This is a genomic window from Candidatus Omnitrophota bacterium (assembly GCA_028699255.1).
GTDB lineage: Bacteria > Omnitrophota > Gorgyraeia > 2-01-FULL-45-10 > 2-01-FULL-45-10 > FEN-1322.
Genome location: JAQVUX010000007.1, coordinates 1 through 57,671 on the forward strand (window position 1 = coordinate 1; position 57,671 = coordinate 57,671).

Annotated in this window: 58 protein-coding genes and 1 riboswitch (1 of these 59 running past the window's edge); all 58 genes read right to left on the bottom strand. The window is 48.0% G+C overall.

Translation table 11 applies throughout. The features are described from left to right. Nucleotides 1–571 (bottom strand): penicillin-binding transpeptidase domain-containing protein (locus tag PHS46_06270; protein ID MDD3906113.1); only part of this gene is annotated, 571 nt, incomplete at its 3' end. A gap of 102 nt (nucleotides 572–673) precedes the next feature. Then, nucleotides 674–982, bottom strand: a complete 309-nt coding sequence (locus PHS46_06275) for a DUF1805 domain-containing protein (GenBank protein ID MDD3906114.1) — start codon at nucleotides 980–982, stop codon at nucleotides 674–676. 172 nt (nucleotides 983–1,154) lie between these two features. Continuing rightward, nucleotides 1,155–1,445: a DUF1330 domain-containing protein gene (locus PHS46_06280; protein ID MDD3906115.1), complete on the bottom strand. Its 291-nt coding sequence runs from the start codon at nucleotides 1,443–1,445 to the stop codon at nucleotides 1,155–1,157. Continuing rightward, a complete protein-coding gene (locus PHS46_06285) occupies nucleotides 1,417–1,761 on the bottom strand; it encodes a GIY-YIG nuclease family protein (protein ID MDD3906116.1) in 345 nt (114 codons plus the stop codon). Before PHS46_06285 ends, PHS46_06280 begins: the two co-directional genes overlap by 29 nt. Nucleotides 1,762–1,782: 21 nt before the next feature. Further along, nucleotides 1,783–2,820: an LOG family protein gene (locus tag PHS46_06290; protein ID MDD3906117.1), complete on the bottom strand. Its 1,038-nt coding sequence runs from the start codon at nucleotides 2,818–2,820 to the stop codon at nucleotides 1,783–1,785. Between the two features lie 12 nt (nucleotides 2,821–2,832). Next, a complete protein-coding gene (locus tag PHS46_06295) occupies nucleotides 2,833–5,556 on the bottom strand; it encodes a calcium-translocating P-type ATPase, SERCA-type (protein ID MDD3906118.1) in 2,724 nt (907 codons plus the stop codon). A gap of 79 nt (nucleotides 5,557–5,635) precedes the next feature. Then, nucleotides 5,636–6,409 carry a sulfide-dependent adenosine diphosphate thiazole synthase gene (locus PHS46_06300; GenBank protein ID MDD3906119.1) on the bottom strand — a complete coding sequence of 258 codons (774 nt, stop codon included), beginning with the start codon at nucleotides 6,407–6,409 and terminating at the stop codon, nucleotides 5,636–5,638. Between the two features lie 73 nt (nucleotides 6,410–6,482). After that, a riboswitch (TPP riboswitch) is annotated at nucleotides 6,483–6,594 on the bottom strand. A gap of 52 nt (nucleotides 6,595–6,646) precedes the next feature. Next, complete coding sequence (locus tag PHS46_06305; protein MDD3906120.1) at nucleotides 6,647–8,251, bottom strand: CTP synthase; 1,605 nt, start codon at nucleotides 8,249–8,251, stop codon at nucleotides 6,647–6,649. A gap of 1 nt (nucleotide 8,252) precedes the next feature. After that, nucleotides 8,253–10,835: a PEP/pyruvate-binding domain-containing protein gene (locus PHS46_06310; GenBank protein MDD3906121.1), complete on the bottom strand. Its 2,583-nt coding sequence runs from the start codon at nucleotides 10,833–10,835 to the stop codon at nucleotides 8,253–8,255. Next, on the bottom strand, nucleotides 10,832–12,211 hold the full coding sequence (locus PHS46_06315) for a glutamate synthase subunit beta (GenBank protein ID MDD3906122.1): 1,380 nt from the start codon (nucleotides 12,209–12,211) through the stop codon (nucleotides 10,832–10,834). Before PHS46_06315 ends, PHS46_06310 begins: the two co-directional genes overlap by 4 nt. Then, the gene (gltB, locus tag PHS46_06320; protein ID MDD3906123.1) at nucleotides 12,204–16,736 is read right to left on the bottom strand and encodes a glutamate synthase large subunit; all 4,533 of its coding nucleotides are present in this window, start codon (nucleotides 16,734–16,736) and stop codon (nucleotides 12,204–12,206) included. The genes PHS46_06315 and gltB overlap by 8 nt, the downstream gene beginning before the upstream one ends. Continuing rightward, nucleotides 16,733–16,957, bottom strand: coding sequence for a helix-turn-helix domain-containing protein (locus tag PHS46_06325; GenBank protein ID MDD3906124.1), 225 nt, complete (start codon nucleotides 16,955–16,957; stop codon nucleotides 16,733–16,735). Before PHS46_06325 ends, gltB begins: the two co-directional genes overlap by 4 nt. 52 nt (nucleotides 16,958–17,009) lie before the next feature. Continuing rightward, complete coding sequence (locus tag PHS46_06330; protein ID MDD3906125.1) at nucleotides 17,010–18,347, bottom strand: glutamine synthetase family protein; 1,338 nt, start codon at nucleotides 18,345–18,347, stop codon at nucleotides 17,010–17,012. 132 nt (nucleotides 18,348–18,479) lie between these two features. Next, nucleotides 18,480–18,821, bottom strand: a complete 342-nt coding sequence (locus PHS46_06335; protein MDD3906126.1) for a P-II family nitrogen regulator — start codon at nucleotides 18,819–18,821, stop codon at nucleotides 18,480–18,482. 11 nt (nucleotides 18,822–18,832) lie between these two features. Then, on the bottom strand, nucleotides 18,833–20,068 hold the full coding sequence (locus tag PHS46_06340) for an ammonium transporter (GenBank protein MDD3906127.1): 1,236 nt from the start codon (nucleotides 20,066–20,068) through the stop codon (nucleotides 18,833–18,835). A 121-nt stretch (nucleotides 20,069–20,189) separates the two neighbouring features. Further along, nucleotides 20,190–20,711, bottom strand: a complete 522-nt coding sequence (locus PHS46_06345) for a sigma-70 family RNA polymerase sigma factor (protein ID MDD3906128.1) — start codon at nucleotides 20,709–20,711, stop codon at nucleotides 20,190–20,192. 179 nt (nucleotides 20,712–20,890) lie between these two features. Next, a complete protein-coding gene (uppP, locus tag PHS46_06350) occupies nucleotides 20,891–21,661 on the bottom strand; it encodes an undecaprenyl-diphosphatase UppP (GenBank protein MDD3906129.1) in 771 nt (256 codons plus the stop codon). An 8-nt stretch (nucleotides 21,662–21,669) separates the two neighbouring features. After that, nucleotides 21,670–22,428 carry a zinc transporter ZupT gene (zupT, locus tag PHS46_06355; GenBank protein ID MDD3906130.1) on the bottom strand — a complete coding sequence of 253 codons (759 nt, stop codon included), beginning with the start codon at nucleotides 22,426–22,428 and terminating at the stop codon, nucleotides 21,670–21,672. Next, the gene (locus PHS46_06360) at nucleotides 22,425–24,707 is read right to left on the bottom strand and encodes a rhamnan synthesis F family protein (protein MDD3906131.1); all 2,283 of its coding nucleotides are present in this window, start codon (nucleotides 24,705–24,707) and stop codon (nucleotides 22,425–22,427) included. Before PHS46_06360 ends, zupT begins: the two co-directional genes overlap by 4 nt. Next, nucleotides 24,704–26,023, bottom strand: coding sequence for a hexokinase (locus PHS46_06365; protein ID MDD3906132.1), 1,320 nt, complete (start codon nucleotides 26,021–26,023; stop codon nucleotides 24,704–24,706). The genes PHS46_06360 and PHS46_06365 overlap by 4 nt, the downstream gene beginning before the upstream one ends. Nucleotides 26,024–26,041: 18 nt before the next feature. Continuing rightward, nucleotides 26,042–26,518, bottom strand: a complete 477-nt coding sequence (greA, locus tag PHS46_06370) for a transcription elongation factor GreA (protein ID MDD3906133.1) — start codon at nucleotides 26,516–26,518, stop codon at nucleotides 26,042–26,044. Nucleotides 26,519–26,581: 63 nt separating this feature from the next. Then, nucleotides 26,582–27,229: an RluA family pseudouridine synthase gene (locus tag PHS46_06375; GenBank protein MDD3906134.1), complete on the bottom strand. Its 648-nt coding sequence runs from the start codon at nucleotides 27,227–27,229 to the stop codon at nucleotides 26,582–26,584. An 8-nt stretch (nucleotides 27,230–27,237) separates the two neighbouring features. Next, complete coding sequence (locus PHS46_06380; GenBank protein MDD3906135.1) at nucleotides 27,238–28,092, bottom strand: aminotransferase class IV; 855 nt, start codon at nucleotides 28,090–28,092, stop codon at nucleotides 27,238–27,240. Further along, a complete protein-coding gene (pabB, locus tag PHS46_06385; GenBank protein ID MDD3906136.1) occupies nucleotides 28,080–29,480 on the bottom strand; it encodes an aminodeoxychorismate synthase component I in 1,401 nt (466 codons plus the stop codon). Before pabB ends, PHS46_06380 begins: the two co-directional genes overlap by 13 nt. After that, a complete protein-coding gene (locus PHS46_06390; GenBank protein ID MDD3906137.1) occupies nucleotides 29,473–29,973 on the bottom strand; it encodes a hydrogenase maturation protease in 501 nt (166 codons plus the stop codon). Before PHS46_06390 ends, pabB begins: the two co-directional genes overlap by 8 nt. After that, the gene (locus PHS46_06395; protein ID MDD3906138.1) at nucleotides 29,960–30,580 is read right to left on the bottom strand and encodes a 4Fe-4S dicluster domain-containing protein; all 621 of its coding nucleotides are present in this window, start codon (nucleotides 30,578–30,580) and stop codon (nucleotides 29,960–29,962) included. The genes PHS46_06390 and PHS46_06395 overlap by 14 nt, the downstream gene beginning before the upstream one ends. Nucleotides 30,581–30,675: 95 nt before the next feature. Continuing rightward, nucleotides 30,676–30,987, bottom strand: a complete 312-nt coding sequence (mnhG, locus tag PHS46_06400) for a monovalent cation/H(+) antiporter subunit G (GenBank protein MDD3906139.1) — start codon at nucleotides 30,985–30,987, stop codon at nucleotides 30,676–30,678. A gap of 10 nt (nucleotides 30,988–30,997) precedes the next feature. Continuing rightward, on the bottom strand, nucleotides 30,998–31,357 hold the full coding sequence (locus PHS46_06405) for a cation:proton antiporter (GenBank protein ID MDD3906140.1): 360 nt from the start codon (nucleotides 31,355–31,357) through the stop codon (nucleotides 30,998–31,000). 2 nt (nucleotides 31,358–31,359) lie between these two features. Then, nucleotides 31,360–31,890, bottom strand: a complete 531-nt coding sequence (locus PHS46_06410) for a Na+/H+ antiporter subunit E (protein ID MDD3906141.1) — start codon at nucleotides 31,888–31,890, stop codon at nucleotides 31,360–31,362. Continuing rightward, nucleotides 31,887–33,380: a proton-conducting transporter membrane subunit gene (locus PHS46_06415; protein ID MDD3906142.1), complete on the bottom strand. Its 1,494-nt coding sequence runs from the start codon at nucleotides 33,378–33,380 to the stop codon at nucleotides 31,887–31,889. The genes PHS46_06410 and PHS46_06415 overlap by 4 nt, the downstream gene beginning before the upstream one ends. A 5-nt stretch (nucleotides 33,381–33,385) precedes the next feature. Further along, the gene (locus tag PHS46_06420; GenBank protein ID MDD3906143.1) at nucleotides 33,386–33,724 is read right to left on the bottom strand and encodes a sodium:proton antiporter; all 339 of its coding nucleotides are present in this window, start codon (nucleotides 33,722–33,724) and stop codon (nucleotides 33,386–33,388) included. 12 nt (nucleotides 33,725–33,736) lie between these two features. After that, a complete protein-coding gene (locus tag PHS46_06425) occupies nucleotides 33,737–34,162 on the bottom strand; it encodes an MnhB domain-containing protein (GenBank protein ID MDD3906144.1) in 426 nt (141 codons plus the stop codon). A gap of 3 nt (nucleotides 34,163–34,165) precedes the next feature. Further along, a complete protein-coding gene (locus PHS46_06430) occupies nucleotides 34,166–34,684 on the bottom strand; it encodes a DUF4040 domain-containing protein (GenBank protein MDD3906145.1) in 519 nt (172 codons plus the stop codon). Further along, nucleotides 34,685–36,493, bottom strand: a complete 1,809-nt coding sequence (locus PHS46_06435) for a proton-conducting transporter membrane subunit (protein ID MDD3906146.1) — start codon at nucleotides 36,491–36,493, stop codon at nucleotides 34,685–34,687. A 3-nt stretch (nucleotides 36,494–36,496) separates the two neighbouring features. Continuing rightward, nucleotides 36,497–37,687, bottom strand: coding sequence for a nickel-dependent hydrogenase large subunit (locus tag PHS46_06440; GenBank protein ID MDD3906147.1), 1,191 nt, complete (start codon nucleotides 37,685–37,687; stop codon nucleotides 36,497–36,499). Next, nucleotides 37,687–38,154, bottom strand: coding sequence for an NADH-quinone oxidoreductase subunit C (locus PHS46_06445; GenBank protein ID MDD3906148.1), 468 nt, complete (start codon nucleotides 38,152–38,154; stop codon nucleotides 37,687–37,689). Before PHS46_06445 ends, PHS46_06440 begins: the two co-directional genes overlap by 1 nt. Before the next feature lies 1 nt (nucleotide 38,155). Further along, nucleotides 38,156–38,587, bottom strand: coding sequence for an NADH-quinone oxidoreductase subunit NuoB (gene nuoB, locus PHS46_06450; protein MDD3906149.1), 432 nt, complete (start codon nucleotides 38,585–38,587; stop codon nucleotides 38,156–38,158). A gap of 1 nt (nucleotide 38,588) precedes the next feature. Continuing rightward, nucleotides 38,589–39,527 carry an NADH-quinone oxidoreductase subunit H gene (locus PHS46_06455; protein ID MDD3906150.1) on the bottom strand — a complete coding sequence of 313 codons (939 nt, stop codon included), beginning with the start codon at nucleotides 39,525–39,527 and terminating at the stop codon, nucleotides 38,589–38,591. Continuing rightward, nucleotides 39,524–40,045 carry a 4Fe-4S binding protein gene (locus tag PHS46_06460; GenBank protein ID MDD3906151.1) on the bottom strand — a complete coding sequence of 174 codons (522 nt, stop codon included), beginning with the start codon at nucleotides 40,043–40,045 and terminating at the stop codon, nucleotides 39,524–39,526. Before PHS46_06460 ends, PHS46_06455 begins: the two co-directional genes overlap by 4 nt. 1 nt (nucleotide 40,046) lies before the next feature. Then, nucleotides 40,047–40,865, bottom strand: a complete 819-nt coding sequence (locus PHS46_06465; protein MDD3906152.1) for an FAD/NAD(P)-binding protein — start codon at nucleotides 40,863–40,865, stop codon at nucleotides 40,047–40,049. Beyond that, entirely contained in the window at nucleotides 40,858–41,907 is a 1,050-nt protein-coding gene (locus PHS46_06470) for a 4Fe-4S dicluster domain-containing protein (GenBank protein ID MDD3906153.1), read from the bottom strand. Before PHS46_06470 ends, PHS46_06465 begins: the two co-directional genes overlap by 8 nt. A gap of 49 nt (nucleotides 41,908–41,956) precedes the next feature. Continuing rightward, nucleotides 41,957–42,721, bottom strand: coding sequence for a glycosyltransferase family 2 protein (locus PHS46_06475; protein ID MDD3906154.1), 765 nt, complete (start codon nucleotides 42,719–42,721; stop codon nucleotides 41,957–41,959). Further along, nucleotides 42,708–43,649 carry a glycosyltransferase family 2 protein gene (locus PHS46_06480; GenBank protein MDD3906155.1) on the bottom strand — a complete coding sequence of 314 codons (942 nt, stop codon included), beginning with the start codon at nucleotides 43,647–43,649 and terminating at the stop codon, nucleotides 42,708–42,710. The genes PHS46_06475 and PHS46_06480 overlap by 14 nt, the downstream gene beginning before the upstream one ends. Nucleotides 43,650–43,660: 11 nt before the next feature. Continuing rightward, a complete protein-coding gene (locus PHS46_06485; GenBank protein MDD3906156.1) occupies nucleotides 43,661–44,164 on the bottom strand; it encodes a hypothetical protein in 504 nt (167 codons plus the stop codon). Further along, complete coding sequence (locus PHS46_06490) at nucleotides 44,161–44,874, bottom strand: 1-deoxy-D-xylulose-5-phosphate synthase N-terminal domain-containing protein (protein MDD3906157.1); 714 nt, start codon at nucleotides 44,872–44,874, stop codon at nucleotides 44,161–44,163. Before PHS46_06490 ends, PHS46_06485 begins: the two co-directional genes overlap by 4 nt. Nucleotides 44,875–44,883: 9 nt before the next feature. Next, complete coding sequence (locus PHS46_06495; GenBank protein MDD3906158.1) at nucleotides 44,884–45,804, bottom strand: class I SAM-dependent methyltransferase; 921 nt, start codon at nucleotides 45,802–45,804, stop codon at nucleotides 44,884–44,886. A gap of 56 nt (nucleotides 45,805–45,860) precedes the next feature. Further along, nucleotides 45,861–46,808: a GDP-mannose 4,6-dehydratase gene (locus PHS46_06500; GenBank protein MDD3906159.1), complete on the bottom strand. Its 948-nt coding sequence runs from the start codon at nucleotides 46,806–46,808 to the stop codon at nucleotides 45,861–45,863. Nucleotides 46,809–46,814: 6 nt separating this feature from the next. Next, nucleotides 46,815–48,506 carry a hypothetical protein gene (locus PHS46_06505; GenBank protein ID MDD3906160.1) on the bottom strand — a complete coding sequence of 564 codons (1,692 nt, stop codon included), beginning with the start codon at nucleotides 48,504–48,506 and terminating at the stop codon, nucleotides 46,815–46,817. 4 nt (nucleotides 48,507–48,510) lie between these two features. Beyond that, nucleotides 48,511–49,848, bottom strand: coding sequence for a hypothetical protein (locus tag PHS46_06510; GenBank protein MDD3906161.1), 1,338 nt, complete (start codon nucleotides 49,846–49,848; stop codon nucleotides 48,511–48,513). Between the two features lie 189 nt (nucleotides 49,849–50,037). Further along, on the bottom strand, nucleotides 50,038–50,403 hold the full coding sequence (locus tag PHS46_06515) for a prepilin-type N-terminal cleavage/methylation domain-containing protein (GenBank protein MDD3906162.1): 366 nt from the start codon (nucleotides 50,401–50,403) through the stop codon (nucleotides 50,038–50,040). Nucleotides 50,404–50,488: 85 nt separating this feature from the next. Next, nucleotides 50,489–51,706 carry a type II secretion system F family protein gene (locus PHS46_06520; GenBank protein ID MDD3906163.1) on the bottom strand — a complete coding sequence of 406 codons (1,218 nt, stop codon included), beginning with the start codon at nucleotides 51,704–51,706 and terminating at the stop codon, nucleotides 50,489–50,491. A 2-nt stretch (nucleotides 51,707–51,708) separates the two neighbouring features. Continuing rightward, entirely contained in the window at nucleotides 51,709–53,469 is a 1,761-nt protein-coding gene (locus PHS46_06525) for a GspE/PulE family protein (GenBank protein ID MDD3906164.1), read from the bottom strand. A 50-nt stretch (nucleotides 53,470–53,519) separates the two neighbouring features. Beyond that, nucleotides 53,520–53,927 carry a 4Fe-4S binding protein gene (locus tag PHS46_06530; GenBank protein ID MDD3906165.1) on the bottom strand — a complete coding sequence of 136 codons (408 nt, stop codon included), beginning with the start codon at nucleotides 53,925–53,927 and terminating at the stop codon, nucleotides 53,520–53,522. A 19-nt stretch (nucleotides 53,928–53,946) separates the two neighbouring features. Beyond that, nucleotides 53,947–54,666, bottom strand: a complete 720-nt coding sequence (locus tag PHS46_06535; GenBank protein MDD3906166.1) for a UPF0280 family protein — start codon at nucleotides 54,664–54,666, stop codon at nucleotides 53,947–53,949. Between the two features lie 8 nt (nucleotides 54,667–54,674). Next, nucleotides 54,675–55,676, bottom strand: a complete 1,002-nt coding sequence (gene hypE / locus PHS46_06540) for a hydrogenase expression/formation protein HypE (protein ID MDD3906167.1) — start codon at nucleotides 55,674–55,676, stop codon at nucleotides 54,675–54,677. A gap of 7 nt (nucleotides 55,677–55,683) precedes the next feature. Then, complete coding sequence (gene hypD, locus PHS46_06545) at nucleotides 55,684–56,763, bottom strand: hydrogenase formation protein HypD (GenBank protein MDD3906168.1); 1,080 nt, start codon at nucleotides 56,761–56,763, stop codon at nucleotides 55,684–55,686. Continuing rightward, nucleotides 56,760–56,972, bottom strand: a complete 213-nt coding sequence (locus PHS46_06550; protein MDD3906169.1) for a HypC/HybG/HupF family hydrogenase formation chaperone — start codon at nucleotides 56,970–56,972, stop codon at nucleotides 56,760–56,762. Before PHS46_06550 ends, hypD begins: the two co-directional genes overlap by 4 nt. Beyond that, on the bottom strand, nucleotides 56,963–57,671 hold the 3' portion of the coding sequence (locus PHS46_06555) for a hypothetical protein (GenBank protein MDD3906170.1). 416 nt of this gene lie beyond the right edge of the window; only the last 709 of its 1,125 coding nucleotides appear in the window; the start codon falls outside the window, past its right edge; its stop codon occupies nucleotides 56,963–56,965. Before PHS46_06555 ends, PHS46_06550 begins: the two co-directional genes overlap by 10 nt.

Sequence of the window (57,671 nt, forward strand, 5' to 3'; positions counted from 1 at the left end):
GCATAATATCGCGTAGTATCGCGATATTCTTTTCAGAGAACGGAAGTTTACCGTCCAAAAGCTTATTCAAAAGAGCAACCTGCTCATCCGCGCTGATCTTGATGGATGTAGTATCCGGACGCGGAAGCCAGAAAATATCGATCCCTGATGAAATATCCTGTGAGCCGTAGCCGATCTTTTCAATATATTCCTTCATCCGGGCTTCGCCTATTTCCCACGCCAATATCTGATATGCAGGAACGGCCGACACCCGAAACGCCTCACGTAGCGTTAAGTCCTGATTCCACCCTTCTATATCACGCTTCACCTCATCCCACTTATACCACGGCTCATCAGCGTCCTTGATAAGCCCGAGCTCCAGCCCGATAAGAGTGTTGTAAATCTTGAATGTCGAACAGGGCGCAAGACGCTGGTTAGCGCGCGCGGGATTAATATTGACCATCTCACCGGTTGCGCGATTATAGATCACCAGAGCCGCGTCATACCCTTGCAAAAGAGACCTGTCGATCTCTTGAGCAAATGCAATCGCGCTCATAAGCAAAAATCCAACGATCAAAGTGAATTTTTTCATGCTCATTCCTTTTTATTCCCCAACCACTGCTTCGGCCAAGCTTCGCATCGCATTACTATAATCCTGCCACCGGCCATCCGAAAGTTTTTAGAAATACTTTCTTCATGCTATTATTTCAAAGGCATCTTTAACATCCATCCCTATGGTAATACCTAAGGTTTTTGCTTTCGAATTAACTTTGGTAATTTTTCTGTTTGGGAATCGCTCTAAATTGCCGATGGGATTATCAGGCGTACTTTCTACTATGGCAGCCGCTCCACCAAAAGCATCTATAATATCCAGATCAAAAACGCCGCACGTCAAAAATGCCTTTTTGCCGGCTACCAGTAGAATGCTAAAATTAGACCACTTAACCTGAACCCCTTCAACTAAACCATTCTTAGTCTGATATGATTTTTTGTAAATATCCATTTTCTGCCTCTTTCGCATTCACATATTCACGTAAGCACGTAAGGGACGGTTCTCGTCGCCATCCCAGACCTGTCCCCATTATACTTCTGTCATGTAGAAAGGGACAGGTCTAATCTCAGCTTCAGAACCGTCCCTAAATCATTTTGCTTCAACGATCATATAAACTGACACGCTATACCCCTTCCACAACTACCACATTCGTCCTGCTCGCTTTTTCGCGTAGCATGGCGATCGCCTTATACTCGGGCGAATGCCACCACGCGTTAAACTTATCAATCGATTCAAATTTTATCATGGTAATCCACGATGGGTTCCAATCGCCCGACGCTACGGTTATTTTCCCGCCGCGAGCCAGGTATTGTCCGCCGAATTTCTTAAGTGTCGGTGGAATCTTTTGGCTATACTCGTCGTACTTCTCCTTATTTACAATGTCTTTAACTTCCGCTATTAAGTAAACCGCCATTTTCGCCCTCCCTCGATCGTCGTCTCCTGATACCGGCGTCAGCCAATACCCTGTCGAGCCTTCTTCCGTTTACCAGCGCTACTTTTTGCGGCCTGGTCAATTGCTTGATCAGCTTCTCAAGCCTGAACGCCGGTTTAAACCGTTTATACTTTTTATGCCATACCAAATTTACCGGACGCCGGTCCCGTGTATATTTCGCGCCCTTACCGCTGTTATGTACCTTTAAACGGTTCTTCAGATCCGGCGTGTACCCGGTATAATATGTCCCGTCCTTGCACTCGACGATATATACATAAAACTTTCCGGTTCTCTTCATAAAAATAAACTCGTTAATACGCTAATCTTTGTTAATGATATTTATCATCTCATAAAGCCGGCCATAGTCGTGCATATTGAAGTTCATGACGAGCCTCGGCAAGTATAAATACTCATCCTGCTGTATTTCCTTAGCCATCGGGGGCGAGATCCTGATATCGCCGCGCCTTAGAATATCTTTGAATTCTTTATTTAAAAGCTCTAAAGTCCCGGGCGAAATATCTCTGTTCAACCGCAGAACGGTCAAGCCGGACACGTATCTTATTGAATGGTATACCCTGTAAAAATCTTCTATGTATTTAATCGCCTCGTCGGTGGAATGCGCAATATGAAAAAGACTCAGGTCTATCTTTTCTATAAAGCCGTTACGCTCCATCTGCCCGGAAACAAAACGTTTCCACGCGGCCCAGTATGCCGAACCCTCCGGCTCCATCATAACTATCGGCCTGGGCTTCGACTTGCCCGTCTGAACCAGGGTAAGCATTTCGAATCCTTCATCATGTGTGCCGAACCCTCCGGGAAAAAGCGCTGTCGCGTCGGTCTCTTTGATAAATATCAGCTTCCTCGTGAAAAAATATTTGAAGTTGATTATCTTGTCTTTCTCGTCGATGTACGGGTTTGGCTTTTGCTCAAAAGGAAGCCGGATATTGAGCGCGAACTCTTTGCCGGAGGCCGCGCCTTTATTGCCGCCCTCCATGACTCCGGAGCCGCCGCCGGTTACTATCATGTAACCTTTCGCCGTCAGCTTTCGCGCGAAATCTTCAGCCATTTTATATTCGGCCGATGTTTTCTTCGAGCGCGCCGAGCCGAATATGATTACCTTTTTAATATTTCTATACGGTGAAAATATCTTGAAAGAGAACCGCAGTTCCTTGAGAGCATTGTTTACGAGCTTGAGATCCCCCTTGTCGCTACATTCCCTGCCAAGTTTGACGGAAGTCGTTAGTATTTCGCGCAATAAGTCTTCTGTGTCGGGAGAACAAGACGAACCGGCAAGCTTAGTTATGAGGCCGTCTATACTTTTGTCGCCAATCGTATAGCTTTTTGGTGTCTTTTTCATTTATCTGTACTCCTATGCGGTTCTTAATGGAACTTCACGCGCGTTTCTTTTTAAAAGCTTCCAGGCTTCCACCGCCCATAAAGGAAGCGAAGATATTGCCAATACAAGTATCCAGTCGAAGAGCCCCAACGGTTCCGTCTTAAAGATCGTCTGCAAAAAAGGAACGTACACGACTACCATCAGCAGAACAAACGAGATCGAGGTCGCGAGGATCAATTTTTTATTCGTGAATATCCCTAATTTGAACAGCGATACATCCATGCTCCGGCAGTTGAAGGAATGGAATAATTGCGAACAGGCAAGCACTATGAATGCCGCGGTTCGCGCGCGGCCGAGCCCTTCCTTTTCTACGAAAAGCACGAGGACGAACGCAAGCAAACTGCAAAAAGCGATGAACGAGCCCTGCGCCAGCATCAGCACTACACGGTCTTTTGTGATAACTGCCTCTGCGCTTTTACGCGGTGGGCGCGTCATAACACCGGGATCCACGGGATCTACCCCGAGAGCCAAGGCCGGCAGGCCGTCCGTTACGAGATTCACCCACAATATGTGTATCGGTAAAAGCGGCGCGGGCAAACCTATGAGAGACGACGTGAACATCACCAGTATTTCCCCGGCGTTGCACGATAAAAGGTAGTGAATGAATTTCTTTATGTTGTCGTAAATGCCGCGGCCTTCCTCGACGGCCGCTACTATCGACGCGAAATTATCGTCTGTTACCACCATGTCCGACACCTCTTTGGTAACATCGGTGCCCGTGATGCCCATGGCAACACCTATATCCGCTTCCTTTACCGCGGGGGCATCGTTAACACCGTCGCCGGTCATAGCCACCACCTCGCCGTGAGCGCGCCAGGCGCGCACAACTCTCAGCTTATGTTCCGGCGATACCCTGGCATACACCGAAATATTTCTAACTTTTTCATAAAGCTCCTCGTCGGTCAGCTTATCCAGTTCGCCGCCGCTTAGCGCCGAAGAAGTAGCCGTAAAAAAACCGAGCGCCTTCGCTATGGCTACCGCCGTATTTTTATGATCCCCGGTTATCATAACCGTTTTTATTCCGGCGCGGGCGCACTCCTCTATAGCCTTCTTCACTTCCTCGCGCGGCGGGTCTATCATCGCGATAAGGCCCGAGAATGTAAGGCCCGCCTCGACATTTTGAGCATCATACTTTTCATGGCCTTTATCGAGCATCCTGTAAGCGACCGCCAGTACTCTCATCGCTCCGGCGGCCAGTTCATCATTCATCTTTTGGATATTATTTTTATCCTGATCCGTCAATCGCCTGACTGTGCCGCCTTCCTCGATATTGACACAATCACCAAGCAACATATCGGGAGCGCCTTTAACGAACGCTATCGTCCGGCCGTTACCAGAACGGATGATCGTCATCTTTTTTCTGTCAGGGTCAAACGGTATCTCATCGATAAACGGATATTCTTTTTCCAATACGCCTTTGGTAAATCCGGCCTTGCCGGCGATAGTTAAAATAGCGCCTTCGGTGGGGTCGCCCACTATCCTGTATACCCCGGCATCCTCGACCAGTTCAGCGCCATTACACAACACGCCGCAACGCAGGACATTCTGCAAGTCGGGGTGGTCAGCAGGAGTGATTCGATTTTTATCTACGAAAATATCTCCCTTGGGAGCGTATCCGATACCGGTCGCCTCGTAGAGCCGGCCTCCGGCGAATATCCTCTGCACCGTCATCTCGTTTTTAGTCAGAGTGCCAGTCTTGTCCGAGCAGATGACCGTAGCGCAACCCAATGTCTCGACGGAAGGGAGTTTACGTATAAGCGCGTGGCGCCTGACCATCCGGTGAACGCCCAACGCTAAAGCGATGGTAACTACGGCGGGTAGCCCTTCCGGAATGGCGGCGACCGCCAGGCTCACCGATGTCAGAAAAACGTCTATTATTTTGCCGCCACGCAGCCATCCGAGCAAGAAGACCATGCCTACCAGCGCAAAACACAAATATACTATCCACTTGCCAAAGGCCTCCAACTTTTTCTGTAGAGGCGTAGTTTCATGCCCGATCGACTGTACGAGCCCCGCGATCTTTCCCAATTCCGTCTGCATGCCGGTATGCACTACGACCGCCCTGGCCTTGCCTGAGGCAACCGAGGTTCCCATATAAACCATATTCGCCCGGTCAGCGAGCGGGATATCTTTTTCTTCTAATGCACGAACCGTCTTTACGACAGGCGTCGATTCCCCCGTCAAGCTGGCTTCCTGTACGCCGAAATTAACACTTACCCGGATCAAACGGCTATCGGCAGGAATGCTGTCGCCCGATTCTATCTCGACTATATCGCCCGGAACCAATTCCGACGAGGGGATGACTTTATGTTTACCATCGCGGATAACTTTTGAGGTGGGATTTGATAATTTTTTCAACGCGGCAAGCGATTTTTCCGCCCGGTACTCCTGGATAAAACCTAAGAGGGCATTAAGTATGACTATCGCGACGATCGCCAGCGCGTCTATCCATTCCTGCAGGAATCCGGACACAAAGGCGGCGCCTATCAGCACCCATATGATAAAATCCTTGAACTGCCCCAGGAAGATAGACAGAGGCCCGGGCCCCTTCTTACCCTGGAGTTGGTTCGGGCCGGCCTCGACCAGAGCTTTGGCGGCCTCCGCTTCGCTAAGACCTATGGCAGGATCGCTGTTCAATATCCCTACGACTTCATCCGCGGTAATATTGTAAAACTTCACCGTCGTATATATGCTCATGCAGTTCCCTGATCCGTTTAATGGATTTAATGGCCGACTATTTAAATATCTCCATTATTTTAGCATACGTACTCGATGCCTACAACCTCTTAAGTAAGTCGCCTGCGACCTTCTTTCCCGCCAGAAGCATACCACCGAATATCGGCCCCATTCGCGGGCCTCCGAATACGGCGTTCGCGCACATCCCGCAGGCGTATAGCCCGGGGCATATCTCCTTCGAATTCTTCACGATAGTATTCTCCCCCGCCTCGGCCCACATCGACTGTTCACCCATCATCTTGCCGGTCTTCGTATTGAACGCGATGCCCGATTTCCGCTCCACAACCCGCGTAACCTCGGCGGGATGGCCGGTGGCGTCAACTACGAATTTCGCTCTCATGGTGATAGGATCGACATGCAGTTTCGCCATCTCGACGGATGTCCAGTTCAAAACAAGCCCGCATACGCGCTTGGACCTGACCATAACGTCTTCGACGCTCAGGAGATTGAATATCCGGAGGCCTGCATGCACGCTCTTCGAGCATATGGTAGAAACGGCGTCTATCGAATCGGCGAGGTAATAATTATCCTCGTAGAGCCGGCTCCTGACACCAAACTCGTCGAGGATGCTCTTCGCCTCTTTCTGGACGACGATCTCATTGAACATTATGCCGCCGCCCCACATTCCTCCGCCCACGGAAAGTTTCCGTTCGAATAAAACCACCCTCTTTCCGGCTTTTGCCAGATAGTATCCGCACACCATCCCGGCGGGTCCCGCGCCGGCGATAGCCACATCCACATCTAAAGCATTGATCAGTTTATTGCTGTATGATTCTATTATCGCCTTCGATATCTTTATCTCATCCAATACCATTTTCTTCTCCTCCTTTTTCAAACATCCTGAAAATAAAAAATCCTTACACCTGGTTTCGCCATAGCATAAGGACTACTTCATAATATCTCATCCCTCCGCTGGCATTATCCAGATCAGGTTCTTTGGGTAACCCCGTTACTACGGAGACTCTCAGGCCGGTTCACCGACCTCCCCACTTTTTCTATCTTGATCGATTAAAGCATGAAACTTTTATTCCGTCAAGACTATAAACGCTTCTTATTGTTTCTTTTTAAGAGAAGCCTTTATAAAATCACTGAAGAGCGGATGCGCTTTATCAGGCTTGGATTTAAATTCAGGGTGAAATTGGCACGCCATAAACCATGGATGGCCTTTTAACTCTATTATCTCAACCAAATCTCGCCCATGGCATATACCGCTGAATACAGCGCCGCCTTTTTCCAGCGCGGCCCTGTATTTATTATTAAACTCATATCGATGGCGGTGGCGCTCGAGGATCTTTTCTTTTTTATATATTCCGCGCGCTCTGGAACCTTTTTTCAACGCGCATCCATAATCGCCAAGCCGCATCGTAGCGCCTTTTATTTTTACGTTTTTCTGTTCCTCGAGAAGGCTTATCACGGGAAACTTTGTGCGTTTATCGAATTCGGTAGAATTGGCGTTCTTCATGCCGCAGACGTTCCTGGCAATTTCGATAATCGCCGTCTGCATCCCAAGACATAATCCAAGGTACGGGATATTATTCTCTCTGGCGTATTGTATAGCCTTTATCTTGCCTTCTATGCCGCGCGAACCGAAACCACCGGGTACAAGTACGCCGCAAACACCTCTCAGGTGAGCATCCGCGCCGTCATTTTCTATATCTTCCGAATCCACTTTTCTTATTTTTAGTTTGACATCATTCGCTATGGCGCCATGAATAAGCGCCTCGTATATGGATTTGTACGCGTCCTGAAGCGTTATATATTTACCGATAACGGCTATCTCTACTTCTCCCGACGGCTGTTTGAGCCTGTTTATCACCGACTTTTTCCACGCGGACAGGTCACCACCGTCGCATTTAAGTTTCAATAGGCGCGCTATAAGCCTATCTATACCTTCTTCTTTAATACAAACCGGAACTTCATAAATACTCTCCACGTCTATGGCCTGTATAACGGCTTCGGCGTCGACGTTGCAGAATAGCGCTATCTTCGCTCTGGTCTCCGCAGGAAGGTCTTTTTCCGTCCTGCATATGATTATATCCGGGATTATGCCTATTTCGCGAAGAGTGCCTACGCTGTGCTGTGTCGGCTTGGTCTTTATCTCGCCGGCCGCTCTTATATAAGGGACAAGCGTTACATGGACATTTATCGCATAGCCCGCGCCCACTTCCAACCGCAACTGCCTTATCGCCTCAAGGAACGGCAGGCTCTCTATGTCTCCGACGGTGCCGCCTATTTCTACTATGACAACATCGACCTTGCTGTTTTTGGCGACTTTTTTTATCGCGCCCTTTATTTCATCGGTGATATGCGGTATTATCTGCACGGTCTTGCCCAGATAATCGCCGCGGCGTTCCTTGGTTATAACGGAATAATATATCTTGCCCGTAGTTATATTATTATCCCTGGTAAGACGCGCGTTCGTAAAACGCTCATAATGGCCGAGGTCCAAGTCCGTCTCGGCGCCGTCATCAAGAACATAAACCTCTCCGTGCTGATAGGGGCTCATCGTGCCAGGGTCGACATTCAGGTACGGATCGCATTTTATCAGCGTAACCGAAAGCCCCTTGGATTCGAGTATCTTACCGATAGAAGCCGCCGTTATGCCTTTACCCAGGCTCGAAACCACTCCACCCGTTACAAATATGTATTTTGCCATGTCACGCCTTCCCTTGTTTTGAAAAACATATTATCTTTTGCGATACGACATCCGACATTATTTTCAAACTCCTCCCGTCCACTTCATATACTCCGACGATATCTTTAAATCTGCCCGCTTGCGGCAGTAGTTTCATGAAAACGTCTTCCGACCCGGAAAGCCACTTCTTATTTAACACCGTGTTCTCTTTTTCAGGAAATAACGCAACGTATAATATGTTCGTCTCAACCAGGTCCTGAAAAAAATGCGTACCGAAAGAAAGCTCGGGCATGATATTTTCCGCCGAGGAGGCGACCTCCGCGAGAACCGTTATGTTATTTATCTCGGCGAATTTTACCGGGACGCCCATGGAAGGGGTCGTAGCGCCCCATCGCCCCGGCCCCATAAGAAGCGTGGGCAGTTTCTCCTTGTCTTCTATTCCTCTGTTCAGCGCGCCTACCATACGGGCAACCTCATACTTATCCGCCTGCGAAAGTCCGCCGTATTTTTTCAGGTCAATATATATGACTCTTTTTATGTCCTGCGATACATTCCCGCCGAGAAAATTACCATGCGCGTGAAAAAGAATATCTTCTTTATTTATGCGGGACGGCATATCTACTTTGACGCCCAGGCCCCGCGTCTGCAAAGGCCGGCATTGCAGAAGGTTTATTTTGAATTTATTATCGCCGGTAAAGTTTACGGTAAATTCTATCTCTACGGGATAACGGTAGGCCCCTTCGAGCGCGCCCAAAATCTTCCTGAAACGGTTCGTCAGTATATTATCTTTGAATACACCGTCGAGGGTCGGTATCCAGCACTCCCTTTCCTCCTCTCCCATTTCTTTAATCATGCGCATAGCGTCATAATCTTTTATCGCTATACGATCTATATCAATCGGCAATTCCTCCTTTATAATATCGTCGAAAGAAACCGTCTTAAAAATATTATCTTTTGTGTTTATCACATCTACATCGTGCTGTGAAAATCTCTTCAGCGCGTCTCTTTCCGAATAAGTGCGTTGTAACGGATTATCGAGAGCCACCATCCGCGGGTAGTCGCCCTCGACACGGTTGACCGCCCTTGTGCCGAGACCGAATACGATCCTGAGCATTCCCGCCCTCGGATCCATATCCTCATTCCATACATAAGTATTGTAAGACACGCCTACTCCCGCAAGATCCGGAAAGAAATAATCTTTTCGCTGAGAGCCGGAAACGCGTTGCACAAGGAGAGCCATCTGCTCATCCATCTTATCCAAGCCGCGCTGTTTTCTGTACACGAGAGCGTCTTCGTTCATAGTGCTCGCATATATCTTTTTCACGGCTTCCGCGAACTGGATGTATCTCTGTTCGGGACTGCCCTGATTGGCTAAAAATATGCTCTCGTATTTCCCGGCGAAGGCATTACCGAATCCGTCTTCAAGCAATGAGCTTGAGCGTATTATGATGGGAGACGACCCGAAATATTCTATGATTCGCTGAAAATGTTCCATGGTATCCTCGAAGAAAACCCCATAAAGCATTTTTTCTCTCAATATCTTCGCGCTTGTAAAGTACCCCTCTTCCGTCTTCTGTTGCATGCGCAATTTCCACCAGCGGTTCTGCACTATATATGAATAGAATATGTCTGAACCTATATAAAACGAATCATGCGGCTCGGAAAGCGACCGCCAGTCCGGTATTTTTTTGGAAAGGACCTTCCTGGATAGAAGCATGCCGACGCTTTTACCTCCGACAAAACCCGTTCCTATCAATCTGGATTTTATATCTACGAGCTCTTCGAGCGAAAAATTACTCGTTACAAGCGCCAGAAGCTTCTTGTTCGCGGTCATCATTATTCCGGAGAGCTTCCTGACCATTCTCTTCACGCTCTCTTTCGCCGGATTATTTTTCAGGATATCTTCCGCCTCGAGGAATAAGCGATCCCAGTAATCGAGATTGCGCCGGGCGCTCTCGGAACCTTTTTCATAAATATGCGACAGTATCTTTACGGCATTGGCGCTGTCTATGATGGGAAAATATCTGTCTTTCTCTTTACGGTGCGGCAGGAACATGGTCGGAGAATAACGGTTCCATACCTTCAAAGGGTGTATATAAGTACTGCCCTCGCAATTATAGACATCTATCAAAAGCTGTGTCGTCTCACGTATACGGGCTATTGATTTGAAGGAATGATTATTACGCAATATCGAAAAATATGTGACCGTCTTAAGCTCATAGAGATACGGGCACGTAACCATGAAAAAATTACCTATCATGAGATCACTGGCCCACGCCGAAAGAAGCTCCGAGAGACAATCGAAAACATAATACGCGCCTTCCCCCTCCTGAGTAATAATACCATTGACGTTCGTCGTAAAAGATTCAAAGCCATCGTTGGCATTGAGCTCATATCGCTTTATCAGTTTCGACGGCCTGATAAGTTCTTTATGGGACGCAAACCTTATATAGATGATCTTTTTCTTATCTTCCAGCGACTGTTCCACAAAGGATTTTACAAGACGGGCATAATCTTTTATATCGTCTATCTGCCAGACGACATTGTCCCCGGCCCTTAAACCCGTCAAGACGCTATCTAAACTTCTCACCCCTGTGCTGATCATTTTTCTACCTCGAGGTATCTATCCATGCAATAAGCCGCACGGCGGCCCTCCGATATGGCCCATACCACCAGCGATTGTCCGCGCCTCATGTCGCCGGCGGAGAACACCCCTTCGACGGACGTCATATAATCTGAATCCGTTTTTACATTGCCTCGATCATCGAAAGCGACATTGAGATCTGCTAAAAGGGCGGAATGCTCGGGATGCAGGAAACCTACGGCCAGGATCACCATGTCCGCGGCAATATCAAATTCTTTCCCGCCTTTTACACAACATAGTTTTTTTACAACACCGTCTTGGCCGCCAAACCGTTTCGTGGTTACTTCCCAGTGGCGGGCGCACCCTTCTTCATGGCTCGAGGTCGTCTTCAACAGCGTCGGATACTTCGGCCATGGACAGGCTCCCGTCCTGCTCTCAGGCGGGCGCGGTAAAACCTCTATCTGCACCACACAGGCGGCCCCCTGACGATTGGCCGTGCCCACACAGTCGGAGCCGGTATCTCCACCGCCTATAACGACAACCGTTTTGCCCCCGGCATCTATCAAATCTTTTTTCGAAATCTTTTTCCCGGCATGGCGGGCATTTGACTGGGAGAGGTAATCCATAGCAAAATATATGCCGGCCAATTCTCTCCCTTCTATCTTAATGTCCCGCGGAACGCCGGAGCCGCCCGCCAAACAAACCGCGTCGAACTCTTTTAAAAGCTTCCCGGCTTTATAATCTACGCCCACATTTATACCTGTTTTAAAAACAATTCCTTCCTTTCTCCATATCTCAAGCCGCCTGTCTATAATATGTTTCTCGAGCTTGAAATCGGGGATACCATAACGCAATATGCCTCCCGGTTTATCCGAGCGCTCAAAAACAGTGACGTTATGGCCTAAGCCATTGAGCTGTACTGCGCAGGATAACCCGGCCGGGCCCGATCCGATAACCGCTATCTTTTTAGGGTTCGGGCGTTTTATGGGCCTGGGCTTGATCAGACCATTCTTAAAACCAAACTCCACAATGGCGAGTTCATTTTCGCGTATAGTCACAGGATCGTCGTTTAGACCCAGCACACACGCGTATTCGCATACAGCAGGGCATACCCTCCCGGTTATTTCGGGCAGGTTATTAGATTCCTCCAGTAATTTCACGGCGCCTGCCCAGTTGCCGCGGAACATATAGTCGTTCCATTCGGGAATATAATTTCCGACGGGACAGGCCGAATGGCAAAAGGGTGTGGCGCAATCCATGCATCGCGACGCCTGTTCACGCGACTGTTTTTCATGACGCGCTTTCGCGGCGTGCTGGAAATCCAGAACGCGTTCGCAAACAGGCCTATAACTGGCCCCCTGCCTCGAAACCTTCAGGAATCCTCTGGGGTCACCCATCGATCGCCTCCGCGAGATCGAGCTTCTCTTCCACCTTGACGCCTTCCAGTATGCGTTTATACTCTACCGGTATTACCTTAACGAATTTCTTTAATTCCACATGCATATTTTCCATGATCTTTTCTGCCTTAACGCTCTTTGTGTATTTTGAATGGTTATGCAGTAAATTATATATAGTATCCCTGTCGGATTCTTTCACATCTTCCAGCGTAACCATATCCATGTTGCACCTGTTTTTAAAAGATCCATCGTCATCGTACACGTACGCTATGCCTCCCGACATACCGGCGGCAAAATTCCTGCCCGTACGCCCCAGGATCACAACTCTTCCGCCCGTCATGTACTCACAACCGTGGTCTCCGACGCCCTCGACTACCGCATACAACCCCGAACTTCGCACACAGAACCTCTCGCCGGCGACGCCGCATATATACGCCTCGCCCGATATGGCCCCGTAAAAAGCGGTGTTCCCTATGATTATATTCTCGTCGGGCGAGTAGCCGGCGGAAGCGTCAGGATAGACTATGATCTTCCCTCCCGAAATCCCCTTTCCCACATAATCATTTGACATGCCCTCCAGCTCAAACGTGATGCCTTTGACAAGAAAAGCGCCGAAACTCTGCCCGGCAGTGCCCCTGAACTTGACAGTTACCGTATCTTCCAACAACACGCCATCGCCGCACCTTCTTATGATCTCGCCGCTTAACATAGCACCTACAGCCCTGTCAGTATTATTTATGTCTGTCGCAATCCTGGACGGCTTGTTCTTCCCGAAGGTATCGGCGCACAACCCGATAAGTTTTTTGTCAAGAACTGCGTCGGAGACCCCGATTCTATTAGCCGGGCAATACCTGCCCGCCTTCTGGGGCATGTTCGGCTTATAAAGTATCCGCGAGTAATCTATTCCTTTTGTTTTTAAAGAAATTATTTCGTTATTTGTCTCGAGGAGATCCGTCCTGCCTATCATCTCATCCACCGTCCGCATCCCCAGGCCGGCCATTATTTCGCGGAGATCCCCGGCCACGAACCGGAAATAATTCACTATGTATTCCGGGCTCCCCCTGAAACGCTTCTGCAGAATATCATCCTGCGTAGCCACTCCGACCGAACAATTATTGAGATGGCAATGTCTCAGCATAACGCAACCGCTTGTAACAAGTACCGCCGTGCAGAAGCCGTACTCCTCGGCCCCCAGCAATGCCGCGATAGCGACATCGCGGCCGGTGCGCATCTGTCCGTCAGTCTGTATGCGTACCCGTGAACGCAGTCCGTTCAGTACGAGAGTCTGGTGCGTCTCGGAAAGGCCCAGTTCCCACGGAAGCCCGGCATGTCTTATCGAGCTCCTTGGGGAAGCGCCTGTGCCGCCATCACCCCCGGATATAAGGATCATATCGGCATGGCCTTTAGCCACGCCCGAGGCTACCGTTCCGACCCCGGCTTCCGAAACGAGTTTTACACTTATGCGCGCGTAAGGATTTACGTTCTTTAAGTCGAATATAAGCTGTGCCAAATCTTCGATGGAATATATGTCATGATGCGGCGGCGGAGAGATAAGCGTAACCCCGGGCGTCGTATGCCTTATCCGCGCAATTATCTCGTTCACTTTGTGCCCGGGCAACTGCCCGCCTTCGCCGGGTTTAGCGCCCTGCGCGATCTTTATCTGTATCTCGTCGGCATTGACAAGATAGTTCGTCGTAACGCCAAATCTGCCGGAGGCGACCTGTTTTATCGCGCTCCGCCTCGAATCTCCATTGGGAAGCTTTACAAATCTCGCCGGGTCCTCGCCGCCCTCGCCGGTATTCGATTTCCCGCCTATCCTGTTCATGGCGATAGCTATGGTTTCATGGGCGGGCGCGCTGATTGATCCGAAACTCATGGCCCCTGTAGCGAAACGTTTCATTATGCTTTCGACGGATTCGACCTCATCGACAGGGATCGCCGCTGTGGTTTTGAATTTTAACAGACTCCTTAAGGTGGTCGGATTGGCCGACTGGTCGTTTATAAGGCGCGCGAAATCTTTATATCGTGTGCTATCATTACTGCGCACGGCATCCTGCAACGCCGCTATGCTATCCGGATTCCATAGATGGAACTCCCCGTCTTTTTTCCATTGATAGACGCCGCCGCTCGCAAGACACATATCATCCGCGCCTTTTTCGGGGTAAGCCTCTTTATGCCTGGCGATCGCTTCATCCGCTATCTCTTTGAGGCCAGCGCCGCCGATCCTCGATATCGTACCGGTAAAATATTTTTCGCAGAAACTCTCTTCGAGTCCCAACGCTTCGAATATCTGCGCGCTACGATAACTCCTGAGGGTGGATATTCCCATCTTCGACAGTATTTTTAATATCCCGTCTTTCAGCGCTTTGTTGTAATTTTTGAGCGCCTCATCGATGCCCAGCTTCACCTCTTTTTCTTTTACAAGATATTCTATCGCTGTATAAGCAAGATACGGGTTTACGCAATCCGCGCCGTATCCGAAAAGGAGCGCGAAGTGATGGACCTCCCGAGGTTCCGCGCTCTCGACGATCAGCGCGACCTGCGAGCGTATCGTCTTCTTAACCAGATGCTGATGGACGGCGCTGGCGGTCAAAAGCGAAGGCAACGCGATATTGTCCTTATCCGATCCGCGATCGCTCAATATTATGAAGGAGAATCCTTTCTCGATAGCATATTCGGCTTCAAAACATATCCTGTCCAGGGCCCGGCTAAATCCCTCGACGCCGCTTTTCGCGTCAAAAAAAGTATAGATCGTCTTCGTCCTGAAACCATTTATGCTTATATCCCGTATCTTTTTAAACTCCTCGTTAGTCAATATAGGATTTTTTACCATTATCTTGTGGCTATGCTCCGGCGTCTCTTCCAGCATATTTTTTTCCGGACCTATAAAGCTTTCGAGCGACATTACAATCTTTTCCCTTATCGAATCTATGGCCGGATTGGTCACCTGCGCGAATAGTTGTTTGAAATAGTTATACAGAAGCTGGTGTTTTTTGGATAAAAAAGCGTGCGGGGTATCGTTGCCCATAGAACCTACAGGCTCTTTACCTTCTTCCGCCATCGGCTTCAATATGATTTTAAGGTCTTCGCGCGAATATCCGAAAGCCTTAAGGCCGGATATTATGTCTTCGGATTTCGCGTCGGCTGTTCCGCTACTTTCAATGTCGTCGAGGTAAAGCATGTTCCCGGTATTCCATTCGCCGTAAGGCTTCCGGGCGGATATGTTCTTCTTTATCTCGGAATCATGCACTATGCGGCCCAGCGCGGTATCTATAAAGAACATTTTACCCGGCTCGATTCTCCCGCAGGACTTAATGTCCGCCGGCGGTATATCAAGCACGCCCACTTCCGACGCCATAACTACAAAATCTTTTTTGGTTACGATATAACGCGCAGGCCTTAAGCCGTTTCTGTCGAGGACAGCGCCGATATTCTTGCCGTCGGTAAAGGCTATAGCCGCCGGGCCGTCCCACGGTTCCATGAAACATGCGTGATATTTATAAAAATCCTTAAGCTCCTCATCCATGAACTTATCGCGCTCCCATGCCGCCGGTATAAGCATCATCATGGCGTGCTCTAAAGACCGGCCGGATAAAACGAGAAGTTCGAATACGTTGTCTATCGCAGACGAATCACTGCCGCCTTTCACGATAACGGGTTTCAATTTCTCTATATCGGTGCCGAACAACGCGCTGGCGATAAGCCGTTCACGCGCGCTTATCCAGTTTATGTTGCCCCGCAGGGTATTTATCTCACCGTTGTGCGCCAGAAAGCGGAACGGCTGAGCGAGATCCCATGTCGGGAAAGTATTTGTGCTATACCGGGAATGGACAAGGCAGAGAGAGCTTTCCATGGCCGCGTCGTTAAGATCGGGGAAAAAACCTCTAAGTTGGCGCGGCATCAGCAACCCTTTATAACCCAATGTTCTGGTAGAAATATTCGTAATATAGAAAAAAGATTTCTGTTTTACGGCGGACGCCTTGACCGCGCTCTCGATCTGTTTGCGTATAACGTAGAGCTTTCTCTCAAAGGCAAGCTCGTCTTTAAGGGCTTTGTTTCTTCCGATAAAAACCTGGGCTATGAAAGGTAGTGTATCTTTGGCGCTTTTGCCTATTACCGAACTATCCACGGCAACATCGCGCCAGCCGAGAAGTTCCTGGCCTTCTTCGACGATCACGTTTTTAAAGATATCCGTGCATATCTTTTTATCCTTCTCATCCGTCGGAAGAAATACCAAGCCTGCGCCGTAAAAACCCGGCCCGGGCAAAGAGATACCGATAGCGCCGCATTCTTTGGCCAGAAACTTGTGCGGCATCTGTATAGTCAACCCCGCCCCGTCACCTGTGTCAGGGTCGGCTCCGACCGCCCCACGATGGCTCAGGTGCTCGAGCACCTCGATACCCTTTTCCACGATATCGTGAGACTGCCTTCCTTTAATATCGCAGACGAATCCCACGCCGCAAGAATCGTGTTCGAATCGCGGATCGTACAATCCCTGTTTATCGGGTAAATTCGAGAAGCTCATCTTTTAAATCTCCCCACATCTATACCGAACTTTTTTATTTTATTGCGCAGTGTATTCCGGTGCAGGCCCAATACTTTCGATGCCGCTATCTGGTTGCCCAGAGAACGTTCTAAAGCCTTTATAATGGTTATCTTTTCGATATCGTCTATTATCGTACTGTATGAACGGCCGATATCTATCATGTAAAAACGCTCGTCGGTGCCCAGTATATGTGCATTCATGTTTAAAATTATGGCGCAGGGCCGTTGTAAGCGGCTCTGCGCCATTCCTTAATTACAGAACCGAAAGATATTTCTCAAGCTCATACTGCGGGATCTGTATCCTGTATTCGTCCCATTCTTTCTTTTTCAACTCAACGAACCTTGGGAATATATGCTCGCCCAGCACTTTTTTTACAAGAGGGCTCTTCTCAGCTAACGAGATGGCGTATCCGAGCGAATCCGGAAGCGTCTCAATACCCTTGTCTTTCCGTTCCGCGTCGGTTAAGTGATACAGGTTCGTATCCATCGGCTTTGGCGCTTTATACTTCTTCTCTATCCCGTCCAGGCCGGCATGAAGCATGGCCGCAAATGTAAGATACGGATTGCACGCCGGATCACATGCCCTGAACTCGCATCGTGTCGCGTTCTCTTTGCCTGGATAATACAGCGGCACCCTTACGAGCGCGGATCTGTTCCTGCGGCTCCATGCCACATAGACGGGCGCTTCATACCCGGGCACCAGTCTTTTATACGAATTCGTAGTCTGCGCGAAAATGGCGCATATCTCTCTGGCGTGTTTTAAAAGGCCCGCTATGTAACTACGCGCGGTATCGGAGAGGCAATCGTCGCTCTTAGCGTCGAAGAACATGTTTTTATTGCCTTTGAAAAGCGACTGGTGCGTATGCATACCTGAGCCATTCTGCCCGAAGATAGGTTTCGGCATGAACGTGGCATATACGCCGTATTTACTCGCGATCTCTTTGACGACAACCCTGTAAGTTATTACGTTGTCCGCCATCTCCAGCGCGTCTTTGTAACGCATATCGACTTCGTGCTGTGAAGGCGCGACCTCATGGTGAGAATATTCGACATCTATGCCCATCTTTTCGAGCGCCAGAACGGTTTCCCTCCTCAGGTCGCTGGCGACATCAAGAGTAGTAAGATCGAAATATCCGCCTTTATCCAACACGTCTGTGGCCAAATCCGTTTTGAAATAAAAGAACTCCAGTTCGGGCCCTAAATAAAAATGGTCGTAGCCCATTTCCTTTGCCCGGGCAAGGGCTTTTTTGAGCACATAACGCGGATCGCCCTCATACGGCGTCTTGTCCGGATTAAGAACATTGCATATCATTCTCGCCACCGCTTTTTCCGACGGACGCCAGGGCAGTATCGAGAACGTATTGGGATCCGGCATGGCGATCATGTCGGATTCTTCTATATCCTGATAACCTGTAATAGAGGAGCCATCGAACCCCATGCCGTTTTCGAGGGCACCCTCAAGTTCCTTATCCGTAATGGCGAAACTCTTAACCTGCCCTATCAGGTCGGTAAACCACAGGCGTATGAATTTTACGTCATTCTCTTTAACCAGCTTTAAAATATCCTGCTTAGTCTTCTTTTCCATACCCATCTCCTTTTTTACCAAAAAAAAAGGGCGCTTTAAGCCGTTCCGGCCTTAAAACGTCCTTGTTTTAATATGCCCCTACAATACACATATATAAGTAAAAAAACACCTGTCCTGGTAACCAAAATTTTAAAAATATTATCCGATGGCCTCGGGGCCTTTCTCTCCCGTCCGTATTCTGAAGCATTCTTCCAGATTTACTACAAATATTTTACCGTCGCCGATATTGCCGGTCCTGGCGCCTTTTTTTATCGCATCTATGGCAGGTTTGACATAACTATCATTAACCGCTATCTCGAGCCTGATCTTTTTAAGCAGATTCCCCGTCTCTTTTCTACCGCGGTATACTTCCGTGCGCCCTTTCTGCCGGCCACAGCCAAGAACATTAGCCACTGTTTTAAGATATATCTCTTTACTATCCAACTCCTGCAAAACATCTTCGATTTTATGCGGTTGGATTATCGCTATTATAAGTTTCATGCTTCTCCTCCTTAATCTAAGAGCGTATAAGCGCTCTCTTCGTGCTGTGTTATATCCAGGCCGACCACCTCATCGTCATCGCTAACCCTTAAACCTATAACGGCATCCAGTACTTTCAGCAAAACAAAAGTAACCGCTATCGAGTACACCATGGTAGCCGCCACTCCTATGAATTGCACGCCCAACTGCCCGGGATTCCCGAAAAATAGCCCATTGTTGCCGGCCGGGTTTATAACTTTTTGCGCCAGAAGGCCGGCCATGAGAGCGCCGACTGTACCGCCGACGCCATGGACTCCGAAAGCATCCAGGGAATCGTCGTAAGCGAACTTCAATTTAACCACCGCGACAGCCATATAGCACACCGCCGCTACGGCTATTCCTATAATAAGCGCCGACAGAGGCGAGACAAAACCAGCCGCGGGCGTTACCGCCACGAGCCCGGCAACCGCGCCGGTCGCGCCGCCCAGCATAGTGGGTTTTCCCACCAGCTTCCACTCTATTCCCATCCATGTAAGCGCCGCGGCGGCGGCGGCCGTATTCGTAGCTATGAACGCCCATACCGCAAGCTCGTTTGCGCCAAGCGCGCTACCTGCGTTAAATCCGAACCAGCCGAACCACAGTAATGACGCGCCGAGAATTACGAGCGGCAGGTTATGCGGCGGCATGGGTTCGCGGCCGTATCCTCTGCGCTTGCCGAGAACTAGCGCGCACACAAGCGCCGATATGCCGGAAGAGACGTGTACAACCGTGCCGCCGGCAAAATCCAGGGCACCCATATTCCTGAGCCATCCGCCGGCGCCCCATACCCAGTGGCATACCGGATCGTAGACGAACGTCGCCCATAATAAGGTAAAGATGACGTATGCGGAGAACTTCATCCTTTCCGCGAACGCACCGGTTATAAGAGCCGGCGTGATAACGGCAAACATCATCTGATAGACCATGAAAAGCAGGTGAGGAATAGTGGCCGCGTAATCAGGGTTCGGTGCCATGCCCACGCCTTTTAAGCAGAACCAGGCGAGGCTTCCTATAAAATGCCCCTTATCTGGGCCGAACGCCAGACTATACCCCCACAATATCCATTGGACGCTTATGAGGCACAACACAAAAAATGACTGCATCATGGTGGCGAGCACGTTTTTCCTTCTCACCAGTCCACCGTAGAAAAACGCCAGGCCCGGCGCCGTCATCATCATGACAAGCGCTGTAGATATCAACACCCAAACCGTATCTCCGGAATTGATCATAATCTCTCCATTTTTATTTTGACGCTAAAGTATTTTTACAATATCCGTAAAAACAAAAAAGCGTCTTTTAGCACGCTAATGCGTTAAAAGACGCCTTCGTCTTATGTAACAAGTAAAAAATCTATCCCTTTGGTAACCTCGAAATCCTTTTATGCCATTTTCTTATTATCGCCTTTTTATGCTTCAACACCATGACATGCGATATCCCCATCAGGCCGGCGGCTTCCCGGACAGTATATCCTTTCAGAAGATACGACAGAACTGATCTTTCCTTGTCGGTCAATCGCATGGACTTTATCTCGTCGATAGATATCCTGTCCTCCGTGCCGGAATCAGAACCTTTACTCTTGTCCGCGAGGATATCGCCCAGGGTCAGCCCATCGGCATTTATCAATTCATCGATGCTCGAGAATGCTACTTTGGGCCTGCCTTTTCTTAAAAAGTTCTGTATGTGAAATTCGCACCCCTTGATAACATACGACTCATTTATGCCGATCGGCAGGCCATACCCATAGTGTTGCCACAGATAGATACACATCTCCTGATACAGGTCCTGCTCGTCATAGAAACCCGTGAGCAGATGCTTGCGCGCGATAAACTTAAGCGCCGGCGTTATCTTTTCCAGTAATATCTTAAAATCCATGGTTCATCACCGCCATTCTAAAAACAAAAAGTCCTTACCGGCGCTTGACTATGCGCCAATAAGGACATCTTTATCCCCTAAATGAGGAGCAAATAAAAAAGGCGTTCTTGCGAACGCCTCATTGCTTCTATGTAGTAAACGCTACTTTGTGTTTACAATATAAGTATACCATAAAAAAACTATTTGTCAATAAGTAAAAACGCGAGCGCCAACAATATGCGATATATGCCGAAAGGTATAAAGCTGTGGTTTCTGATAAAGACAAGTAGTAATTTGACAGCCATAAGCGCTACGACAAACGATGTAACAAATCCGGCCAGCAATAGCATGAATTGATCTTGAGTAAAAGCTCCGGCATTCTTGTATAGATCGAGCGCTGTTGCGGCGAGCATTGTAGGGACGGCTAAAAGAAAAGAGAACTCCACAATCGTCTTCCTATCAAGCCCCAACGACAGCCCACCTATGATAGTCGCCGCCGAACGCGAAACGCCCGGTATCATGGCGATTGACTGAAATAATCCTATGAAGAAGGCTTGTTTATAAGAGATGGCGCCGATATTGCCGTCTGACTCCGGCTTTTCGTGATGCAATAGTTCGAATACGATTAGGACTATACCGCCTATCAATAATGACCAGACGACGACTGAGCTATTTCCCAATAAATACCGCTTGACCAGTTTATAAAAAACCAGTCCCAATACCATGGTCGGGATAAACGCAGTGGCCAATTTCTTTATCAATTTCACATCCGTCAATAACGGCTTTATATATAAGAAGATGACGGAGGCTATCGCCCCTAATTGTATGGCTATCTCGAAGCTTTTCACAAAATCCGATTGGGGTATTTTTAGAAGTTGCGCCATCAGTATCAAATGTCCCGTAGAGGATATGGGCAGGAATTCCGATATGCCTTCCACAACACCGAAAATGACAGCATCAAATATTGTCATCTATCCCTCTACATTAAAATAAGGCTCAGCGCCATAACGGCCATGCCTATGATTACTCCGAAAATAGATATATGATAACCTTCACTCTGACAGGATAGCGGCAAAAGTTCATCGAAACTTATGAAAACCATTATACCGGCAACAAACGCAAGCGTGAAAGAAAGCACCGCCGGCGTAAGAAAAGGCATGAGAATAAATATCGCCACAACAGCCCCGGCGGGTTCGGCGAACCCGGCAAGAAAAGAATACCAGAATGCTTTTTTCTTGCTTTTTGTAGCATAAAATATCGGCATCGCGACGGCTATGCCTTCGGGTATATTGTGCAAAGCTATCGCGATAGCCAGCGCCACGCCCAGCTTTATGTTTACCAGGGCGCTCATAAATACCGCGAGCCCCTCCGGAAAATTATGTATGCCTATGCCTATCGCGGTAAATATTCCCGCGGCCATAAGCTTTTTGTCGTGGCCGGGCGATTTTATCTTTTCCGCTATATATTCATGAGGAACAAAAAAATCCAAAAGCATTACAAAAACGATGCCGCCGAAGAAAGCGATATTGGCTTTGAGGGGGCCAATGTTTACGATAGATGACGGCAACATTTCTACGAACGAAACATATATCATTACCCCGCCTGACAATCCGAGGGCAAATTGAAGATAGCTTCTCTTGAAGTCCTTGATAAAAAAAGTTATTAAAGCACCGACCACCGTAAAGATGCCTGCCAAAAAACTCAATAGTAGAGGTAGCCAGATATTAGGATTTATCATATATGATTCGCCAGATGGTTATATTTCTTTGTAAATCTCATGTCGCCGCATGGCACAGTCCATTCGGCATCCTTATAATATACAAAATCTTTGAATAATTTGGAAGTTATTCCATAGCCGGCCTCTATTACCTTCCAACTGAATCCTATCTCTCCGGCGGAGATTATATCAAGCTTTTCCGATAATGCCGGGACCGTCTCGGCGAGGGAATCACCGAATACGCGAGACATCACATTCATGCTCGTATATATAAAGAAGCTCTGCACGTGCGGCTTAAATTCTTTCTTCTCCAGATGGGTTGTATGAGAATTAAGCGATATACCGCATAATCCTATATTTTTCGGTTTGTCATGGAATAAATCCGAGTACTGCGACAACCAATGATCGTCGGATGGGCCGATGGCGCTTGAATTCATAAAAATTATATCGTTGGAATATCCTGTGGCTTTCAAATACCGGTAGCCGGCATCATACGCGCCGAAATCGAATCCTGAATTATCCCTGAATATAATATCAAGGATAAACGGATATTTCCTGCGCAGAGAACTATATAAAAGCTTTTTTTCCTTCATCTCGGGGCCGCCGGACGAATTTATAACCAGGATAACTTTGAAATCGGCGCCGGCCTTAAAACGCGACATATTTTCGAGAAGGCATCCAATGCCGCACCAAAATTTCCGGCGGAATATCGCTTTCCTGCGCCGCAAGGGATAATCGATGAAATCATTGAGCACTATCCTGACGCTTGGGCGGGCCATATCGTCGCGAGCGGGCCTGGTAATAAAAAATACTATGGCCGCGGCCCATACGAAGAATGCCGCCAGGGCGGCGCCTGCGGGCAAGACGATCCCTGACTTTACTTTATGCGCCATAACAACAGGGTTTCTGTAAACATAGGCTATTTCGGTCTCGGCGATCTTCTCAAGGCCGAGCCGCCTTACGAGAATTTGGTGCTCAGGGTCGATGACTCCCTCCGGATTTTTTATCCAAATAGTGAGCGCGGCGGAGGCGGCCGGATCGGATTCGGGCATTATGGGCCGAACCTCATTAAGCATCGCCGACGAAGATACCCTCCCGGAGAAGACGTAAAATATACCTGCAACGTAATTATAATTGCAGTAGATGATCTCGTCGGGGCGCGTCGTCGCCTTTATGATAGCCGTCAGTTCTTCCATATGCTTCTTCATGTAAATGGAAGACTCGAGAGCTGTTGCATTTTTAGGATCAGCCGCTGAAAATTGACAAAACGCGGAGCCGATATCCGGGGGATAGAATGTGGCGAGATAAAATATTACCCACGGAAGCAGTGCGCCATAAATCGCCGGGGATACCGCGCGGCGCCTTAAAAAAGCGGTGATAGCAGAATACGCTTCGTCGAACCCCAGCCCGGCAAGAAATATTAACGGCAAAAGCCCTTCCCCGCAGAAAAACCGGAAAGAATAGTCCTTGAGCATGGGCAACATCCCGATAAACATCGCCATATAAAAAAGATAGCGACCACGGCGTTTCAGAACGAAGAGCACGCCTAAAATCGTGAAGGCGTAGAGCCAAAGGTTCATTTCAAAATAACGGTTTATGTAATTATTAACGGTAAGGAAATAACTCCTGTTCAAAGCCATGTGTATCAGCCACGGGCTTCCTAAAATTATTCCTCCCGCTATTATGGGCAGAATAGTTTTAACCTCTCCCCTTCGCAACATGGCATAAATTACGAGGGTAAGAACCGCCATCCACGGTATCGCGCCGTGAGTATAAAACATAAGCCCTAAAAGCAGGACGCCAGATAATATCTTTCTTGTTTCGATCGCATAAAAGAGCAGGATAAAAAATATCAGAGCGATCGCCGAAGGTACGGCAGAGATGGAATTTAAAAAAAACGTATACGGCAAGGAGGCCGCGAGAACGGTAAAAAATGCCAGCCGGTCGTTGAAACGCCGCCTGACAACCCACAATATAACGGCAAGCAGTAACGGATATATAGCGGCAGAGACAAATCTCATGACAAAGAGCGCGCCTAAACCCGTATTATCGAGAGCCAATAGTATAACGTGAAAAAATGGAGGGTAAAGCTGTGGGCGGCCGATCGGCGCGTACTCCCAGAAGTCATGCAAAGCTATTCCGCCGGCTTCTTTAAAACCCGTCATGCATGCGGCGTGGTAATAGATATCGAGGAATACCGGCAGGGACTGCCATCTTATAATAAGGAGAGCGCTAAAAAGCGCTATTATGCCGAGCGCTCCCCAATGCCATCCGGAAATACTCTTTAGGCGATTCTTCATTTTTTCGCAGTTATCGCGGCAGTTATCGCGGCGCCTTTGCCGGAACCGTCTTTAGCAAGAACCGGCCTGATGAGCGATGCCTTAACACCAAATATCTCATCTAACGCCTTTCGCATATTTGCGGCGAACGTAGGATGTTTCTCGAATACGGAACCGTCGATTGCTATAGTATGGGCGTTCTCAAGCTGTGGATCCATCCTGGTAACGATAGCCGCTATGCAGGCGGCGCTTATCCGCGCGGCGCGGCATGAAACGATCCCGCATATATCTTTAAAAAGACCTCTGTCTTCTTTGGACGACTGCGAACATCCGAGTTTTTTCAGGATATCGCCTACCCCGTCGAGACCACGCGTCACGTCCGCTTCGACATCCGACATATATTCCGTTCCAAATCCGCCCTTTGTAAATAATCCCGGCATGGAGACGCAGGCGAATTCCTTCTTCGATGACATATCACTCAACACCATCCGCGCGACTTCTCCAAGATACATCCCGGAAACCATCTTCTCCAATATCTGCTGACCGGGATTGTCCGAAGCCTCATCGAGTTGCCTGTCGTATGAAGTGGAAATGAGCTTATCGAAATTACCCCATTCGATATTAATTATCATCCGCCCTTTTTTGCCGGATAAGGCAGGCCATTTTTTTATACGCGTCAACTCTTCCGGATAACATGCGTTTGTACCGGTTCCTATTATCACCCCCGCGTCGCAATCAGGGTCTTCGTAACTTTTGGCTATCAGAGTGCCGACGGTATCGTTTACCAGGGCGGAGATTTTTACGTTATCTATCCGCTTCCTCGCGAACGCTTCGTTCATCAACTTCACGACATCATTACCTACCACACCGGTCGTCTCGAATCCTTTTGTCCAGCACATCAGTATGCCGCTCGAGATCCCCGTCTGTCGTATCGGAAATGAGAAGGTAAAGCCGAGATTCAGGCGGTCTTTTCCGGTTAGATTATTTTTTTCCAGGAAAGCGCCGACGCTGTCGGCTATGAAATCGAAGAATATTTCCGCGGTGCCCGTTATCTGTTTCTTCTCGAGCGCAAACTTCATTATCACAGGTTCCAGCGCTTTGCGGCCGCCTTTAAGCGTAAGCTTCAGCACCCGGAAGTTCGTCCCGCCGAGATCGAGCGCGATGAAATCGCCTTTCTCGCCGCCTGTGGGCATGCCGACATATGTGGGGATCATTTTAAGCGAGCTCTCTTCTCCGGCAAGCCCCTTATCCATATCGAGATGGAACGCCTCCACAACCTTCCATATCATAGGAACCGGCAGGTCGAATATTCTACCGATCTCTTCGCGCATCGCCATATCCCGCACCCCCTGATACTACCGGCTTATATTAAGTATCTTATATTTCAACACACCCCTCGGCACCTGTATCTCGACCGAATCGCCTTTTTTATGGTTCAATAGGCCGGTACCTACCGGCGACTGGAGCGATATTTTGTTCTGGGCGTAATCCGCCTCTTCTTCGGATACTATCGTATATTCGAGTTCCTCGCCGGAATCGATATCTTTCAATTTTACGGTCGCCCCTACCAGAACCTCGTCGGAGGACATTTGTGAATTGTCGATTATTTGCGCGCTCGCAAGCTTCGTCTCGAGTTCGGCGATCTTCTTCTCGTTCATCCCTTGAGCGTCTTTTGCCGAATCATACTCGGCGTTTTCACTTATGTCACCGTGAGCCCGCGCCTCGCCTATCGCGCGCGAAAGCTCCCTGCGCTTCGTCGTTTTCAGATACTCAAGTTCTTTCCTCAGTTTCTCATAACCTTCCGGCGTAAGATGCGTACTACCCCTTGTCATAACTACCCCTATCTGGCCAACCGCGCAGGCTGACCGGTAATTTTATTCGGATAACCTACACGGTTATCCCGTAATCAACTCTTCCATGTCATGCGGTAAAGGCGCTTCGAACTCCATAGACTTCCCGCTGATAGGATGTTTAAACGCAATCCTTGCGGCGTGGAGGGCAACTCTACCGAACCTTAATTTAAAATCTTTCCTGAAAGCATAAACACTTTCGCCCACTATAGGATGGCTTATCCGGGCTAAGTGTATGCGTATCTGGTTTGTCCTGCCGGTAACCGGCTCCACCTCGAGAATGCTAAAATCCGCACTGCGTCGTAACGTCCTGTATTTCGTTACCGCCGTATCGTGCCGCTTCTTATTCCTATTATATATGCCGCTTTCTATCGTGTCGAAATCTTTCGGGATCCTGCCCTGGACGATCGCTATGTAGCGCTTCGATACTTTCCTCTCCTTAAATTGTTCCATCAAAGATTGCCGGGCGGACTTTCCTTTGGAATATACGATTATGCCTGAGGTTTCGCGATCGAGCCGGTGGCATGGATAAGCGTTCGCTTCGATGCCGCGCGAGTCGAGCTCTTTATTTAAAAGAGCAGTGAGCGTATTCGTCTCTTTTTTCGGCGTCGGGATTACGAGAAGTCCGGACGCTTTGTCGCAAACAATCAGCCATTCATCTTCGTAAATGATGCGGTAGCGTTTATCGCCCATAGGTTTAATTATACCATTTTGCGGTAATCAGCGTGAAGCAGTTTTGTAACCGCTCCCGGATGGCCTGTGCCTATAACAGCGTGGCCTATCTTTACAACTGGAATCATCTCCGCCAAAGAATTAGTTAAAAATACCTCATCGGCATGCATCAGCATATCACGCGTCACCGCGCATTCGGCGGTTTTTATTCCCAATTTGCCGGCCATTTCGATAACGACGCCGCGCGTTATCCCCGGGAGTATGCCGCTACCGGTCGATGGCGTCATCAAACGGTCTTTCTTTAAAATAAAGATGTTGCTCGTAGCCGCTTCGGCGACATGCCCCTTCAAATTAACAAGTATCGCTTCGTCAAAACCTTTTTTTTGCGCGGCAGATCTTGCCATTATATGTTCCAGGAAATTCAAACTCTTTATCCCGGATAGCGGGGAGCTTTCATTAATCGCGATATCCGATACGCAGGCACTTATGCCTCCGGAATAAAACGACTCCGTATATCCGTTAAATCGTTTCATTGTAATAATAACATTCGGCCGCGTCGCGAGCGGCTCTTCCGCAAGCGTAAAAGACCCTTCGCCGCGCGTTACGATAATTCTAATCGAGGAGTTCTTCATCTGTCCGGAAGAAAGCCCCCCTTGCATAACTCCGGCGATATCTTTTCTGCGATACGGGATCTTTATTCCGATACTATCTGCGGAATCGTATAACCTTTTAAGATGGTCGGCCTCTTTGAATATCCTGCCGGAATATGAGCGCAGGGTCTCGAAAATACCGTCGCCGTAAAGAAATCCGCGATCCGATATGGATATTGCGGCGTTCTTCGTATTCACAAATCTGCCGTTTTGCCAGGTTTTCACAGTTGCCACACTGCCTCCTTACCGAATTTGCGCCCCGGGGTGCAAATCCCAAGCGCCTTCATTATTCCCGCGGCCTTATCGATCGTCTCGGCATATTCCGCTTCCGGATCCGAATCCGCAACTATTCCTCCACCCACAGAAAAATATACCCGCTTACCTTTTGCGATAAGAGTTCTTATCACAACCGACGTATCCATATTCCCGTCGAACGATATATAACCTACAGCGCCTGTATATACAGAGCGTTTCACGCCCTCGAGTTCCTCGATTATCTCCATCGCCCTCACCTTCGGCGCGCCGGTTATTGAACCTCCCGGGAAAGAGGCCATAAGACAGTCGATGGGGGTAGCATCCTTCTTAAGCCTTCCTGAAACGGTGGAGACCATGTGGATCACGTTGGAAAACTTCTCTATCGCCGCCGGACGGTTAAGTTTCACCGTACCGTAATCGCATATTCTGCCGAGGTCGTTACGCTCAAGATCCACTATCATTATGTGTTCGGCGTTGTCTTTTGCGCTCAAAGAAAGCTCGCGCGAAAGCGCCTCGTCGCCGTCTTTTGTAACGCCACGCGGGCGCGTGCCTTTAATGGGGCGCGTCTCGATATATCTGCCTTTTTTGAACAAAAATCTCTCCGGCGAAGAACTTAGTATAGCAACATCGCCAAATCCCAGGTACGCGGCAAATGGCGCCGGCGAAATAGTCCTAAGCCGCGAATACAGGCGCGAGGGCTTAATATCGATATCCGCTTCGAACCTCTGCGAAAGGTTGACCTGGTATATATCGCCTTTTTTTATGTACTTCTTTGCCTTCTTTATAACCTTAAAATAGCCGGGCTTCGAAAAATTCGATCTCAGTCGCGCCGCCGGCACATCCGAAAGATTATCTCGACGAGAGATACCGGTCGAGAGGATATTTTTAAATTCCGCCAAACGATTGCCGCCGGCTATATAAGTTTTATGCTTCAGATTATCATACACTATCGCGGTGTCATAGAAACCCATTATACAATCCGGTACCCCCAGGTCATCAACAGCGCTATCGCGAAGGTTTTCGACAAAACCTTTCATGTCGTACGAGAAATAACCGACGCCGCCTGAGGTGAACGGCAGAGCGCGCGGGAGGGCCTTACGCCCGTATTGTTTGAATATATCTTTTAAAACAGCGAAGGGATTTGCCGTGAATGTTTCATTTTTGCCGCCGGGACGCTCGAGAGTTATGGCCGCGCCTTTACTTTTAAATACAAGGAACGGGTCACACCCGAGGAATGAAAATCTGCCTTGCTTAGCGTCGGTGAGCGCGCTGTCTAAGAAAAAAACATATGGACGATCCTCAAGCAGATGGAATATTTCTATCGGGGAGATTTTCTTCCGTATCTTTTCGATGGCCGGATTAGCCATTAAGCGCTTCCGAAAAAGCGTCCGCGAGAAGGTTTAGCGAGCTTAAAACCTCTTCACTCAGAGGAGACCCCAGGGCGGCCGACTTTGGCTGGATGGAAACCACGAATATATTAAGATCCTCTTTACCCGTCCTCAATAAATCGGTAAAAAGCCTCGGGGAAGGATTGTGAGTCGAAAAACTGACGTTCACTATCTCGTCGAGAGAAAATACGTTTACACTGCCCGGGATCATTCCCATGTCGGCGGCATCTATTAATATTACCGTATCGCACAATGTGGTGAGTATCGGAAAAATATAATTTTCCGGGGCGGTACCACAATCGAATAAGTGAGCATTGATAGCGCGCGTTTTCAAAATTTCTATCAACCTGGGGCCCAGGCCGTCGTCGCCACGGATGATATTGCCTATGCCCACTATCGACGCTTTCCCTGAAATCTTAGATTTAATGGATTGGGAAAGTTCGGATCCGGACAGTCCGTTAGAACTTTTCAAGAGTGGCTTTCCTTCTGCATTTGGCGCACAATATCTTCACGCGATCGCTTCGTACAACATAGTCGCGCGCCGTTTGAATAACGCTTTCACCAAAGCCCATACCTTTTAACGATTCCAAAAACAGTGTCGGATTAGAGAATGCCAAAGGACCTAATTTGCCGGCCACCCACCGAAGATGCGCGCGCGTCGTTATTACCTCGCCGCACTCCTCGCAAAGCGCCAGCTCTTTCTCATCCGTCGCCGAGATCATCGACGCCCTGTCGAATCCGGCCAGATCGAAATCGGTAGTATGCCGGATACCGGGCGGATTATCGGCTTTTGTAGTACACAGCGCGCTACACTGCCCGCAATAATGGCACTCGTCCAGATGCAGTATCATCCTGCGCGTCGCCTTATCCTTTGTAATCACATCCTTGAACTCTATCGCTCTCATAGGGCACACTAGCGCGCACGCGGTACAGCCGATACACCCTTCGTCGGAATACTGTGGCCTGCCGCGGAAACGCTTCGCCGGCACATGCGGCGCATAAGGAAATTTCGACGTATACGGCCCGGCTATCAGAGCCGTTATAGCTTCTTTAAGTTCTCGTAATTTCGGTAATCTCATATGCTAAGCTTTACCATGTTGGAAGAATGCCTCAATAACCGTTCCAAGTTTGATCCTATCTATATTCATATTCATCGCGCCCTCCTCCGCCATAGCTACTCTCCGATAGTACCGGTATATTGATCAACGACCGTCTCTTTACATGGCTTGACGTCCGAACGGTAAGCGCCTCTTGCCAGGGCATGCGCCGAAACCGGAGCGGTCAAAAGAATGAACACCATACATAGGAGCGCCTTAATACCTGTAGCGGTAAATCCCCTGCATATAAAAAGGCCGAGTAATATTCCGCACGTCCCAAGGGTCACGCATTTAACGGATGCCTGTAGCCGCGTATAAACGTCCGGGAACCTGACGAGCCCCAGACAACCGAAGAAGTCTAAGATAAGCCCGATAACGACTAGTGCCATCCCTATATTCTCATTCATCGAAATCTTTCCCCTCCAGATATTTCGCAAGCGCCATTATGCCTATAAAACTTTGTAATGCCCATGCAAGAGCTATATCTATATACCAGTCCCTTCCCGTCGGTAAACTTAATATAGCGCAAAGCCCGACGATAAGTATCCCAAGCATATCTACGGCAACAGCCCTGTCAGGCGCAGTAGGCCCTCTCAATATTCTGAAAAGGCAGAGCAGGACGGATATGAGAAGCCAGAGGAACGCCCTGGCAAGAAAATTGGACTGCCACATGATCATGGACGAAACCGGCGCGAATAATACCGCCACCGCAATGACCGTTATCAATATAAGCCCGAGCGCCCAGTTAAGATTTTTCATAATTATTCGAATATCCTCTTTAAAATACGCCCGTATTTATCCACAACCGGTAGCTTTATATCAGTCGAGGCCTGTGACTCTTTTAAGAACAGCATATGTATGTAAATATAACCTCTTTCTTTATCTATATCTACGGTCGTAGCGCCGGGCGTGAATGTTATGGAATTAGCAAGGAACGTAAGCCCTATATCCGATTTAAGATCCGTTTTAACTCTTATGGTGGCCGGCCTTATCGGTAATACCGGACAGGCAACCCTCCAGACTACATCTGTAGTTGCCTTCAGGCACTCCCATAAAAAAACCATTGCGTAGCAAACAAGCCAGAATATTCTTTTGGGCATATTCATCACGCCCGGCTTTTCAGCCGCAGAGGTCTTGGTGGTGCCGTCGGCCAGCTTGAATATATCCACCGTCATAAGCGTAACGAACAAAGAGATGATAATACCAAGGACGCACTGTTTGACATCGGCCGGCCATGTTAGCGCCAACCAGACGACGAACCATAGGATAAATAACGCGGCCTTTTTTATCATCTTACGACCCCGGGGTTGACACAGAAGGAACCTTTTACAAGAACGGCGGCCGCGTTGTTCAGCAGTGCGTTGCCCGCGTTCGGCATAAGTAAAAATCCTCCGGATATAACGATGACGGCCAGGATCGCGACCGCGACGGCCATGGCCATACTCCTCTTAGCCCCTCCACGGGTAGCGGTCTCATCGGGCCGCCTGCCGAAGAGTACCGGCGTAAGCGCCCTGAAGTAGTACGCAAGCGTAAGAATGCTTACGGCAACCGCTATGAAGGCGAGCACTGGCCTATTCGCCTGGATACACGCGAAAATTATTATTAGCTTGCTCCAGAACCCGCCGAGCGGCGGCACGCCGCATATCGAAAGAGCGCCTGCCATCATAGAATATCCGTTGACGGGATTTTTCGCGATTATTCCGGACATACGCTTAAGGTCGTTGGTCTGCTCGGAGTTTTCGGCGATCCCGGAATTTAAAAATAGCGCCGACTTGGCCACACTGTGATTAAAAAGATGAAGGAGCGCCCCTACGATGCCGAGCGGCGTTCCTATTCCGAGCCCTAGAAAGATATAGCCAACCTGGCTTATGCTCGAATATCCGAATAGCCGCCTTATATTCGTTTGTCCGAAAGCGAGTAAAGCCCCCACCAGCATCGAGAGAACGGCCAATGTTATAATGATTGAAGAAACCGCGGATGTCATTCCAAAAATATTAAAAAATATCCTGGCAATCACATATATGCCAAGCGTCTTTATGAGTATCCCGGAAGAGGCCGCGGGAATAGTGGCCGGGGATGAACTGTACGTATCCGGTAGCCACGCGTGAAAAGGCACAGCCGCGGCTTTGAGCCCGAAGCCCATTATGAATAACATACCAACAAAATATAAAAGTTTTGTACCGCCCGACGCCGCTATTACGCGGGCCATGTCGTTCATATTGAGTGTGGATGTCGCGCCATAAAGAAGCGCTATCCCGAGCAGGACGAAGCTGGACGCCACAGCGCTCATCACGGCATATTTGAACGACGCCTCAAGGGATGTCGGTTCGGTGCCAAATGCCACCAGCGCGTACACCGCGATAGACGCTATCTCCAGAAATACGTAGAGGTTGAATAAATCCGTCGTTATCAGGAGCCCGTTGACACCCGCCATCATTACCATAAGGAGCGTATAATATTTCCACTTATCGGTATAGCTCTTTATGTACCCTACGGAATATACCGCTATTAAAAATCCGACTAAGTTGACTGTAACCAGCATGAATGCCGATAGCGCGTCGGCGCAGAGCTGAATGCCGAACGGGGGCATCCAGTTTCCCACATTATAGGATGGCGCCCTGCCCTGCAGGACGAGAGCGGCTACGGCAAGCGAAACCGCCATCATAAAAAATGTAGCCGCGCAGGCAATAACGTCCGCGGCCGCCTTCATGCGTTTCGCGAAAAGAGGCGTCAAAAACGCCGCGGTAAGCGGTATCGCTATCAAATATGGTAGTATCGCCATCGAGGCTATCCCTTAAGTTTGTTTATTCGCGTTATATCGAATGTTCCGTACTTCTCGTAAAGCCGTATCGCGATCGATATCAATAGAAGTGTTATCGAAAGCCCCAGGACAATCACGGTCAGCACCACCACCTGCGGCAGAGGATCCACCATCTTTGTGATAGCCTGATCGTGAGCGTATATAGGAGAACGGCCGTCTTTTACATATCCTATGAGTATGAAGAAAAGATTTACCGCGTATCCCATAATGCATATGCCGATGATTATCTTTATGATATTCCGTTTCCTTAGGACACAATATAGCCCTATCGAGAAGAGCACCAGGCATAACATATATACCGTCATAAAAGTTTCTTTCTATTCCGAGTCTTTGTCCGCTTTTGACAAAAGTACCAGGGCTAAGAATATGGCAAACAACCCCGCGCCTACTATTATCATTTCACAAAATGGAATTATCGTGTAATTACTGAATATCCTGAAAGGCATATCGCCGGAAAATCCGTATATTACCGTGTAAAGGAACACGAGCGCGCCGGCGCCTATCGCTATCCGGAGCAGGTTCGCGCGCAGTCTTTTAAGCGCGACCTCTTTGCCGAATGCCAGCATTATATTTACGAATGAGAGCGCGACTATCACGCCCCCGGCAAATCCGCCACCCGGGGATTCATGCCCGGACATGGTAATATATACGCCGTACAGCAGGATAAACCCGAGCGTAAGACGCGTTACCGTCTTGACTATAAGGGTCATACCCTTTTCATGTTTTACGGCCTTAGTATCCATCGATTATCCTTTACGCCCTATTTTACGCGCAACCGCCAGAACGCCAACTATGGCCGCGAACATCATCGTCGCCTCGCCAAGGGTATCGAGCGCTCTGTAATTTAAATTTATCGCGGCGACGATATTCATCGCACCTGTCCGCGTCATGCCCTCCGCTATGTAAGTCCTCGATATACGCATAAGCGGGGAACCAAAATCCGGTATAAACTTTATCGCTATGTACGCGCCTGTCAAAAATACGGACACGAAAAGAAGCGTCGCGACCGTATTAAAAACCCACCTGCCGGACGTACTGAACGGGATATCCCTTCTCGTGGTGGCGCGAATAAGTATTATAAGGCTCAATATCTCTACGACCAACTGCATTATCGCCAGGTCCGGCGCCTTCAACACCAGAAACGCCAGCGATAAGCCTATCCCCACCGCGCCTATCGCTATTATGCTCGATAGAAGGTCTTTGGCCACCACTGCTATGATGGCCGCCGTTATCATAAATATAAGTATAAGATATATCTCTATCATCTATTGCCTCAAAAATATCACGAAGAATATTCCGACCATTCCCAGAAGGCACCATACCATGTATGTAGGTAATATGCCGTTATGCATTCGCGCGAGTTTTCCGGTAAAATAGTAAATGATCTTTCGGGCGGTGTTATATATGTCAAGCGAGCCTTCCTCTTCTTTCCTGTACAATTTCCCGAGGCGAGGCAATTGCCTTATCGTATCGTAAAACTCAGCGCCGGTTACTCTGTCTAATTTCGCGACGTCTTCCCCGCCTACAAACGTATCCACCGTCCGGAATCGCGCGGGACGCATGATCATATATGCCAGAGCACCCAGGCCCAGCGCGACCAGTATAAGCGCTGTTACGGCCATCGGATCCCACATCCCGCAGTATGTTATGGCTTTGCCCAACGACGGCGCTATAAATAACGTTATCGGCACGGCGGTGGCAAATATCCCGAATACGATACACGCGGCGGCTAATATGCCCATCGGCACTGTCATGGAAAGCGCCGCCTCTTTTATACCTTTAAAACCTTCTGCGCTCCGGCCTAAGAATACCGCATGGAGAAGTTTCATGAAACTTGCTACCGTCAGGGCACTGCCAAACATCGCCGCTACGAGCCAGACCATCCAGAGCGAATTTTTTGCGGAGGCCGATTCTATTATCCCCTGATATATCATCCATTTTGAAACGAAACCGTTAAAAGGCGGAACACCGGATATGGAAAGCGACGCTACAAGACAGGCGACGAATGTGGCAGGCATGTATTTGAATAATCCGCCCAGCTTTGTCATATCTGTGGTGTGCATCCGCTTCTCGACGGCGCCTGCCGTAAGGAAGAGGCACGATTTATATATCGCGTTATTGAGCATGTGAAAAAGACCGCCGGCTATGCCTATAACGCTTCCGGTACCTATACCGAGTACCATATATCCGACCTGCGAGACGGCGTGATACCCCAGGAGCCGCTTCATGTCATGCTGGACGAGCGCGATTATAACGGCCACAACTATGGTAACTGAGCCGGCAAGCGAGAGGACAAAATTCGTCGCCGGGTTCATCTCGAAAATATACAAAGAAGCGCGCGCCAGAAGATATATGCCGAGTAATTTGTCGAGACAGGCGGGCAGGTATGCCGCAACATTGGTCGGCGCGAATTCGGCTGTATCCGGTAGCCACGAATGAAAAGGCATCGCCCCGGCTTTCGCAAAAGCCGCGATCGCAAGCGAAATATAGGCTATATACGCCGCCGGTGATGATAACTGTATATGAACACCGTCTATCACGGAAGACTTGGATATCTGCCATATAAGGCAGAGGCCGAATATCATGAGAGCGTCTGTCCCGCCTATTATTATAAGCGCTTTCTTTGCCGCCGCGGACGCGTTTTCAGTGCCTCTGAGGTTTATCATCAGATATAGGAGTGCGGCGAGAAATCCCCAGAAGACTAAGAATGCCGTCATGTCATTCGCGAACGCGACGCCGAGAGAGGAGCCGAGCGTCATGAGAATATAACCGAAATGCCGCCCCGACGAGCTTTCGACGAATCCAAAAGAATATATCGTTATCAATAGGGCGAATGCGGATACGGCCAGCGCGATAAATCCCGACAGATTGTCGACAAAGAACAATGGATACGACCCGATGTTATAACTTAGAGGTTTTTTAATGAAAACTGTGAGCGCTCCGGCGAATACGGCGAGCGAAACCAACCCGGCTATCGCCTTGGCAAAAACCCTGGCGCGCTCCGGGATGAAGAGGCTGACCGCACCGGCTATTATGGGTGCGGCTATCAGCAATAAAAGCAGGTTCTGATGCATCGGCTATCCCCTTACTCCCATCTTCTCTTTAAGCAACCGCGTCTTTTCCTGGGATAATTTTATAAGCTCTTGTACGCCGAATAGTTCTTTGTCGCGCCAGTCTGTGATAAGCATGCGCTCTGTACAACAATAGCACGGATCGATTGCCGCCAGTATTATCGTCGCGTCCGAGACGGTCTCGCCTATTACCGTCTCCCGGAACGTCGGAAAATTCATGTAGGTCGGCGCCCTCACCTTGTGCCTGACGGGCGAATTGGTGCCGTCCGATTTTACGTAATGGAAACATTCGCCTCTGGGCGCCTCTGCCTGGCCTATACCTTCCCCCGGCGGAATATCCTTCGGATTGGAATCTATCGGCCCGCCCGGCAATTTATCCAAACATTGCCTTATTATCGATACCGACTCGTACATCTCCAGTATCCTCACGACGACCTTCGCGAATACGTCGCCTTCGGGACGTGTGATGACATTCCATTTCAGCCGGTCGTAAGCCGCGTACGGATGATCGCGCCTGACGTCTACATCGTAACCTGACGCTCTTGCCGTAGGCCCTAACGCCGCGTAATCTATCGCCTTGCCCTTCGTAAGTATGCCCACGCCTTTAAGCCGCGCGTGCAATACAGGATCGTCGAGAATAGCGCCGCGCAGCATATCGAGATGTTTTAAAAATTCGTCAAGGCGCGTCAATATGTACGGTATGTGCTCTTTTTCTATATCACGCCGTACACCGCCGACTTTCATCATGGCATAGTTTTGTCTATTGCCCGTAACCGTTTCCATTATGTCGCAAATCGGCTCTCTGTACTTCCAGCCCCACATAAATATGGTGTTGTAACCCAAGAAATGTCCCGCCAGGCCCGCCCATAGCATGTGCGAATGAAGCCGCTCGAGTTCCTGTATGATGGTTCGTATATACAGAGCCCTGTCCGGTACACTTATGCCGGCCAAATCCTCAACGGCCTGAACACATGTTATAGGATGCGATGAAGAGCATATCCCGCATATCCGCTCGACGATGAATATCGACTGGTCGAAACTCTTCGCCTCGGACAGTTTCTCTATGCCGCGGTGGTTCCAGCCGATACGGACATCCACATCCACAACCTTCTCCCCTTCGACCACAAGTTTGTAAAACTCCGGCTCTTCCTGCAGAGGATGATACGGCCCGATCGGTATATGCGCTTTATGGCTCATTATGCTTTCCTCGAATCTCTCTTCGGCACTACGAAATTTTTTCTTAAAGGATATACGCCCGACGGCCAATCGTCCGACAGAAGAAGCGGACGCAAATCATTGTTGCCGTTAAAATGAACGCCGAATAATTCGTGAATCTCCCTTTCTATCCACCAGGCGGACTTCGTTACCGTCGTAATGGTATCGATATGCGGATCATTCTTATCCTTCATTATCGCTCTCAGCGATACGATGTATCCCGAAACGTCATCGGCGAAATGATAGAGTATCTCTATCGATTTAAAATCGTCCACGGCCGTGGCTATATTGAATCTGAGGCCCAGATCCTTGAATATATATTTCGTGAATTCGACAACATCGGCAGGCTCGATGTCAATATAACAGCGCTTCCCGTTCTTTTTGTCGATCTTGCGAACTTTTGCGCCGAATTGGTCCTGTATTTTTTTTATTGCGTCGTCTATCTTCATATCATTTCTTCTTTACAGCGTTAACCTTATCCAATAATTTCTTTACCCCCGCTATAACCGCTTCAGGTTTCGGCGGACAACCCGGTATATACAGATCGACGGGAATTATCTCGTCCAGCGGGGAACCCGTATTGTAGCTATCTTTAAAGACACCCCGCGAAGAGCCGCACGCGCCCCACGCTATCACGAACCCGGGCTTCGGCATCATCTCGTACAACTTCTTTATCCTGGGAACGCACAGCCGGTTCGTCGAGCCGGTGCAAAGTAAAGCGTCGGCGTGTTTGACACTACCGACTAAAACTATACCGAATCTCTCGAGGTCATACCGCGGCGTCAGGCAATCGAGTATTTCTATGTCGCAATTATTACAGCTTCCGCTCGAGAGATGAAATACATATAACGATTTGGTTAATATTTTTTCTTTTAGTCCCATGTCAGTATCCGAAATATGCCAGTACCGCCGAAATTATCGCCAGCGCCGTAACCGGCCCCCAGAAAAAACGCACCGCCTGATCTATCCTGACCCTGGGGTTCGTATTCTTTATCACTACGATGGCCGCCAGTATCGCGAGATAGCCTGCGACATTCTTTATAAAAGTTTCGACATCGAATCCGATCCCGCCGAAATACAGGATTATCATAAGAACCGGCAGGACAAAAAGCAGTATCGCCTTCGAGAGTTTGAATACGCCGAGCGCCTTGCCCGAATACTCTATGTACGAGCCGGCCATGATCTCGGTCTCCGCTTCAGGCATATCGAACGGAGCAAACCCCAGCTTAGCCTGGACGCACAGAAGCATTACGATAAACGATATGACGCCGGAGGCGCCCGCTATGATGTGCCCATGCAACGACTGATACGTTATTATATCACCGACCTTTATAGCGTAGCCACACTTTATTACCGGCACCAGGACGGAAATTATGAACGGCAGTTCGTAGGCGAGCATGAGTTTCATCTCTCTGGAAGCGCCGAGCGAAGCCAATGGGTTCTCCGACGCGAATGCCCCCAGCATCAATGCGATAGCCGGTATCATCAGAAGATATATGACGACTATGAGGTCGCCCAAAAAACCTGCCTGTGGAAAACGGCTTATCACAAGTAATATAGTCGAGACGATGGTCGCGGAGGCAAGCGACAATAACGGCATCCCGAGAAAGATCGGTTTGGATACATTCACCGGGATAAGCGTCTCTTTATAAAAAAGCAATTTTATCACGTCCACAAAGTTCTGATACCACGGCGGCCCCACCCTCCATTGAACCCTGGCGGTAAGTTTCCTGTCCACCCACCCGGCTAAAAGACCGATGGTGGATGAGAATATGAAACCGGGAAATACCAAAAACATGAATAGGTATTCGAATATCTTCATACGCCCGGCGAGATGCGCTTTTTTACAGGCAAACCGTCGCCGCTTCCTTCCCATTTTTGTTTCGTCCGTACAAAAAGATGTTCCGATATTTTAAACATACCGTCTTCTTTTTTCTCCTCGAACTCGCCAAAACGTACACCGCCGCGGCCGCAAAGCTCCAAGCAGACAGGCGACTCACCTTCTTTGAGACGTCCTATGCAATAGTCGCATCTCGAAACTATAAAAGGTATTGTTTCCGGGTATATCACGCCGAACGGACACGCCCTCGAGCACGATTTGCACGAGGTACAGCGCATCGTATAGCGCTTGAGCATGTTCGTCCTCTGGAACTCGAGCGCCTCCCACGGGCACGACGCCACACAGGGCGAATCCTCGCACCGCCTGCAGACGAGCGCGAAGTGCGCGAACTCTATCAGGCTCATCACGCCGTTGTTCGACGGATGCTGTATGTAACTGCAGATAGCGCCGCATTCTCCGCAGGCGGAACATGTATCGAGATCTATCAATAATTGTTTCATGCTAATCCCAGATATTCGGCAGATCTTTTATCTTGTCGTATGTAAATACTGGGCCGTCCTTACACGCGTAATATGGCCCTATCCTGCAATGGCCGCACTTACCTATACCGCAGGACATATTCTTCTCCATCGATAAATAAACCGTGTTCTCTTTAAAGCCCAGGTCGAGCAGTTTAAAAGTAACGAACTTCATCATTATCGGAGGCCCGCAGACTATGGCGACGGCGTTATTCACATCTACCAACCCGGGTTTTAACACCGTCGTAACCAATCCTACGTTGCCCTTCCATGTATCGTCGCCCACATCGACGCTTATTTCGATATCCACATGGCCGGCTTTGGCGCGCCACGAATCTATCTCGTTCTTATATACGATATCCTTCGATGTCTTCGCCCCGTATTTCAATACTATCTTCTTGTAGTCGTTAACTTCGTTAAAGAGCGCGTAAAGCAGTGCACGGAGCGGCGCCAGCCCCACGCCGCCGCCGACGATAAAAACCTCTTTACCCTTAAACTCATTCAGCGGATAACCAAGCCCGTACGGCCCCCTGACGCCCACTATATCGCCGGCCTTCGCCTGATGAATGAGGCTTGTTACGCGGCCTGCGCGCATGATGGTAAAATCCAGCACGTCTTTGACATAGTGATTGGATGACGGCGTGAACGGCGCCTCTCCAATCCCGGGAAGCGACACGTCCATGAATTGCCCCGCGCGGAAACCTATTCCCGTCTTGGGCCTGAGCGTAAACGTCTTTATATTCTGCGTCTCATCGACGACCTTCAATATCTCGGCTTCTGTATATGCGTATGGATTATTCATGCGGCGGCTTATTCCATTTACCGGTTACCAGTCCTTTTAAAACCTCCCGCAGATCTATGTCGCCGGGGCAGGCCTCGATGCAACGGCCGCATCCCGTGCAGGCGAAATAATTCAGGATTTGCGGAAAGAAATCGAATTTCTTTTCGAACCTGTTGCGCAGGCGCTCATAAAGGCGCTTCCTCGGGTTCGCGCCTCCGGCAACTCTGGCAAACGTGTTATACATGCACGCGTCCCACATCCTGAAACGCTTGTTGCCGCCGGCGGTCTTCTCGTCGTATAAAAGGAAGCAGTGGCACGTCGGGCATACGAGGTTGCACGCTCCGCATTCGACGCAGGTGGAAGCGAAATCCTTCCATAGCTCCGTAAGGTTATAGCTCTTCTTCACGGCGCCTCTTATCGCGGAGGTATCCGGTGTTCCTCTTTTATCGATAAAATACCGGACTTCTCTCGAAACTTTCTCGCGGTTGGCCTGCCGGACATTCAAGTCCGTCGCGGAATGATTTTTGAAGAACATCTTGAAATTATTTATTATATTTTCGCCTTTTTCGCTCGCGACCTCGACGATGAATGAATCGCCGGCTGGCGACAGATTGATATCGAAATTTTTCTGCGGATAAGGCGCGCCTTCCATGGCAAGGCAAAAACATGTCTCTTTAGCGTAAGTGCAGTCACAGCCTATTATTATGGTATTATTCCTGTTCTCGGCGTAGAAAGGATCCTCGACCTCGCCTTTCAGAAATACAAAATCCTGCAGTATAAAACTTGCGAGATCGCAGGCTTTTACGCCGGCGAGAATGACAGGACGTTTATCTTTACGGGAAGTGTCTAGTATCTTCTCTCTCGGAGGATTTATGAAACCTTTGACGGGCCGGCTCTGTCTTATACCGCCCAGCTCTATTCTGTCTTCTTTTTTGGGATCGAATTCGCCGAAGTCAAGCCTCTGCCCGTCGGCATAAGGCAGGAAAACCCTATAATTTGCGGATAGCCTTGCAAAGAGATCGTATAGATCTTTTTTGGTGATTTTGTATGTCTTCTTTTCCATAGTGACTCATATAGTCAAGTTCCTATTTTAAAACGGTGGGCGGGTTAAGTCAATCTAATTTTAGTCTCTTGCCGTCTTTATCGAATATGCGGAACTTGCTGAGCCTATTCTTCTGAAGCATATACTGTACAGCCGTATTGAGCACACCCAGCCCGTACACAACGCTTCTGCGGAAATTTATGGAGGATGATTCTTTCGTATACTGGCTGGGGCATGTTATCTCTCCCACCCTGTAACCGAAATAAAACGCCTGCGCCAATATCTGGTTATCGAATATAAAATCGTCCGAATTTTCCAATAGCGGCAGATTCAGAAGAACCTCTCTCGAGAAAGCCCTGTAACCTGTGTGGTACTCGGAGAGTTTCTCGCCTATCATATTATTCTCTAAGAGTGTCAGCACCCTGTTCGAGATATATTTATACAGCGGCATTCCACCCCTTAACGCCTTATTGCCGAGTATCCTCGATCCCGTTACAACGTCAAACATTCCGGATGTTATCAATCCTGCCATCGGCGTTATAAGACTCGGAGGATACTGGTAATCGGGGTGAAGCATGATCACCACATCCGCACCGAACTTCAGCGCCTCGCGGTAACAGGTTTTCTGGTTCCCGCCATAACCTAAATTCTTGTCATGGATGAACGTTTTTATCTTCAGTCTTCCGGCGACCTCGACGGTCTTATCGCCCGAGTTGTCGTCCGTAAGGATAATGTCATCCACCACGTCCTTAGGGATATCGTTATAGGTCTTCTCGAGGGTCTTCTCCGCGTTATACGCCGGCATCACCACGACGATTCTTTTACCGTTCAGCATTTTGCCCTTTTCGGTATATGCTCTTCACAATATATTTAGGCCTCTGTTTAACTTCTTCGAATATTTTGCCGATATATTGACCTAGGATACTCAGCGAAAGCAGTTGCACCGCTCCCACAAATAATACCACTACCAAAATAGTTGTAACCCCATGCGGTGTGCTGGGCGTAAGTATCCTGATAATTATTTGCGCAATCATTCCAAATATTGCTACAAGGAATATTATGAATGAAAATAGCGTTATTATTTCTAGCGGAACATACGAGAACGAAAAAATTCCTTTTGTGGCCCAATTAAAGTTTTTCAGGAAATTGTTTGTAGTTTTACCGAACATCCTTTCCGCTCGTACATACGAAACTCCCACCTGTCTGAAGCCTACCCAGGCGCGTAATCCTCTCAAAAATCTATCGCGCTCCGGGAGCTTCTTCATATGCTCGGCAACCTTCTTGTCTATCAATGAGAAATCGCCGGCGTCCAGAGGTATTTTTACATACGACAACGCGTGAAATATTCTGTAAAATATCTTGTACGCTATCTGCATTAAAAAGGGGGCTTCTCTCTTCGCGCGCACACCGTAAACAACATCATATCCTTCCAGCCACTTTTTATACAGCGCCTCTATGAGTTCCGGCGGGTCCTGTAGGTCTCCGTCAAGAAGCACGACGGCATCACCGTTTGCTATATCCATACCGCTTGTAAATGCCATTTGTGAACTGAAGTTGCGGGAATGATTTACGACAACGATATGGGTATCTTTTTCGGCAAGTTCCGATAAAATCGCTTCTGTATTATCCGGACTGCCGTCATTTACAAATATAATCTCGTACTCAACCTGTATCTTATTAAAAATATCCGTCAGACGTTTATACATATGCGGGATTGCCTGCTCATCCTTATAACATGCTATGATCGCGGATATCTTCTTCATAATGCCTTTCTCTATTTTTTAAGATTGATGTAATATGGCGCATCGTTTGTTATCATTTCGTCTATAAGCCCGGGCATCTCTTCATTAGCCTTCGGCCATCGCGCGCGTATGTTTGAGAATATGCCCATTACCGCCTTGTCCTCTTCAGCCCAATGCGAAAAGCCGTCGTGAACATAGTCCTTGCCCCTCCCGGCCCCTATCAATTTAACGGGTATTTTTTCATTATTGATATAGTTTCGAATAGTTTCAAACGGCCTGTATAACAGAAAAGGCGTTATCGAATAAACGAACGGTATCTTGCCTTCCAGAGCCAACCCTACACCGATGCCAGCCATAGATTGTTCCGCAGCGCCCGTGTTTATGAATCTATCCGGGTAATCCAGCATTACCTTATCCCACATCTTATAGCCCAGGTCGCCCACAACAACCCATATTTTTTTATTATATCTCATGCGGTCATGCAGAACGTCAGCAAAAACTCTTCGCATTTTTATATCTGACACTTTCTGTCTCATATAAATCTTTCCTTTGCTAATTTAAAATCCGCATCTGTCATAACATAATAGTGAGCATCCTGACCATTTAAAAACGGGAGCTGTTCAACTGTAGTTTTGGCAAGAACAACTAAAGGATGTCCATGAAATTGCGCCGATAATACCCGTAGAAGCTCCTTCATATCATGCCCGTTTACCGGTTTTACATTATACCCAAATCCTTTTACCCTATTACAAAGCAATGATAATGAAACAGACCTATACGCGGCCCAACCGTTCACATTAATTACTATTTTCAAATTATCGACTCTCTCGTCCAGAGCTATTCGAAGCGATTCCCAGATACTCCCTTCGGCGCATTCACCGTCTGTGACGACACAATAAACACCCTTCCGCCTGTCCGCTAATGCCATGCCCACGGCTATGGGAAGCCCTTGCCCCAGGCTTCCGGATGATACATCAATGCCTATCGCGGGGTTTCTATTGGGATGTATGGAAAGATTTTTTATATCTGGGGTTTTTAACAGTCCGTGTTTTTCCAAAATGGCATAAAGCGCGATACCCGCATGCCCGCCCGACAGGACAAGCCGCTCATTATCGCGCTTGATCTTATAAATAGCGGATAATATATCTACCGCGCTCAAGCATGACCCTAAATGCGACAGGTGTTTCTCATGGCTTATCTCTATAATACGCCGGCGGAGATGTTTTTGTTCTTTAGTCATCTTCATATTACCATTTTATGTTTTGGCAATGCTCTTCTCAGCTACCAGGCATATATTACCGAGCCTTATCTTTATCTTTTGATTTAATAAAGCTTTTAGGATAGCCAACCTCGAATTTAACAGTGCTGTTTTTAATATCAGGGGCATGGGAATCAGCCGTATCAAATGTCTTAAAGAAACTATACTGAGCGGAGAATATATCTTAACCGGTTCGAAACCATTTTTTTCAAACACTTTCTTAATGGTATCCGCACTATAAAGATACGGATGTGCTATGTCGATTACAGGGCTCTTCTCTTTCAGCATCCTGGCCTGCATGCTTTCTATGTCGTGATTAAAGGCCATAATACGAGCGCCGGGCTGTGATATATTATAACATATCTTTAAAAAAAAATTTGGGTCGTATATATGGTCGAGCGTCTGGAAAAAGAATATCAGGCCGAATGTGTTCGTGTTAAAAGTGCCGGGGGCGAGAACATCCGTCACGATATTAGCCCTGACCTCGGCGGGGGCTTTTGCCGAAGCGTCGGCGCTGGGCTCTACACCAAAAACGTTCTTATACCCCATGTTTCGTAACGCGCTTAAAATAAACCCGTTTCCGCATCCTACTTCCAGTATATTCGCGTCTTTTGAAATCCCGTACAGAACATCCTTCAACGCATTGATATAGGTGGCGGTCAGGCTCCCAACCTCTTCATCATATGTAAATTTGCTTTGCCGGTACAGTCCGTCAATCACCGCCCCTTCCGGCGTCGGGCTGGACCTGACCATACCGTCTTTGTTGCATTTGACGATCTGATAATGGACGCGATCCGGCAGGCGTCTGGCGGAAAAAATATCCTCATTCAGGTCGGCTAAATCAAAATTCTTTTTATAAATAACCGTATAATCTTCGTACGAACCGCATATAGGGCATCTGCTATCGACTAATTTCATATGGCGCGTATCCCGCTCGGATTATTTTAAATCGCAATAAGTACCAATCATATTTTCTATTTGTCGTATTCGGGGAGGTTGGCCTTCGACCATTCCCACATCAATGACAGACCTTCTTCTAATTTAACCGCCGGATGCCAATTTAGCAATTTTTCCGCCTTCGAAATATCAGCAACCCAATTCGCCGTATCCCATGCTCGCGGCTTCATCTTTCCCCATCTAAAATCGGCGGCCCTGCCCGTCACCTTTACCGCTGTCTCGACTACATCTTTAATCGAACACTGCCTGCCGGTACCTATATTGAATACTTCGCCAGGATACTTTTTCAGCTGGTCGGTCAACAGATACGCGTCGACCATATCTTCGACATAAATAAGGTCGCGTGAAATTTCCGGAGAAACAAGTTCCATTTTTTTTGTGAAATACAGGGCTTTCATTAAAGTCGGCATGAATCTGGATGGTTCCTCATAAGGCCCATAAACGGAAAAAGGCCTGAGCGTTACTATTGGCATCCTCCCTTCTCTGGCCACGTGACTGCATAATAATGTCTGCGAACTTTTCGCGACGGCATAATAACTCACTGGCTCAAGGATGTCGGTTTCTTTCATCGGAAATTTTTTAAAGCCGTATTCGGAAGAGCTTCCGGTATTGACAAATAGATCGTAGCCGACCACGGAAGCGGCCTTAAGCATATTCCATGTGCCCAGTATATTGGTACGCATTATCCGGTCAGCGTCATTCTGATGCGAATAAGCCCCATAAGCGGCAAGATGATATATCACGCTCGGCCGAACTGTTTCAAAAATATTTCTCAGCTCCTCCGTATCGGATAAATCGGAAATATGTTGGGTAACCTTTGGGAGAAGATCTTTTATACGCCACGGGCTTGCCTCTTTTCTTATAATAATATGGACATGCTCGCCATCCCGCACAAGCCTTCGAAGCAAACAAGAACCTATGAATCCTGTAGCGCCTGTTATTAGGTAAGTCTTCTTGTCAGGCATAATATCTTATCCCGCGCCTCCGGTAGATTTTATGAATATATCCAAGTTTTTATTTTTCTCATCAGATAAAGGCGTCAGATAAAGATGATGCCTTAGTTCCGGTATGTTGTTTACAAAGTAATCAAAGACCGGGAAAGATATCTTTTCATATTTATCACTGAGAAGAAAATTATTAAACACCGCGAGGTCGGCCGAGCTTCGCGTTTTACGGAATATCACTACATCGGGACGCAATTTGGAGTCTTCATGCAAATTATTCCCTACGAATCCTATAATAACTTTACTGTCTAGATAATACATATAGGCAAGCTCTTCATAATTTGTGGCAATCGTCAGGCTTTCCGTGTTTCTGTAATTGGATTTTATAAAAGGTATGGCAAAATCCAGCGGCCCTTTATACCGGTGCAAAAGTTCATAGACATGCCCTTTCATATGATCTATCCTATCCGATCCGGTTGTCATCAAAACCAATAAAAGAACCCCCGCGAATATCCACTTAAAACATATTCTAGTCGATGTATATCTTACAGCCGAAAAAAGCTCAAACGCTCCTAAGATATCCAGGGATATCATGATAGCTATCACCGGCACTAAAACTATATAGTAGCGCTCATAAATAATAGGGTGCGGAAAAAGAGCGGTTGTCAGTACAAATATGATAAAAAATAAACTTAAAAAATTTGATACCCACATCTTTTGCCGAACACCTGTACTGGGATTTAAATGCGCTCTCAAAGAATAAGCCCATCCATAAAAAAACCCGGCTTTGGCGATTAACACCAAATAAAGAAATTCATACCTATGAAAAAAAGAAAGGATATCGGATATTTGCGCAAGCCACGACGGCATGCTTGAACTATACAATACCTTATAGGCTTTGCCGAATTCAAGAACTCGGGAAAAAATAATAAAAGGCATTATAAGAATAAGTGCGGCGAATAGAGGCGCTATACCACCTAAAAAACTCCTAATATTTCTTTTCTTCATAAGTATAATCAATTCGTATAGCCCTATAACCGCTAAAAAAATGAAACATGGAACATGAAATACATTATACAAAAGAAATAAAGACAGGGTAAGCCCGATAGAATAAAGGATAATTTTGAGCTTACCATAAAAACGATAGTTAAAGTACAGATAGAATATAACTGCGGATAAAAACACTACCAGCGCAGGATGGCGCACTTCCCGGAAATGCAGTGTTAAAGCAACGGACGATAGGATAAAGGAGAAAAATATGATCAAGAAAAATAATCTTTTAACCGCGTCTTTACCGAATAGACCGGTTACGGATAATGCCATGACGATCAAGCCTAAAAAACCGGCAAAAGCAAAAGGCATTCTTAATAAAGCCGTCTTGAGATATATGTCATGTGTCTTTTCGGCCATAACCTCACCTATGGCAGCAAAGTAGTATTGCCCCCAAACAAGCGAGGTGGGTGCATCCCATCGCTTGTCAATACCGATCTCTTTGTCGGGAAGCTCGCTTAACCAAACAATATTTTTCCCATCATGTATCTTTGGGTAACCATATTGCAGAATACGCTTCGCATACATAGCTGTTTCGGATTCGTCATTCCAGAGTATGGGATATTGGATATTTTTAAATAAACTGAAGGCAAAAGCCCCGACTATCAAGTATAAAATTGCAGATAACGCCACCCTTGAGGTAAAAGCTGAGGCATGTCCGTTTACCATAAAACTACCCCTTCACCTCTTTGGGCTTTTCCCCACTCCATGTGTTAAGCGCTATGTAATGCCACTCAAGCCCTGCGATCTTGGGCTTGCTGTCGGGAGATCCCCTTACGATGAGCCGGTCTTCGGGCCTCATCTTATTTACCCACGGCTCGTAATCTTCAGGACGGTTAAAATTCTTTTGGATATTCCTGAGTATCTTCAAGTCTTCGGGAGGCATAAGAGCCGATTCAAATCCGAGCATATAACGCCAACCGGCCTTGGGATTTTTATAAAACGTCTGATAAAAAACCCCCATATCGTCACTATATATAATACCTCCGGGCTTCGGTAAAAACTCTGCCTGCTTAGGATCTTCGCTCGAGATGTAATCCATAGGCCTCGACAAACTCCAGCGGCTCCCGGCGTCGACTGTAAAAGTCACATAAAATATCGCCGCCGATAATATTGCTATCTTGAGCCGCCGCCATGAAAGCGGATCGATATTATCCGTCAAAAATTGCTCAAACTCTAACGCTAGCCATATCGCAAACGCGGCCATACCCCAATCCAACCATATCCTCCTCGTAAAAAAACCTAAGATAAAACTCAACACAGCTAATATAAAGATCGGGTTATCTATACTGCTTCTAATTTCTTTCTTTCTCAGAGCTCTCCATCCCAATACCGCCGCGGCGGTCAGGATTATAATATAATTTCCTATTACCGGCCTTAATTCTCCGACCAGCTGACGCTCCACATCATGGTCACCATAGACAAGGAAGAAGTGGGTAACCATCTGCTTTATAAAAATAACGGGATGCCCTGTAAATGTAGCTCCGAGAAATATGCCTATTACCGAAGATAAAGCGATAAGTGTAGCGGCACGCCATTGATGGGCGAGTAAAAACGTAAGGACGATGATACCAAAAAAGTACCAGCTTGCATGTATCCATACCGACAGCGCGGCTATAATGGTTATAATTATAAGATTGCTGAGCTGATACCTTTTATCGTTTAACCGGGGCCATATAAGCAGTATTATAATAAGAGATGCCATCGTAAATATATATGGTCGACCCAAAAATAGTCGCATTATCCATCCGGGGTCTATCAGCGATATCGTAAAAATCGAAAGGAGCCAGGATTCGGGGAATTTGAGAAAAAATACAGGTATAATGCAAAACAAAATAAATAGGGATATTACGGAAAATAGTACAAGGCTATGCTGATCCCAGCCCGTTATCTCATGAACAGACCTTAGAATAAAATGCCAGCCCGGATAACTATCCATCTTTATATCATCCCGGAGAACAAGTATCTGGCTCCAATCTTTTCCGGAAATGATCTTGGCGCTATGTCTCATAGCGTCATCTGGCGGCATAAAACCGTAACCTACTACCTGGAAAGATATTAAGACGATAATCCAGACTGCAACGAGAATAACCGTTATTGGCAATATATTTCTCATATATTATATACAATAACATACAAAAACAAGGAGAGGCAAGTAAAACTTGCCTCTCCTTAAAGAATTATAAATAAAATTATTCTTTTATGGATTATCTATCGTACCAGTTAAAAGATTCATATTAACAGCTAACGCAGCGGTAGCGTTAGATGCGCTAATGGTATTGGTAGCCGAAGAAATAGTGTAATTAGAACCGGAATAATATGTACCATTCAAATCGCCGGTAGTTATATAGCTTGACATATTGGCTAAACCAGCCGGCCAAGCAGTATTTTCAGCATAATACAACCGTGCGGCTGTTCTTATAGCGCCCATCGCCGCTATGGCTTCCGATCTCTTCGCCCTATTCACATTAACACTCATCATCGGAGCGGCTATCGCGGCCAATATACCAATAATTATAATTACTATAATAAGTTCAATTAACGTAAAGCCCTTTCTGTTTCTCATTCCTTCATCCTCCTTTTTGGATAGTTAAGTATATCATACAGTTTTTAAAAATGCAAATTAAAATCAATCTCTTTATAAATAATACTTATCCGTGCACAGCCTGACTCAATTTAAATATCGGCAGATATAGTGCCACTATAAACACGGCCAGAATCACGCCGAGAGCCACGATGAGAACGGGCTCTATAAGCGAAGACATTATGCCGAGGAATGTGTCGACTTCCTCCTCGTAAAAATCAGCGGTCTTGTCTAATAGTTCGGGCAGGTTTCCGGATTCCATTCCTACACTCGCCATCTGTATAACCAGGGTCGGAAATACCTCGGCTTTCCTGAACGCCTCGGGTATCTTCTCGCCGTCCACTATAAGTTTGCTCGCTTTAGCACTGGCCGTCTCTATTACCGCATTTCCCGCCGTCTTGCCTACCAGGTCGAGAGCTTCCGGCACGGCTATACCCTGATCAAGGAGAGTGGAAAGCGTCCTCGAGAATTTACTAAAAGAGGCCTTCTTCATTATATTGCCAAAGAACGGTATCTTGAGAATAGCCAGATCAAATAGATATTTGCCATGTTTCGTTTTAAGCAGAACAAAACGTATATACAGAATAAGCGCTACTATGCCGCCGGCGATAAACGCGATGTATCGGATAACAAAATCACTCATGCCGAAGACAAATAGAGTAAACGGCGGCAATTGCGAACCGAATGATGAGTACATGCTTTTGAATTTCGGGATCAGAAATATGGTCATTACGCCTATAGCTCCCATAAAAAATACCATGACCGCGGAAGGATACGCTATCGCGGTCAATATCTTCTTCCCCAGGCGGTCCTGGGCCGCCAGATATTTAGATAAACGCGTCAGCATCACATCGAGCGCTCCAACCCTTTCCCCGGCCTCGACCATTGTTATGAATAGCGGAGAAAACATATGAGTCATCTTTTTCATGGCTATGGAAAAAGAATCGCCCTGTTTTATATAATGCGCCACCTCGCTGACGGCCGCCTGGACTTTCGGACTTTCCGTCTCGCTCGATATTATCTCAAGCCCCTTCACTAACGTAACCCCGCCCTTCAGAAGCGTCGCGAGTTGCCTACAAAAAACCATCTGGTCGAATACGCCGATATGCGGGCTCTGCCTTGTCAGGTGGCCTAAAAAAGTTGCCTCTGCCAACTTTGTGACAGAGATAACCGTAAGGTTCTTTCGCGCCAGGCGCACAACAAGCTCGCGCTCCGATATGGCAAACTCCCGCGCCTTTACGGTTTTACCTTTATCATTTTTAGCCACATAATTAAAATGCGCCATTATCAACCTTTCTCCAAAACGGTTACGCGTAAAACTTCTTCGATCGTCGTTATCCCTTTGTTCACCTTTTCCATGCCATGCTGAAATATCGTCTTCATCCCCTGTTCCTGCGCCAACGCTTTTAATTTCTCTTCGGACGCGGTTTCAAGGATAAGCTCTTTCGCTTTTTTCGTAATAACGAAAAACTCGTACAGCCCCGTCCTGCCTTTGTATCCGGTGGAATTACACCTTGGGCATCCTCTGCCGTGATAGAAAGATATCCGGCTCAAATCGATACTGTTCCTCTTGCCGAACTGGCGTATGACTTCCGGAGAGAGAACCGTCTGCTCTTTGCAATGTTCGCATATCTTGCGGACGAGCCGCTGAGCTATGACAAGGCTCAGGCAGGGAGATATAAGGTACGGCTCCAGCCCCATGTGCATAAGCCGCGTCACGACGCTCGGCGCATCGTTGGTGTGTATGGTGGTTAATACCAGGTGGCCTGTGAGCGATGCCTTAATAGCGTTCTCGAGCGTTTCGAGATCGCGTATTTCGCCTATCATAATTATGTCGGGATCCTGGCGCAGGACGGTGCGAAGACCCGCCGAAAACGTAAGCCCTATCTGCTGTTTAGTTTGGATCTGATTTATACCGGAGAGCTGATATTCAACGGGATCCTCTATCGTCACGATATTTTTATCCGGCGTATTGATAAAACTTAATGCCGAATATAGCGTCGTCGTCTTGCCGGAACCGGTAGGGCCTGTTACTAAGATCATGCCGTATGACTGGACGAGTATATTCTTAAATTCCTTTACGTCACTTTCTTCCATGCCGAGGTCTTCCATCTTAACAAATAACGAAGAACTGTCGAGTATCCTTAATACTATCTTCTCGCCATGGACTATCGGACTCGAAGCCATTCTTATGTCGATAGGGATGCCTTTGTATTCGAGTTTGAACCGGCCGTCCTGGGGCAGGCGATGCTCGGCTATATCCATTTTACCCAATAATTTCAACCGGGTGGTTATCGCGGACTCCATCTCCTTCGGAGGTGTGGGCATCTCTACAAGGATGCCGTCTATCCTGTAACGTATACTGAGGCGTCCTTCACGCGGTTCTACGTGTATATCGCTGGCACGCTTCTGGATCGCGTCTTTGAGCATGCTGTCAACAAAATCGATAACCGGGGTCTTGGACGCGCTGGACTCAAGCTCGCCCTTATCAGCCGCGGGCGCCTGCGAGCCGCCTTCCTTCTCTTCGGCTATCTTAAACTCAATGAACTCATCCATCGATCTCTGCATGGCATGTTCCGCATAGAGCTTATCGATGGTACTCTCTATTTCCTTAGTCTGACTGAAACGCTTTTCGACCTCATAACCTGTCATGGCGCGGATCGTATCTATCGCTACTATGTCGAACGGGTCGGCCATAGCCACGATGATCTTACCGTCTTTCTTGTCGAGCGCTATAGCAAGAAGTTTAAAATTACGCGCCATTCGTTCAGGTATCAGCTTAACAACCGCGGGATCGATGCGCTCGTTCTGAAGTAAAGATATGTGGGGTATCTGGAAATGTTTCTCGAGGAAATCTATGACGATCTTTTCGTCCGCAAGGCCGGACTTCACTATTATTTCGCCAAGCATTTCCTTCTTATCCTTGCCGAGCTTTGCCTGCTCCTTAAGAGCAAACTTAAGCTGTTTTGGGGTTATTATACCGGCGCGGACAAGCTCCTGGCCTAAATGCTTTCTACCCTTCTTTTGAGAGTCCCTGTTTTTTACCATAACATTTTAGTATATCACACGTTATACAATAAAGCAAGGTGGTGAGTGATTTAAAATTTCACTATCATGGCCCGCGGCGGGCATGCCCTTACACACAATTCACACGCTATGCACTTGTCACTGTCGAATATCACTTTCATGGTCTTCTGGTCGATATGCAGCGCTCCCGTAGGGCAAACGGATATACATGCCCCGCAATGCGTGCATCGCGATTCATCTCTGGTTACGTCCTGACTAAGCGGCTGTATCTTTAAGCCAAGACTTGTCAGGTATTTAATTCCTTCGGCGTAATTTTCTTTTTTACCTTTAAGCTCTAATACCATGAGCCCCTCTTCTGCCGGAGTTATTTTAGCCTGCAGAATATTGAACACGAGGTCGAAATCTTTTACCAGTTTATACACAATCGGCTGGTCCAGTAATTTATGCGGAAACTTCAAAACTATTCTCTTCGATACCATAACATCCTCCTTTTAAGCGTTACACGAACTTGATGTCTCCCCAGCTTCCCATCTTTTCGCCCATTATTATGAGCACACCCTTTACACCTTCGATCGATTTCGCGAGCGCTATCGCGTCCTCTATATCGTAGATGCTTTTCACCGCATTACCTGCGGCGGTAGCCGCGGCGTCGGATAGCGCGGCGTCCTCCGATATTATGAGCGCGGCATCGGCGTTGCCCAGACTTAAAGAGTGACTCACCGTTCCACTCGAGGTACAAACCCCCAGACCTTTATCCGAAGGATCGATCTCTATGGCGAGGGTTCCTGTAAAAGGCGATTTCTCTCCGGCATATATGCCCATGACCCGCTTCCGGGATGTTTTAAGAAAAATATCGCCGCCGTTTTCTACGATAACCTGATCTGAAAATGCCAAAAGATCGCGGCCAACAAATTCGGCGACGGCTCCGGCGACAGCGGCCATCGGCCCTACACCGGCCTTACCCGCAGACTCCGACATCGCGCGTATGATGCGCGGCGCATCGTCTCCTGCAATCATGGGCGAGAGTGCCGTATAAAACTCCGGCACTTTTTTAATATACCGCTCGATCTCGGCCCTGTGAGTTAAAATCGATTCCCGCGCCTGATTCTCTAAATTCCTGGACGCCAGTATGCAAAGGTCGGTCTGGGCCTCTTTGACCTCGAAAGAAATTAAATCCCCGGATTCGATCCAACGCCTGTATGAACGCTCTTTGAACATATTCCTCTTTAACAAATTCTCGGCAATTGCTCGCCCGACAGCATCCCGACAAGCCGTTTGCCGCCGGCAGAAGTCCTCAATAAAACCTTGCCTTTGTTTTCCCGTGTTACTTCGCCGATTATAGCCGCTTTCTTTCCGTTAACATCTTTCCGGACGGCTCCCAATACTTTGCAAGCGTCTTTTTTTGACACAACCATTATAACCCGTCCTTCGCAGGCAAGGTACAGCGGATCAAATCCTAATAATTCGCACGCTTCTCTCACGCCTGCCGATACTGGTATCGCTTTCTCGTCGATAGCTACTCCAAAACTACGGCGCTCAACCATCTCGTTTAATGTCGTGGCAACGCCTCCCCTCGTCGGGTCTCTCATGAACCTGATGCCTTTCGAAATTGCAAGCGCACGGGCTATAAGCGCGTTCAGTGCGGATGAATCGCTTTTTACCTTCGTCTTGAAATCTATACTCTCCCTGGAGGCCATGACGCTTATCGCATGCTCGCCGATGGAGCCATTTACTATTATCGCGTCCCCCGGCCTTATCTCGTCGAGCGATAAACCATCATAATATATTTCGCCGACACCGGAGGTATTGATAAATATCTTATCGCAACTTCCGCGCTCTACGACCTTTGTATCACCGGTTACTATCGTAACCCGCGCGCGCTTTGCGGCATCCTTCGCGCCGGAGACTATCTTTTCCAGAATATTTCTGTCGAGGCCTTCTTCTATTATAAGCGCCAGAGACAAATAAAGCGGCCGCGCGCCGCATACCGCGAGGTCATTGACGGTGCCATACACTGCGAGGCGTCCGATGTCGCCCCCCGGAAAGAATATCGGGCTGACGACATAAGAGTCGGTCGTGAAAGCTACCTTCGACCTGCCGATATCGAATACGGCGGAATCTTTTTTCCGCCGCAATATTGCGTTATCAAATTCTTTCATGAAGAGCGAGTCGATGAGTTTATGCATCAAAGTCCCGCCGCTTCCATGTGCCAATGTTATCTTTTCCATAACTTTTTCACCTTCCAGCGTACTTATAATACGCCGCGCAAGTTCCTTCACTCGAAACCATGCAGGCTCCGACAGGATGTTCCGGATCACAAAGTTTGCCGAAGAGCTTGCATTCCGGCGGAGCCTTAACGCCTTTTATGACATCCCCGCAGATACACGCCCTGTTTTCTTTTGGCTTCGATATCTTCGGAATGAATTTTTTATCCGTATCGAAATCCGAAAACTCTTTCCGTATTTTAAGCCCGCTCTTTTTTATAGCGCCTATGCCGCGCCACACCGAGGGATATTCTTCAAAGACCTTCTTCATGCTTTCCCGGGCGAGCGCGTTGCCATTTTTATTCATCATCCGCGTATATTGTATCTCGACCTTCGGCGTACGCTGTTTCACAAGCATAAGTATCGCCTGCAAAATATCGAGCGGCTCAAAACCCGCCACAACGCACCGCTTATTCCGCCGCGGCAGGAATAAGTATGGCGTTATTCCTATTATAACGCTGACATGCCCGGGGAGCAAGAATCCGTCGATATTGAGCCGGGGGTCTTCCGTCAGCGTCTTCAACGCCTCCGGCATCGTCTTATGTCCGCATAACACGGAGAAATTCTTAACCTTGTTCTTTCTGGCCGCAATAATGGACTGCGCTACCGTAGGCGCGGTCGTCTCGAAACCAACCCCAAGAAAAACGATCTCTTTGCCGGGGTTTTTCTTCGCGAGATCGAGCGCGTCGATACCGGAATACACCATCCGCACGTCCGCGCCGCGCGCCCTCTCCTTCTCAAGCGAGGAATAAGAGCCCGGCACCTTGAGCATATCGCCGAATGTTGTAATTATCATGTTTTTCCGGGCGGATAATGCTATCGCCTTATCGATAAATTCGTTCGGCGTAACACACACCGGGCATCCGGGGCCCGAGATCAGGTTTATATTGTCAGGCAACAGATCTTTCAGTCCGAAGCGGAATATGGAAACGGTATGCGTGCCGCAAACTTCCATAAAATTATACTGCCTGTTCACCTCCACTGACCTGCGTATCTCGGAGGCGACCTTATCTATAAGCTTTTTATTCCTGAATTCGTCAATGTATTTCATATTTTTAGATTTTTCAATGCCTTGAGGGTTTTGCGCGCCTCGGCCTCTTTCAATTTCTCGATCGCGAACCCCGCGTGCATGAGGATGTAGTCACCGACTTTTGCGGTCTTCATAAGGGTAAAGTTCGCCCGCTTCTTCAGCCCGCCCGCCTGAACGATGCCTTCATCCCCGTCGATCTTTACAACCTTCATCGGTATCCCTAAACACATATCGGCCTCTCGTTCGCGATGGCAATCTGCCCGAGCGGTATGCCGGAATCGTCGGTCGATACCTGCGAATTCACATACACCTTAAGGCCTGCAGAGCTTAAAAGACCGGAGGCTCTCGCCGTAAGGTACTTATTCCGGAATACGCCGCCGCTCAAAACCACCCGGCCCGTTTTAAGCTTACGGCTTAATTTTAAAGATACTTTAGTTACAATATCCGCCATAGCATTATGAAATTTACACGCGATCACAGCTTTACCTTTTTTTCCTTTTCTGTTTTTCCGTAGGTCCTTTATAACCCCTTTTATTACCGGCGCGGTGCCTATTATAAGCATCCCGCCTTTATCCTTAATATCAAACTCATAACTTCCGGAACTTTGGCCGGATACAAGCCGTTCCAATTCTACCGGGAGTTGCGCATCTTTCGTGATAACATCCTTCTCCAGTATAATATTCCCTACGGCATCAAACAATCTGCCTGCGCTGGATGTAAACGGCGAGTTTATGCCTTTATCAATCATCGTCTTCAATACAGCCAGCTCATCCCGCCGCCACCTTCGCGCTGAAACAGGCAGGCGGTTACCAAATGCATGATACATATAACTTACTGCCATGCGCCATGGCTGTCTTATCGCCTTTTCTCCTCCCGGCATCGGTATATATTCAAAATGCGCGGCCCTCGTAAAACCTTTCAGGCTTCCG

Coding starts and splice junctions, on each gene's coding strand:
- hypD (MDD3906168.1), bottom strand. CDS start 56,763: ATGAAATACATTGACGAATTCAGGAATAAAAAGCTTATAGATAAGGTC.
- PHS46_06475 (MDD3906154.1), bottom strand. CDS start 42,721: ATGCTGAACGGTAAAAGAATCGTCGTGGTGATGCCGGCGTATAACGCG.
- PHS46_06530 (MDD3906165.1), bottom strand. CDS start 53,927: ATGGTATCGAAGAGAATAGTTTTGAAGTTTCCGCATAAATTACTGGAC.
- PHS46_06425 (MDD3906144.1), bottom strand. CDS start 34,162: ATGGATACTAAGGCCGTAAAACATGAAAAGGGTATGACCCTTATAGTC.
- PHS46_06305 (MDD3906120.1), bottom strand. CDS start 8,251: ATGGCAAAATACATATTTGTAACGGGTGGAGTGGTTTCGAGCCTGGGT.
- PHS46_06520 (MDD3906163.1), bottom strand. CDS start 51,706: ATGGCGCATTTTAATTATGTGGCTAAAAATGATAAAGGTAAAACCGTA.
- PHS46_06470 (MDD3906153.1), bottom strand. CDS start 41,907: ATGGAAAAGAAGACATACAAAATCACCAAAAAAGATCTATACGATCTC.
- PHS46_06310 (MDD3906121.1), bottom strand. CDS start 10,835: ATGATCAGCACAGGGGTGAGAAGTTTAGATAGCGTCTTGACGGGTTTA.
- PHS46_06365 (MDD3906132.1), bottom strand. CDS start 26,023: ATGGCGATGCGCGAAGAGATCGGTAGAATATTCGACCTGCCGGTTCCT.
- PHS46_06500 (MDD3906159.1), bottom strand. CDS start 46,808: ATGCCTGACAAGAAGACTTACCTAATAACAGGCGCTACAGGATTCATA.
- PHS46_06490 (MDD3906157.1), bottom strand. CDS start 44,874: ATGAAGATGACTAAAGAACAAAAACATCTCCGCCGGCGTATTATAGAG.
- PHS46_06285 (MDD3906116.1), bottom strand. CDS start 1,761: ATGAAGAGAACCGGAAAGTTTTATGTATATATCGTCGAGTGCAAGGAC.
- PHS46_06280 (MDD3906115.1), bottom strand. CDS start 1,445: ATGGCGGTTTACTTAATAGCGGAAGTTAAAGACATTGTAAATAAGGAG.
- PHS46_06295 (MDD3906118.1), bottom strand. CDS start 5,556: ATGAGCATATATACGACGGTGAAGTTTTACAATATTACCGCGGATGAA.
- PHS46_06550 (MDD3906169.1), bottom strand. CDS start 56,972: ATGTGTTTAGGGATACCGATGAAGGTTGTAAAGATCGACGGGGATGAA.
- nuoB (MDD3906149.1), bottom strand. CDS start 38,587: ATGGGACTAAAAGAAAAAATATTAACCAAATCGTTATATGTATTTCAT.
- zupT (MDD3906130.1), bottom strand. CDS start 22,428: ATGATAAATCCTAATATCTGGCTACCTCTACTATTGAGTTTTTTGGCA.
- PHS46_06395 (MDD3906138.1), bottom strand. CDS start 30,580: ATGAGATTACCGAAATTACGAGAACTTAAAGAAGCTATAACGGCTCTG.
- PHS46_06315 (MDD3906122.1), bottom strand. CDS start 12,211: ATGGGTGACCCCAGAGGATTCCTGAAGGTTTCGAGGCAGGGGGCCAGT.
- PHS46_06455 (MDD3906150.1), bottom strand. CDS start 39,527: ATGAAGATATTCGAATACCTATTCATGTTTTTGGTATTTCCCGGTTTC.
- PHS46_06505 (MDD3906160.1), bottom strand. CDS start 48,506: ATGGTAAACGGACATGCCTCAGCTTTTACCTCAAGGGTGGCGTTATCT.
- PHS46_06440 (MDD3906147.1), bottom strand. CDS start 37,687: ATGAGCCATAAAGCGCATATACCGATCGGGCCGTATCATCCTCTGCAG.
- PHS46_06435 (MDD3906146.1), bottom strand. CDS start 36,493: ATGCATCAGAACCTGCTTTTATTGCTGATAGCCGCACCCATAATAGCC.
- PHS46_06485 (MDD3906156.1), bottom strand. CDS start 44,164: ATGAGACAGAAAGTGTCAGATATAAAAATGCGAAGAGTTTTTGCTGAC.
- PHS46_06480 (MDD3906155.1), bottom strand. CDS start 43,649: ATGAAGAAGATATCCGCGATCATAGCATGTTATAAGGATGAGCAGGCA.
- PHS46_06275 (MDD3906114.1), bottom strand. CDS start 982: ATGGATATTTACAAAAAATCATATCAGACTAAGAATGGTTTAGTTGAA.
- uppP (MDD3906129.1), bottom strand. CDS start 21,661: ATGACAATATTTGATGCTGTCATTTTCGGTGTTGTGGAAGGCATATCG.
- PHS46_06330 (MDD3906125.1), bottom strand. CDS start 18,347: ATGGGTATGGAAAAGAAGACTAAGCAGGATATTTTAAAGCTGGTTAAA.
- PHS46_06510 (MDD3906161.1), bottom strand. CDS start 49,848: ATGAGACATAGCGCCAAGATCATTTCCGGAAAAGATTGGAGCCAGATA.
- PHS46_06445 (MDD3906148.1), bottom strand. CDS start 38,154: ATGAAGATAGACGACGCAATAAAAAAAATACAGGACCAATTCGGCGCA.
- mnhG (MDD3906139.1), bottom strand. CDS start 30,987: ATGGCACTAGTCGTTATCGGGCTTATCTTAGACTTCTTCGGTTGTCTG.
- PHS46_06525 (MDD3906164.1), bottom strand. CDS start 53,469: ATGGTAAAAAACAGGGACTCTCAAAAGAAGGGTAGAAAGCATTTAGGC.
- PHS46_06430 (MDD3906145.1), bottom strand. CDS start 34,684: ATGATAGAGATATATCTTATACTTATATTTATGATAACGGCGGCCATC.
- PHS46_06290 (MDD3906117.1), bottom strand. CDS start 2,820: ATGAAAAAGACACCAAAAAGCTATACGATTGGCGACAAAAGTATAGAC.
- PHS46_06375 (MDD3906134.1), bottom strand. CDS start 27,229: ATGGGCGATAAACGCTACCGCATCATTTACGAAGATGAATGGCTGATT.
- PHS46_06515 (MDD3906162.1), bottom strand. CDS start 50,403: ATGAGAAACAGAAAGGGCTTTACGTTAATTGAACTTATTATAGTAATT.
- gltB (MDD3906123.1), bottom strand. CDS start 16,736: ATGAGCTTCTCGAATTTACCCGATAAACAGGGATTGTACGATCCGCGA.
- PHS46_06460 (MDD3906151.1), bottom strand. CDS start 40,045: ATGAAACAATTATTGATAGATCTCGATACATGTTCCGCCTGCGGAGAA.
- PHS46_06465 (MDD3906152.1), bottom strand. CDS start 40,865: ATGAATAATCCATACGCATATACAGAAGCCGAGATATTGAAGGTCGTC.
- hypE (MDD3906167.1), bottom strand. CDS start 55,676: ATGGAAAAGATAACATTGGCACATGGAAGCGGCGGGACTTTGATGCAT.
- PHS46_06415 (MDD3906142.1), bottom strand. CDS start 33,380: ATGGCGATACTACCATATTTGATAGCGATACCGCTTACCGCGGCGTTT.
- PHS46_06495 (MDD3906158.1), bottom strand. CDS start 45,804: ATGAAATTAGTCGATAGCAGATGCCCTATATGCGGTTCGTACGAAGAT.
- PHS46_06405 (MDD3906140.1), bottom strand. CDS start 31,357: ATGAAAAATCTTAACTGGGCGCTCGGGCTTATATTGATAACGGTCATT.
- PHS46_06325 (MDD3906124.1), bottom strand. CDS start 16,957: ATGAATGCACATATACTGGGCACCGACGAGCGTTTTTACATGATAGAT.
- PHS46_06410 (MDD3906141.1), bottom strand. CDS start 31,890: ATGATAAAAAAGGCCGCGTTATTTATCCTATGGTTCGTCGTCTGGTTG.
- PHS46_06340 (MDD3906127.1), bottom strand. CDS start 20,068: ATGATCAATTCCGGAGATACGGTTTGGGTGTTGATATCTACAGCGCTT.
- PHS46_06335 (MDD3906126.1), bottom strand. CDS start 18,821: ATGAAACTTATAATAGCGATAATCCAACCGCATAAAATCGAAGATGTT.
- PHS46_06420 (MDD3906143.1), bottom strand. CDS start 33,724: ATGACGGTATATATGTTATGCCTGGTGCTCTTCTCGATAGGGCTATAT.
- PHS46_06360 (MDD3906131.1), bottom strand. CDS start 24,707: ATGAAGAATCGCCTAAAGAGTATTTCCGGATGGCATTGGGGAGCGCTC.
- PHS46_06345 (MDD3906128.1), bottom strand. CDS start 20,711: ATGGATTTTAAGATATTACTGGAAAAGATAACGCCGGCGCTTAAGTTT.
- PHS46_06535 (MDD3906166.1), bottom strand. CDS start 54,666: ATGTTCAAAGAGCGTTCATACAGGCGTTGGATCGAATCCGGGGATTTA.
- greA (MDD3906133.1), bottom strand. CDS start 26,518: ATGACAAGGGGTAGTACGCATCTTACGCCGGAAGGTTATGAGAAACTG.
- pabB (MDD3906136.1), bottom strand. CDS start 29,480: ATGGCTAATCCGGCCATCGAAAAGATACGGAAGAAAATCTCCCCGATA.
- PHS46_06300 (MDD3906119.1), bottom strand. CDS start 6,409: ATGGTATTGGATGAGATAAAGATATCGAAGGCGATAATAGAATCATAC.